Raw genomic sequence first — 57,671 nt, forward strand, 5'->3', positions numbered from 1 at the left:
TCACCTGATGCTCCACCGCCCCTGAGCGGGTACGATGCAACAACACCTCCGCCAGCACGGGCCGCCCATCCTCCAGATACGGCGTGAGCACGCGCACGCTGTAGGGCGGGGTTCGAGGTCCAAACACGGCGATCGGCCGCAGCAGGTGATCCAGCAGCGCCTGTTTCTCCTCCGGGTTGAGCTTCAGCCGGTCCATGTCGGCAAAGACCTTGGGCAGCACGGCCAGCGGCGCCCCGCCCGGTGCCCCCGCAGCGGTGAGCACGGTGGGCTGTACGCCAGTGAGGACCACAGGCCCATCCGGCACGGCAGCCTGGGCCACCTGATCCTGGAAACCACGCACGCCCTCCCCGGTGGGGGTGAAGAGCCCGGCCATGTCTGGCGCACTCTCCGGCACCTCCAGGCGCAGCATGGCTGGCGGGGGACCGTCTCCCCAGGAAGGGGCTCCGTAGTACTCTGTGGCCTCTGCATCCCACGGGGAGGGGGAGATATCGCGCCCCTCCAGAATGGCCTCCGTATCCCGGATGGCTTGGTTCAGCAGCGGGCTGGCGTTCTCCGGCCGCGCGGCCAGCTTCTTCAGCCCCCGCAGGGCCTTGCGCATCCAGTCCCGCAGGCGGCGCATGGTGCGGGCAAAGACATGCTCAGAGATGCGCCCGCCCTCCCGCATCTGGATGAGCTGACGCGCCAGTTCGGTGACCATGCCGCTCAGGCCACCGTCCACCGCGGCCCGTGCCTGCTCATAGCTGGTGTAGAGCGGCCCGGTCTGCGTGCGCCCCTGGCCGTGATAGATGTTCACCGTATTGAGCAGCGCCTCCCGCCCTGCCTCGGTGAGCTCCAGCTCCTCCAGGATGCGCCCCTCCTCATGCCTCAGATGCTCCTGGAAGCTGCGCCCCTGGGGATCGCGCCGCCACTGCTCCCGCAGGGCCGCAATCCACGCGGCATGGATGAGCTCCTCCCGCGTGATGGCTGCCGCCAGCGCGGCCGTGGTGCCGGGCTCCAGCCGCGGGCGCACCACCACCAGGCGCCGGCCATCCCGTGAGACGCCCACGGAGATGTGCCCGGGGATGCCGCGCGCGGCGGCCTCCGCCTCCGTGTGAATTTCCTCGATCCCCAGCCCCAGGTGCTGGAAGAGCGCGGAGGAGGCCTCGAAGGCCTGCTCAAAGTACTGGGCCGCCTTCTCCCGCGAGGCCGGAGCCGCCTGCCCCGTGCTGCCAGCCCCCTCTGGGGCCGGAGCCGCCCCCTGCGGATCCCCTGCCTGGGATGGCGCTCCGGACATCTCTTGCGAAACAACAGACTGAGCTTGCCCCTGATTCTGATTCTGCCCCTGATTCCCCGGCTGACCATCCGGCTGCGACTGCGGCTGCGGCTTGCGCTTGAGCTCGATCTCTGCCGTCACTCCCGGCCCGAGGTAGGCCGCGTAGTCCTGCGCACGATCCCGTGCAAAGTCCTCCACCCCTTCGTTCAGGGTGTGGAATCCGGCCAGCATCTCACCGGAAGCATCCCGCAGGGTCACGATGGCATCCGCCTCATTCCAATGCGGCACACCGTACCCCAGATACTCACCGATGTTGTCCGAGAGTGCAGCCTCACGCAGCGCAGCCGACGCCGCGGCAGGATCTGCGGTGCCAGCGATGGTGCCCACCAGATCCAGATCTGCCACCACCAGATGGCCGTCGAACGCCTCCACATGCAGACTGGGAAACTCCCTGCCCAGAGCCTGCGCCAGCGGCGCAGCCTCGTCCCCCAGGTACTCGTGAAACGCCGGCTTGCGCCCCGCGGCCACCGCCGCGATCTCTGCCGGCGCTATGCGCTGCCGCCAGGCTTCGGCAACGGGGGAAGAAACTTCGGCCGGAAGCCCTGCGTAAACTTCCTGGAAGCTTCTTGATGCTGCATCTCCAGCTCCTCGGGCGTCAACACCCGGCCGCTCACGCTGCCAGTCTTGGGGTCGAAGGCGAGGCTGACCGCTTCGCCCTGATCGAGCGCCTTCTTCAGATGGGCGGGTAGAGCCATGATGTTCATTTTCGTTTTCAAGGTTTGAATTGTCAACCGGGTCCAGGGGGAACGCCCCCATCATTTCCTGCGCCGCTGGCTGGATCACCCCGCCCACACGTCCTTCACGTTGGAGCTTGTCATTCCGGGCCGTGCGACGAAACACGGCATTGAAAAACGTGGCATACCCCGTCATCACCCCGCCCATCTTGGAGCGGATCACATCGGTCATGACCTGGCGGGATCCCCGTGCCTTCCAGCTTTCGGGCAGCGCCTGGTCCATCTTGGGCTTGCCTGCCCAGTAGGAGATCGCAAAGTGGGACCACGCCTCCTGCACATCCTCATCCAGCAGCTGCGCATCGTCCGGCGTGCGAAAGATCCTGTCTCCAGATATCGCCTCATAAGAGCGCAGCCGGGAGAACATCCACCCCTTTCAGCATGATACCACACGTCTCCTCTAAAGGTGCCTGGCATCTGAATTTCGCTGGGAAGAACTACAAATCCCTTTTGTTTCATGTAGTTACGCAACTCTGTCAGCGAAGGGTGAACACCTGAAGCAATCGGCTGTCTGGTTACAATCGCAGGATAGGGAGAATAGCGAGTCTTGGTCGCTCCAACCAGGACAATTTCGTCTCCAAAAATCGCATTTTGCAGGTCAAGACGCACCAGATAGTCGGAAGGCAAGGCATCACGCAACTCAAGCTTACCCTTGGCGGCATCCGCCCCTTGATCCACCACAAATCCATAGCGATGACCATGTGTATGCTTGTTCACCTCGCCAGCCCCAGCATCATGATAGACATGATGCTCACCACCTTGTCCTAGGGCTCTTCCTTGGAGCTGGATTGGGTCGCCGAGCTTTTCGAGGAATCGGATTTGTCGATCCAAAGCAAAGGATCGGTGCGTGCGACGATCCCAGCCTGGACCTGCTCTTTGAAGCTCTCTTCGGAAACTTTCGACGATGCTCTCCAAGCTTTCCTGATCAGTTCTGGATCCGTTTCGTATTGCATCTGATTTTTGTAAAATAGTTGTTAGAGCACCTTCCGCAAATGAATTGTCCGCGGGTATAGAAAACTGGAGCCGGGCATCCCGCCCATCCTTTTCCTGACGCCTGGCTGGACCAGGCATCTGCGGCATCTTCTCCACCAGGTCTCGCAGCCGTCGGTACTCCTGCTCATCGGTCTGACCAAGAATAAGGTCGATGGGGTGGATGACGCCGGCTTCCGTTCGGATGAAGTTGTCCGGCTTGGCATCGCTGGCATAGATGTCCAGGTGCTCGTGCACATACCCTTCATCCGCCACCTTGAGAAACCCCTTCGCCCGCATGTAAGTCTGGATCTCCGCTGCATTCGGGTGGGGAGACGCTTCCTGTACATCATACCACGGCTGGGTTGTCACCAGGCGCGGCAGGCTTTCCCCAGGAAGCTGGGTCAGGCCTGCGACAGCGACGTCGTCATCAAAGAGGATGTTGGTCCAGGCCAGACGGCGCAGATAGGTCTGGATGTTCCCACCCCAGCCAAATTCACCCGGCCTGGTGAGCTTGATGGCGAGGTTGGAAGGCCGGTGGTGATACACATCGTGCTCAGCCCCCCGGAACTTCCTGAGCGAGGCTATGCCTCCTTCGAGAGTTTCCGCATGGACTCGCGGTAAGCCAGGGCTCTCGTGGCGGGATCGTCGCTCTGGTCCTCCAGGTACCCGGCCTGCTTCTTCATGGCGGCGAGCTTGCGCTCCCACGGCACTGCGGCGGACGCTCTCAAGCGCTCGTCCAGGGTTGCGATCTTGATGGGCACGGGCGGTATCATTTCCATGAGTAAGAAGTATATCAGGATTATGGGGGGAGGCAAGACGGATCACCTCGGGCAGGGGGCTGCGTACCTCCAGCTCCGCGGCGCGCCGGTCGAGCTCTGCCGTGAGCTGGCTGGCGGTGCGGCCGTCCAGCGCCGCCTCGCGCGCCTGGCGCGATCAGGTCATTGAGTTCAAGGTCAAACTTGGCCTCGCCAGAGTACAGGCTCAGAAGGCGGGTCAGGGCATCTCTCATGGCCTGCCACATCCGCTGCGCCAGGCCCGGCTCCTGCCCGTTGAGCTGGGCCACCACGGCAGGTGCCTCACCGGCTTCGATCTGCCGCGCCATCCACTCCAGTGCCAGCTCCGGCGGCTGCTCCTCCAGGTGCGCGTACCCTGGCTCGTCAAGGATGGCGTCCAGTTCCGCCTGCGGGATGGCCCCCATCAGTTTGTTCCAGCGGGCGGCAAAGTCCGCATCCGTCTCAAGCAGGAAGTTCACGCCCTCGTGGCCCATGCGCTCGTGCACCAGCACCCTTCCCACCGCCGCCAGCGGCGTCTCACCAGGACGCTGCTCCACCTGCCCCAGGAACAGCAGCGTGCGCTTCGTGTGCCGGTCAAAGAGCGCCTCCGCCCCCTCCATGCTTGCTATCTCCGCATCGCTGTAGTCCTCCCCATAGGAGGAGGCCGCCAGGTCCGCGGGAGTGTCAAAGGCTAGAACCCGCTGGTGCAGCAGCGCAGGCAGGTGCTGGCGGATGGTATCCAGCGCCCCACGGGCTTCCGGAGCGGCAACAAGCGCCCCCGTGCCTTGCGCACGAGACTGGGCCAATCCATCAGATCGCCTGCGGGATGGGAGCACAAAACGGCCCTGCTCCACCGGCGTGTCCACCCCTTCCGACGGCCCCAGCGAGAAGCTCGTGGCTTGACTTGCACCCTCTCTGGTGGCACCTTCTCCCTGTCGCCCAGGAGTATAAACCTGCGCTGTGTTGGACTCGACGCCAGCAGGCGATGTCACCCAGGCTGTTCGAAAGGATAGCCTGGGTTTGTTCCTTTTGGAGGATTCAAAGATCCGCTCCGCCACCACCACGGTTCCATCGGGGAACTTCTTGGAGTAGTTCACCTTCGTGCGGTTGGCCTTGGTCGATGGAGTGACCTTGATGCTATCGGGATCATCCAGCGTTTCCAGCAGACGCGGAATGTCCTGCGCGGTCAGCGCCCGCTGCCCCATGCGATGCTCCACCTCAGCATCGCCATGTTTGTTGAAGGCATGGCGAATCTTCAGCGCCGTCACTTCATGCTGCATTCCTGTCACATCGGGCCCGCCCTGCTTGAGAATCTCCGCGGCCTCCGCGTCCGATGCAGCCCTGATTTCAAACACCCCCTGAAATTGAGCGTCACCCACAGCATTGCCTGCGAATGTGGCAAACTCCTCGCGATGACCTTCTGGCAGAGGTCCCAATGAATAGCTGGGGCGGCCCCGGCCATCCAGACTTTCCTTGACTTTGAGGTCCAGAGTGGGATATTCCCTTGCCCAGACAGCGGGGTCCTGTGCTTGCCAGTTGCCCGTCGTTACTGGCGGGAGTGCAGGCAAGCTATTCTGCACTCCCTCCTTGATATCTGGACCTGCGTAGAGCAGATGCATCCCAGCAATGTCCTCGCCTCAGCAGGTGATTGTGAGGTGGCCCGTACTACCGAGGTGCAATGCAACAACATGCGCCTGCAACGACGGTGATTTTGGCATCGCGATAGTGAACAACCAAGAAATCCTCCCTCAGCGTTGGCCGGGAAAGGAGTGAGGCGAGCCCCCGGTGTTTACGCTCCGGTGGTTGAGACGGGCGATCAACCCTTCCGGACTTTCGGTCTGTTATTCCAAATGCAGAGCAAGCACCTCCGCCGCCAGGGCCCAAGCCAGAAAACGATGACCGCAAAGAAGAAAGTCTTGGCCGGTTCAGTCAAAGATCACATCTTGAGGCAAGTCAGGCGGCTCGCCTTCGTGTTTGGCTGTGAGGTGAAGACCAAGTTCCGTCGCTGCATATTGGCAAGTACTCATGATACCATCGAAATGTCGTGAGGCGGTGGCGAGATGCGCCTCAAGTGGCTCCCTAAACTCTGCATTGCCCAGCAATTGCAGGGACCTCAACTCTTCAAAGGGACCACATTCCATGGTGAGAGTAAGCTGCTCGTTTAGTCTTTTGAGAGTGAGCGTCGTGATCATGGAAATGGTTAAGGCGACAAGAATATGTCCAGACAGGTGAGGAATGATTCCCGCCATGCATAGCGGCCAGTGCGATCGCTTCTGAAATTTAGATGAGCGGTTAGTTCTTTGGCAGGATAGGTCAGTTTTTCCAGATGTACAGTCGGCACCTCTACCGCCAGGGCATCTTCCACTCCGGGGTAAACTCGGCCAGCAGCCTGGTTCCCGGCATGGTCGGCCCAGTCATCTGGAAATCCTTTTACGTCGAGGCCGTAGAGGACGCCCGTTTTGGAATAGAGAATCAGGGGACGCCCCTGGAACCCGCCCGTGCGTCGTGAGGCCAGGGCAGTGACCCGGTCCCTGAAGGATGACGGACCTTTGAGGTGTGCCCAGTGTACCAACTCATGGAAGAGGTTGCGCCGCAATGTCGGAAAATCAGGAGTCTTGGGATTGATTACAATCGAGTCGCCTTCGGGACGATAGGCCGCAGGGCTGGTGGTGTGCCTGGGGTCCACGGCAATTACAACGGGCTGCCGGGCAAGCTGTCCGGCCAGCGCCGGGGGCATGAAGCTGGCGAACTCCTCCACGATCGTCCGGATCTGCTCACTGCTGTGAGTATTGTCACCCGTGATACCTCGCACCAGAGTGTCCAGCTTCGGAGGGGTAACTTGCTTGAGCAGGGTCACCAACTGCTGCGCCTGTTCCTTGGTGAAGACGTGGGTGTCCAGATCACGTACTCCCAGCTTGTCCAGAAGGCTTCGCAACGGCGTGCCGGGGGCGCGACCATGCCTCCACCGGATCGCTGTTCTTGAGCTGCGCATCATCCCGCGTGCGGAAGATCTGCTGCCTCGCGCCCCCCCCCAGGTCTCCGTGTACTCGATCAACTCAGGCGGCTTTGCCACTTACCTCTGTTCCGGCACTTTGGCTCGCACTTACTCTAGACCCTTTTCCCCGGGGTTCAGCACTTGCAGATCTATGGGAACCACGTACTTGCGCCCAACAACGACAAAGTTCCCTTGATGGGTATCCGCAATCACGGCTCCAGTCTTGGGGTGTCGCCACTTGTTGTATCCATCAGGCACATATCCCTGCGCCTCGAACCACCGGCGAATACGCCTTAAACTTGGCTGACGCCCTTCAATGAAAGGTTGAGACACCACAACAGCGGGCCCAGCTTTGGTTTCGATGACGCCTTCCAAACGAATGTCATCCCCATAAAGCAGGTTGGACCAAGCGATGTTTTTCAGATAGGCACTCAGTTCGCCTCTGGCGCCAAAATTTGGTGGAAGTGTTACCTTTATAACACGCCCCGAAGGTGGATGACCAAAGACATTTCTCTCGACACCCCCTTCGAAAATTGGCAGATCCTCGACTAGTCGTTCGAATCCTTCTGGGTGGATGAGCCATCCTTTTTGTCGACTCCACGATACCAAGGATTCGGCCTCGGCACGGAGCCGTTCCGCCGCATCTGCGCGTGCATTTCTTCCCGAGTCAGTCTCTGCGCGTGCAATGAGCTCTCCAAGCGCAGCTTCAGCATCTCTTCGGGTCGGAGGATCTCCATGCCTGTTAATGTACGGGATGTCTCTGACTCCGTCAATCTTGGATGGGGTTTCATTTGGTTTCTTGGGAATGAGGTTTCTGCCAGCAGATCTGCCGCCGTTGTGTTTTACAGAAGAAAACTGCAGCCGGGAGTCCGGCCCCGTCCCGTTCCTTGCCTGCCGGGGCGCAGGCATCTGCGGAGTCCGCTCCGCCAAGTCTCGCATGCGCCGGTAGTCCTGCTCCGGAGTGTGGTCGAGGATGATATCAATGGGGTGGATGACCCCGGCCTCCGTCCGGATCAAGCTGGCTGCCTTGGCATCGCTGGCCGAGATGTCCAGATGCTTGTGTACGTACGCTCCGTCTGCCACCTTGAGGAAGCCCCTGGCGCGCATGTAGGCCTCCACCTCGCTCGCATCTGGATGCGGACGCACTTTGTCTGCGCGGTACCACGGCTGGGTGGTGACCAGGCGTGGAAGGCTTTCGCCAGGAAGCTGGGTCAGGCCTTCAACAGCAACGTCATCGTCGAAAAGAAGGTTGCCCCAGGCCAGACGGCGCAGGTAGGTCTGCAAGTTGCCGTCCCAGCCAAACTCGCCCGGCTTGGTGAGCTTGACGGCCAGGTTGGAAGGCTGGTGTGGATAGACATCGTGCTCCGCTCCACCGAGCTTTTGGAGAGGTGCTATTCCCCGTGTGAGCGTTTCTCCATGGACTCGAGATAAGCCAGGGCTCTCACGGCCGGATCGTCGTTCCGGTCCGTCTTGTACCCGGCCTGCTTTTTCATGGCGGCGAGCTTTCGCTCCCAGGGCACTGCGGCGGAGGCTTTCAAGCGCTCGTCCAGGGTTGCGATCTTGATGGGAACGGCCGGTTTGGTTTCCATTTGGGTCCAGTGTATCAGGGTTGTGGGGCAGGGCAAGACGGATGAAATCAGGGGGCTGGCTGCGGGGCTCACGCTCCGAGGAGCGGCGCAGCAGGTCGTCGGTGGGATGGGCGGCACTGCGGCCGTCCAGGGCGGCCTGGCGGGCCAGGGAGATGAGGTCACGCACATCGCGCTCGAAGGCGGCCTTCCCATTTCTGGACAACATGTCCATGAGCTTCGCGACCGCCTCCTGCAGGGCCTGCCACATGCGGCGGGCCAGGGAAGGCAGCTTGTTCTCCAGCTCTGCCACGGTGCGGGCCCCTTCCACCTGCTCCACCTTGCGGGCGAGCCACTCCAGGGCCAGGTCTGCGGGGTGACCGGCCAGATGCTGGTAGCCTGGCTCATTCAGGATGGCCTGCAGCTCGCCGCGGGGGATGCGCGAGGCGAGCTGGTTCCACGAACACCCAATGGCTTCATCCGTGGCCAGCAGGAAGTTCACCCCCTCATGGCCCACGCGGTCATGCAGCAGAAGGCGGGCGAGGGCGTGCAGCGGCGTTTCGCCCACGCGCAGCTCGATCTGGCTGGCAAAGATGAGGGTGCGCCCCGTGTGCCGGTCAAAGAGCGCTTCTGCCTCCTCCATGCTTGCGATCTCCGCATCGCTGTAGTCCTCCCCATAGGAGGAGGCGGCGAGATCCGCTGGCGAGTCAAAGACCAGGACGCGCTGGTGCACCAGCCCGGGGAGGCGTCGCCGGATGGCTGCCAGCGCCTCGCGGTACACGGAGGGGCTCGCGCTGCTGCGCCGGGAGGCGAGGGTTCTGTTGTGCCTGTTGTTTCCTTGTCCCCGGCTGAAGCTCAACCGCGGCCGGGTGCTCGCGGAGGTCATGGGCCCGGCGGCCTGCAGTGCCAGAGCGTCCGCCTGCAGCAACTTGAGCGCAGTGAGATACCGGGCCCGCATCTGGTTGACGATGTTCTGCACCGCCACCTCAGGCAGGCCGGATTCCTGCGCAATCCCGGCGATGGGGCGGTCCTTGAGGAACTCGGCGAAGATCAGGCGGATCTTCTGCGGGACAGGGGCCAGGATGGCCCGCAGGGCCCGCTCGTGGAGGGAGGGGCCTCCTGAAGGGGGCTGGAGGGGGGCGGCAAAGAGCTGATGGAGGGGGCCGCCCTCGTTTAATGAAACTGAGGGGTCTCCACTCCCGGCATGTTCACGATTCCCATGGAGAAGTGCTTCCAGTAGTTGGGGTCTTTCGCTGCCCTGGCTTGATGCAAGGGATTGGAGGAATATAGCGCGACGTAGTGTTGCCTGACCCGCTCGAGATGCGCGAACCAGATTCGTTTCTGCTCCGGCGTCAAAGCGTTCTCGGCCAACGGGTCTTCCGTCTCTGTAAATGAACTGTTGTCGCTCGAAGTCATAACGGTAGTTGCGAAGGGCCGGGATCTTCTGGTGGAGATGCGAAAGGAACGTCTCGATGAGCGAAGCGATCTTGGCTACATCATCGCCTTCCCATTTGAGCGGTGCAATGCCTTTTTCGGGAACGCCTTTAAGTTGCTCTGCGGCTGGCTCCATGAAGTCTGTTCTGCCATGTCGCAGAGCCAGGGAAAGCATGGCTGAGGTTCTCCGCACGATTGCGGATTCGGACAGCCCTTTGGGATCGCCAATGAACTTGCGGCGGCTGTTTTTCGCATAGTTGCCGACAGCGGCATAGATGGCCGATCCACCATCCCCCTCCTCCAATCGACTCACATCAATCCAGACCTCACCACGGCCACGCTGACCGCGTTCGTACACGTAGAAGAGTTTGCCATTATCGGTGCGGAACACAAAACGCCTGTCGGCCTCGGATTCCTGACGTTCATCCGGCCGGGTGTCTTCGCCCAAGTAAGTGGCAAAATCCACGACATCCGCCATCACATCTTCCAACAAACCGCTCTTACTGACAGGGTGGCGGAAGACTTCGTCGTGTTTCGCCAGCTCGGCAGAGGCCTGGGCCGCAAATCGAAGGTCTTCCTGCCGAATGGGGGATGTGTTGAGCCGCTGGGTTGCCGAGCTGCCGGATGGGATGCTGCTCTGATCAATGGCACGACGGATGAGGTCTGCGTTGGTGGGCAGCGGCTCGCCGGTGGTGGTGGTGACCGCATGGGCGAGGCGCAAGTACTCATCGAGGATGGCACGAACGGACTCTGGCGAAGTTGCTTTCCCCAGGGCGGCGGCGAGTTGTGCCATCTCTGGGGCAGTGCCTGGAGTGAGCCTGTCCTGCTGCTGGAGATACTCCTCGACAGTACCCTTGCCGCCTTTTTCCTTGAACCCGATCAAGGCGCGGAGGGCGGCGCGGAGGGCGGGGGCGATGTGGTATTGCGGTTTCTGGGAGGCGAGTCTGATGAGGGCGCTGGCTCGCGAGCTGATGCCGGAGAGCTGGTGGGCAAGGCCCAGGGTGCGGGCTCGCTCCAGGAGGAGGCGCAGGGTTTCCTGGCTGGCGGAACTCCCGGAGGGGGCGGCGTTGAGAGTGCCTGACCCGCTTTGGGGGTTGACGATGTCATCCGGGCCGAGTATCTTTGAGAAGCTTTTCGGTGGCGTCCCACGTTTGGGCAATTGCAGCCCAAATAGTCGTGCCATCGAAAGGCACTTTGTTTTGTTCTCGTAGATCGGGCTCTCTCCGAACATCATGGCGATGTCACCTGGAGGTCTGCCGTAGAGAGACTGGATCTGGTTTACAACCAGCCCACGTTCAGCTGTCCTGTCCAAGTGAATGGCTGCAACGATGGGGCCTTTGCCGGGCTCTGTGAGCAGGTGATGGTGCGGTGGCGCGCGTTGCTGAGGTTCAAGGCAATATCGTGCATCAGCGGCGGCGGTGGTTAGGCATGGCGAGAGCGAGCAAAGAAAAACCGCTTGCACAGCGTGAGCCGGGAGAGGGGTGAGGCGATCCGGGAGCAGAGATTCAATCAAACTCGAGATCGTCAGGATCGAGCTCTGCCTTTCCTTCGTATTTCACGGCAAGTTGAAGCCCAAATTTCCTCGCACCACTGTTGCAACGAGTCAACAGGCCATCGTAGAGCCCAGATGTTTGTGAAAGATGTTCCTCTAGCGCTTCCCTGAACTTCGCCTGACCCTTCAATTCTTTGGACAACAATTGTTCCATGGAATCGCAATCCAGAGTTAAAACCAGTTGCTCGTTGTCTTTGGTGAAAGTCAGGGTTGTGATCATGGTTGAGGATTTGAAGGTAGGAAAGGATCCAGACAGGTAAGGAAAGCCTCGCGCCAGGATCGGTGACCGGTGCGGTTGCTGCGGTGATTAAGATAGTCTGCCAACTCAGAGGAATGGTATGTCAGTTTTTCCAAATGTACAGTAGGCACCTCGACTGCAAGAGAGGCTGCCGCTCTGCGGTAGACCCGGCCGGCGTACTCGTCGCCATTGATATCTGCCCAATCATCCCGCATGCCCCGCACCTCGAGGTCGTAGAGCAGGCCAGGGGCCTTGTACAGAATGAGTTGCGGCTCGGTGAACCCGCTCGTGCGTCGAGAGGCCAGTGCGGTTACCCGCTCCCTGAAGGAGGACGGACCTTTGAGGTGCGCCCAGTGCACCAACTCATGAAAGAGCGTACGTCGCAATTTCGACAGGTCGGTAATCTTGGGATTCACCGCAATACTGTTGTCTTCAGGGCGATAAACTGCGACTTTCTTGGCCAATTTCTGGTCAAAGGCGATGGCCACAGGATGTTTGGCAAGCTGTCTGGCCAGCGCCGGGGGCATGAAGCTGGCGAACTCCTCCACGATCGTCCGGATCTGCTCACTGCTGTGAGTATTGTCACCCGTGATACCTCGCACCAGAGTGTCCAGCTTCGGAGGCGTGTCTTGTTTGAGCAGGGTCACCAACTGTTGCGCCTGCACCTCCGTAAAGACGTGGGTGTCCAGATCTCTTACTCCCAGCTTGTCCAGAAGGCTTCGCAACGGCGTACCGGGGGCGCCCAGCGTCTCATTCAGACTGGGTTGTGGTGGAGTGGTCTGCTGCGAAGAACTGGCACGACGCGCAGATTTGGGCGCGCGGGAGCCATCTGAGGTATGCTGTGTTTCGAGTTCGGTTTGAGAAAACTGCAACCGGTCGCCCAGCCCCGTCTCTTCCGATCTCCTGTCTGGACCAGGCATCTGCGGAAGATCCTCCGCAAGATCTCGCAGCCTCCGGTACTCCTGCTCATCGGTCTGCCCAAGAATCAGGTCAATGGGCCGAATCATGCCCGAGATTGTCCGGATGAAGTTGTCCGGCTTGGCATCGCTGGCATAGATGTCCAGGTGCTCGTGCACATACCCTTCATCCGCCACCTTGAGGAACCCCTTCGCCCGCATGTACGTCTGGATCTCCGCTGCATTCGGGTGGGGAGACGCTTCCTGTGCATCATACCACGGCTGGGTTGTCACCAGGCGCGGCAGGCTTTCCCCAGGAAGCTGGGTCAGGCCTGCGACAGCGACGTCGTCATCAAAGAGGATGTTGGTCCAGGCCAGACGGCGCAGATAGGTCTGGATGTTCCCACCCCAGCCAAATTCACCCGGCCTGGTGAGCTTGATGGCGAGGTTGGAAGGCCGGTGGTGATACACATCGTGCTCAGCCCCCCGGAACTTCCTGAGCGAGGCTATGCCTCCTTCGAGAGTTTCCGCATGGACTCGCGGTAAGCCAGGGCTCTCGTGGCGGGATCGTCGCTCTGGTCCTCCAGGTACCCGGCCTGCTTCTTCATGGCGGCGAGCTTGCGCTCCCAGGGCACTGCGGCGGACTCTTTCAAGTGCTCGTCCAGGGTTCCGATCTTGATGGGCACGGCCGGTATTATCTTCATGACTAAGAAGTATATCAGGGTTGTGGGGGGAGGCAAGACGGATCACCTCGGGCAGGGGGCTGCGTACCTCCAGCTCCGCGGCGCGCCGGTCGAGCTCTGCCGTGAGCTGGCTGGCGGTGCGGCCGTCCAGCGCCGCCTCGCGCGCCTGGCGCGATCAGGTCATTGAGTTCAAGGTCAAACTTGGCCTCGCCAGAGTACAGGCTCAGAAGGCGGGTCAGGGCATCTCTCATGGCCTGCCACATCCGCTGCGCCAGGCCCGGCTCCTGCCCGTTGAGCTGGGCCACCACGGCAGGTGCCTCACCGGCTTCGATCTGCCGCGCCATCCACTCCAGTGCCAGCTCCGGCGGCTGCTCCTCCAGGTGCGCGTACCCTGGCTCGTCAAGGATGGCGTCCAGTTCCGCCTGCGGGATGGCCCCCATCAGTTTGTTCCAGCGGGCGGCAAAGTCCGCATCCGTCTCAAGCAGGAAGTTCACGCCCTCGTGGCCCATGCGCTCGTGCACCAGCACCCTTCCCACCGCCGCCAGCGGCGTCTCACCAGGACGCTGCTCCACCTGCCCCAGGAACAGCAGCGTGCGCTTCGTGTGCCGGTCAAAGAGCGCCTCCGCCCCCTCCATGCTTGCTATCTCCGCATCGCTGTAGTCCTCCCCATAGGAGGAGGCCGCCAGGTCCGCGGGAGTGTCAAAGGCTAGAACCCGCTGGTGCAGCAGCGCAGGCAGGTGCTGGCGGATGGTGTCCAGCGCCCCACGGGCTTCCGGAGCGGCAACAAGCGCCCCCGTGCCTTGCGCACGAGACTGGGCCAATCCATCAGATCGCCTGCGGGATGGGAGCACAAAACGGCCCTGCTCCACCGGCGTGTCCACACCCTCCCGCGAAGCCACACCGGCAGCCGCGGGGTTCCCTGAAATCACTGCGAAGGAGGTGCCGCGCCCAAAACCGGAACCCTCCCGGACCGCCCGCAGCTCCTCCGCCCGCGCTGGCTCCAACTGCAGGTCGATGGGCATCACCGTGCCATCCTCGCTCGTGATGGCATTTCCCTCAGTAAAGGTGTCCCACACGGCCAGCTCACGGATGGGATGAACCCATCGCCCTTCGTGCGGGTGAAAGCCCTTCGACTGCGGGAAATCCGTGATCTCCTCCTGGGTGGAATCACGCCCCACCCGCCAGGATTGGGAAATAACCACCCGTGGAGCATGCTCACCAGGCAGCGTGACAATGCCTTCAAAGGCGACGTCATCACCAAAGGCCCGGTTGGTCAGCGCCCACCGCTCAAGGTAGGCTCCTGCATCCTCTGCCTAGGCACCCACGAAGCCCGGTTTCGTCAGCTTGACGGCACGTCCGCTGCTTTCGTCAAAGAACACCAGATGCTCACCACCGGTGGCCTCAAATTCTTCTACCCCGAATTCTTGCGGGTCGAGAGTCCGGCCATGTGCGTCCGCCCACGCCACGACTCTGGCAAGACTGACGAGGCTTCGCCCATGTTTCCGGCGCAGGCCAGGGCTTGAGCCCTCGCCTGTTCGCGCGTCACCTTCGGTGGTGATGGCTTGGAGGATGGCGGCGGGGTTTCGGACTTCATCGGGATTAAAGGTCGCATGGGCTGCATGGGTGTCAAGGGGGCGGATGTTGCTGGGGATGACGCTGAATGAGGTTGTGGGGGAATTCTGCCCCCGCCCTTCATTGGAAAGTCCGGCCTCCGACGTCGGAGTTTCGGCGAGGGTTCCAGCCTCGGAGGGGCTCTGCTCCAACCCCAGGGACTGCGATATGGCCACTTCCATATCCCCCTCCAGACGCCCTTCACGCTGGAGTTTCTTGATCCGGGCCGCACGACGAAACACGGCATTGAAAAACGTGGCATACCCCGTCATCACCGCGCCCATCCTGGAGCGGAGCACATCGGTCATGACCTGGCGGGATCCCCGCGCCTTCCAGCTTTCGGGCAGCGCCGCGTCCATCTTGGACCTGCCTGCCCAGTAGGAGATCGCGAAATGGGACCACGCCTCCTGCACATCCTCATCCAGCAGCTGCGCATCGTCCGGCGTGCGAAAGATCCTGTCTCCAGATATCGCCTCATAAGAGCGCAGCCGGGAGAACATCCACCCCTTTCAGCATGATACCACACGTCTCCTCTAAAGGTGCCTGGCATCTGAATTTCGCTGGGAAGAACTACAAATCCCTTTTGTTTCATGTAGTTACGCAACTCTGTCAGCGAAGGGTGAACCCCTGAAGCAATCGGCTGTCTGGTTACAATTGCAGGATAGGGAGAATAGCGAGTCTTGGTCGTTCCAACCAGGACAATTTCGTCTCCAAAAATCGCATTTTGCAGGTCAAGACGCACCAGATAGTCGGAAGGCAAGGCATCACGCAACTCAAGCTTACCCTTGGCGGCATCCGCCCCTTGATCCACCACAAATCCATAGCGATGACCATGTGTATGCTTGTTCACCTCGCCAGCCCCAGCATCATGATAGACATGATGCTCACCACCTTGTCCTAGGGCTCTTCCTTGGAGCTGGATTGGGTCGCCGAGCTTTTCGAGGAATCGGATTTGTCGATCCAAAGCAAAGGATCGGTGCGTGCGACGATCCCAGCCTGGACCTGCTCTTTGAAGCTCTCTTCGGAAACTTTCGACGATGCTCTCCAAGCTTTCCTGATCAGTTCTGGATCCGTTTCGTATTGCATCTGATTTTTGTAAAATAGTTGTTAGAGCACCTTCCGCAAATGAATTGTCCGCGGGTATAGAAAACTGGAGCCGCTTTGCCGGTCCGGCTCCTCCGTGCCCAGCAGCACCATCATGCTCCGCCGGCACCCTTTTTCATCGAACCCCTGCGCCAGCTCCTCCCCGCGTGCGCTGCGCCCCACGTACAGCGACAGCGAAAGAAGGATATGCCGTTCTACACTTGCCGTCTGAACGCACCACCACCCTTATGACGTCTGCCGGATAGGGCTCCGAACGATCCGGCGGATAGACAGCGTTGAGGCCTAGCCCTGCTCGGCGGCAGGTTTTGCGTCTGGGTCAAACTCAGGGAACTCGGCCAGCAGATGCTTGGAAATATAGTACCGATTCTCAGGCTTGCTCTCCAACGAAATGAACTGATCGATGATGGGCTCATACGCCTTGACGTTGCGTCTCAGGAGACTCACGGTTCTATCCCACACTTTCGGCAAAGGCTCGCCTGGCTCAATGAGCGCATCAATTGAATTCACCACAATAAGCATCGTCGCATAATCCTCATCCTCCGACAACTCCGCGCCTTCAAGCGCTTCTACCAAGACCTCAATATCTTCATTGGTCTCCTGAGCATTGATGTACTCCCAGTCTTGCGTTGGAGAAACCAGATTGAATCTCTCCGTCAGAGACTCCATGACAGCCAAGCCAATAATTCTATCCGCCATCTGATTTGTTGTTTTTAGGTTTCCTTGTGGGGTATCGACTATTGAAGGGACAGGAAGTGTTAATCTTACCCCTTTCATTTACCACAACACGCATCATATCTCCAGCAACAATTTTCCCATCCGGCAAAGCAGCATCTGCTCCGAGGCCTTTGGGGAGCATGACGTCATAGATGCCGGGGCCTTGCTTGGAAATCGCACCCGCATAGGCAGCAGCCAGTTCGTCGTCATGATAACGGCCGATTTGCACCCCATCTCCCCTGGCTCGATCAATCATGCGCTTGTCTTCCAGGCGTTGGCCATGCCCGTGTTGATGTAGAAACGCATGTTTGAAGGTCGGTTGACTGTACGGATCACCCCAGTTCAGGCCGGGAGGACCGCCTTCTATCGCAATCGAGTCTGCAATAAAGGCGTTGCGGGCGGCCGCGGCCATATCGGTGTCACCCTTCTCATCAGCAATGGAAAGCGCCTCATGGTATTTCGTCAATGTGTCACCAACCTTCTTCTGAATACCGCGACGTTTCAGGCTTGTTTCAGTTGGCTCTCCCTGTGGCACAGCATGCTCTCCAAAGATCTTTTGATACAATTGCTCCACCTGGGCCTCGATATCGGCTGACTCGTTTTGAGCTTCTGAGAGAAAGAGCTTGCGGGCGCCGTCTTGGAAATCCGTCTCCAAGCGGCAGACATCACTAGGACGCAGACCGAACGCCGCCCGCTCACGCAGCGCAATTCGCCGCTCAGGACTCAGAATGCTGTTGAGCAGATCCGAAAGCCGGACCGTCCGCTGATGGTCTCGCTCCTTTTCCTGCGCCTTGGCGATATCCTCCTCCGGCGCAGGGGCCGCACCCTCTTCTCGCCCGCCTTCATCCAAATGCACTCCGTCTCCTTGTTCACCCTGCCCGTCTTCCTCTGTAGGATCATCGCGCAATTGCCGGTTTACCTCGCGCAGTCTCTCTCGGGCTTCGGCCATCATCGTCTGAGACGTCGCCGCACCCGCTCCACCAGCAGCCATCCCGTCGTTCGCCATCAGTTCCCCCGGCACCTTCGAGAGATCCGTCAACACCAGGGCTTTCTGGCCGGATTTGCCTCCTCGAACTTCCTCGGTGTATTGATACCACCAGCCGTTGTGGAACCTCACATGCCGGAGCGTTGTGTACCCCAGACCATCGTCGGGATCCACGGTGACCGCTCCCGGGGCGGTCACGATCTCAGGCAGCGACTGGAGATCCTCCTCTTTGATCGGGTGCGCATCTCCTGAACCAGGACCATGCTGTGTGTACACCTGGCGCAAGCCCCCCCGGTCCACCGCACGTGTGTATTGGTCCAGACTCTGGCCAGTCGCCTCCTCCAGCATCTGGCGCTGCTTCGTAGTCAGAGGAGCGGTTTCCGCCCACTCCTTCCCTTTTCCGGGACGTCCCGCCAGTTCGATCAAATCTGGCAGATTCCGGCTGTCATTCTGCACGAGGGACAGGGTCATGTTGCTGTCCCCAGCCACTCCAGGACCTTGTTCTAATCGACCGTCTGCCGGAGCGCTCTCGGTCACGGGAGTAACCTTGCCTAGCGCACCTTCTACCGGCGGCAGTGCCGCAGCACCGGCCTCACTTTCAGGCACCGGAGCCACCACGTTCTCAGCTTGACCAACGCCCTCTTCTGAAGTAAGATCTCCTTGCGTGCCTGGCTGAGGGGTCTGTACCGTTTGAGGCTGGGGCTGCGCCCGAATCCCGACAGCACCGGGACTCCCTTGAGGAGCAAGGCGGGGGTTTCGAGTTTTCTCGACCACTGCGCCCTGGAATTTTCCTTTCGAAAGTCCCGGGGCGTATTGTGTAATGAGCACTCGCTGCTCCTGCACCGCCCCGTCGGCAGTCACCACCATATGGACACCGTCTTTGTAGCTGCGGAAGTACAGCGTTTCAGCTCCAGCTCTTACCCTCACTTGTGCGTCCGAGATGGTCTTTCTGACGGCACCCACCCAATCGAGCTTCTCTTGGTCTAGCACCCTTGATTCCGTGCCCTTTTTCGTGTCGGCCCCCAGCAGATGCGCCGCTCGATTTTCCATCGGGTCTTGGAATCCGCCGCTCTCCTGTGGATTATCGAGTTTTACAGATGTACCCCAAGGATCCTTTACCGGAGGCATGATCCTCAGCCAGTTGGCGAGGCTCCGCACAAGGTGATCCCATGTGCCACGCTTGATCCCAAAGGCAGGACGCGGATCATCCAGCTTGGGCAAGTGTTGCTTGGCTGAGGCCCAAAGGTGGCGTGGCTTTACATCGTCCCACGAGGAAGGCTTGTCCTGTCTTGGCCCCCTGGGATCGCCAGGAATAACGCTGAAAGTGGGTTCACTTAGCTGAGTTTCTGCATTGCCAGCATCAAACTCAGCGCCCGCTTCTGCATCCGCCTCCACCGCCGCTTGAGTGCGCCCTTCCAGCCCCAGCTGCCACGCCAGCGTGCTCTCCAGCTCCGCATCCAGCACCCCCTGCTTCTTTAGACCATTGAGCGCCGCCGCACGGCGGTACACGCCCTCCAGCAGCGTCCGCTGGCTCCTCAGTGCCGGGCCCGCCTCCGTGCCCAGCAGTTCCATCATGGTCCGCCGGTAGCCTTTTTCATCGAACCCTTGCGCCAGCTCCTCCCCGCGTGCGCTGCGCCCCACGTACAGCGACAGCGAAAGGTGTGACCATGCCTCCACCAGGTCGCTGTCCTTGAGCTGCGCGTCATCCCGCGTGCGGAAGATCTGCTGCCCCGTGCGCTCCTCCACCTCCCGCAGGGCGCGCCGCATCCACTCCCGCTTCCCGGGCAGCGCCAGCAGCTTCTTGGCCTTGCCCTCCATCCCGCAGCACAAGGCGGGGACAGAAGAGCCTCTCACTATGCCACCGGCAAAACAAGGATACTATCGTCTGTCTTGGAAAGCGGGTTGGCCTAGCCTTCCGGGTTGGCGGCAGGTTCTTCGTCGGAATCAAGCTCCGGGAACTCGGCCAGCAGATGCTTGCAAATACGAAAGCGGTCCTCCGGCTTCTTATCAAGCGAGATATATTGTCTAACGACAGGCTCAAAGGCTTGAAAGTTGCTGCGCAGAAGGGCTGCGGTTTTCTTCCACACTTCAGGCAGGGGTTTCTCTGGCTCGATGAGCGAGTCGATGGAATTCACCACGATCAACATGGTGGCATAGCGTTCTTCCTCCGATAATTCCGCACCTTCGAGTGCATCGACAAGGGGATCGATCAGTTCATTTGTATCCAGAACATTGATGTACTCCCAATCTTGGCCGCACTGGTACGGAGAGACCAGGTCGAACTTCTCTGTCAGAGACTCCTTTACATCCAGACTAATCGATTTTTCCGTCATCGGCTTTCTCGTTATCCTTCCTTTTTGTTGGAGTCGTTGAGTAGCGGCTGTTAAATGGATAGGTGCTGTGGATTTCGCCCTTGTTGCCAACAACGACTCTCATCATATCCCCAAAGGTAATCTTGCCGTCTGGCAATGCAACAACAGCTTCCAGCCCTCTGGGCAACATGACGTCATAGATGCCAGGACCTTGTTTGGAGATGGCTCCCGCGTAGGCCGCAGCCAGTTGGTCGTCTCGATAGCGTCCAATCTGGACTCCTTCACCCCTAGCGCGGTCAATCATCCGTTTATCCTCCAGACCCTGACCGTGCCCGTGTTTATCCGAAAAGGCGTGTTTGAAAGTTGGCTCGCTATGCGGATCTCTCCAGTTCAAGTTGGGAGGTCCTCCCTCGATCGCAGTCGCCTCCTCAATGAATGTATTGCGGGCCACTACGGCTAGGTTCACGTCGCCGCTCAGGCCAGCAGCCGCGATGGCGGCGTGATATTTCTCCAGCGTCTTATCGACCTGACTCTGCACCGCCCGTCTTTTCTGACTTGCTTCGGTTGCCTCTCCTTGGGGCACAGCATGTTTTCCAAAGATCTCCTGGTAAATCTTCTCCACTTCGGCCTCAAGATCCGTCGGCTCACTTTGTCCTTCGGCGAGAATGTGTTTCCGGGCGCTATTCTGAAATTTTGTCTCCAGACTGGCGACGTTATTGGGATGCAAGCCGAACGCCGCCCGCTCACGCAGCGCAATTCGCCGCTCAGGACTCAGGACGCGGTTGAGCAGATCCGAGAGCCGGACCGTCCGCTGATGGTCTCGCTCCTTTTCCTGCGCCTTGGCGATATCCTCCTCCGGCGCATGGGCCGCACCCTCTTCTCGCCCGCCTTCATCCAAATGCACTCCGTCTCCTTGTTCACCCTGCCCGTCTTCCTCTGTAGGATCATCGCGCAATTGCCGGTTTACCTCGCGCAGTCTCTCTCGGGCTTCGGCCATCATCGTCTGAGACGTCGCCGCACCCGCTCCACCAGCAGCCATCCCGTCGTTCGCCATCAGTTCCCCCGGCACCTTCGAGAGATCCGTCAACACCAGGGCTTTCTGGCCGGATTTGCCTCCTCGAACTTCCTCGGTGTATTGATACCACCAGCCGTTGTGGAACCTCACATGCCGGAGCGTTGTGTACCCCAGACCATCGTCGGGATCCACGGTGACCGCTCCCGGGGCGGTCACGATCTCAGGCAGCGACTGGAGATCCTCCTCTGTGATCGGGTGCGCATCTCCTGAACCAGGACCATGCTGTGTGTACACCTGGCGCAAGCCCCCCCGGTCCACCGCACGTGTGTATTGGTCCAGACTCTGGCCAGTCGCCTCCTCCAGCATCTGGCGCTGCTTCGTAGTCAGAGGAGCGGTTTCCGCCCACTCCTTCCCTTTTCCGGGACGTCCCGCCAGTCCGATCAAATCTGGCAGATTCCGGCTGTCATTCTGCACGAGGGACAGGGTCATGTTGCTGTCCCCAGCCACTCCAGGACCTTGTTCTAATCGACCGTCTGCCGGAGCGCTCGCAGTCACTGGAGTGACGTTAGCCGGCACAACTTCTACCGGCGGCAGTGCCGCAGCACCGGCCTTACTTTCAGGCACCGGAGCCACCACGTTCTCAGCTTGACCAACGCCCTCTTCTGAAGTAAGATCTCCTTGCGTGCCTGGCTGAGGGGTCTGTACCGTTTGAGGCTGGGGCTGCGCCCGAATCCCGACAGCACCGGGACTCCCTTGAGGAGCAAGGCGGGGGTTTCGAGTTTTCTCGACCACTGCGCCCTGGAATTTTCCTTTCGAAAGTTCCGGGGCGTATTGTGTAATGAGCACTCGCTGCTCCTGCACCGCCCCGTCGGCAGTCACCACCATATGGACACCGTCTTTGTAGCTGCGGAAGTACAGCGTTTCAGCTCCAGCTCTTACCCTCACTTGTGCATCCGAGATGGTCTTTCTGACGGCACCCACCCAATCGAGCTTCTCTTGGTCTAGCACCCTCGATTCCGTGCCCTTATTCGTGTCGGCCCCCAGCAGATGCGCCGCCCGATTTTCCATCGGGTCTTGGAATCCGCCGCGCTCCTGTGGATTATCGAGCTTTACAGATGTGCCCCATGGATCCTTTACCGGAGGCATGATCCTCAGCCAGTTGGCGAGGCTCCGCACCAGATGATCCCATGTGCCACGCTTTATCCCAAAGGCAGGGCGCGGATCATCCAGCTTGGGCAAATATTGCTTGGCTGAGGCCCAAAGGTGACGTGGCTTTACATCGTCCCACGAGGAAGGCTTGTCCTGTCTTGGCCCCCTGGGATCGCCAGGAATAACGCTGAAAGTGGGTTCACTTAGCTGAGTTTCTGCATTGCCAGCATCAAACTCAGCGCCCGCTTCTGCATCCGCCTCCACCGCCGCTTGAGTGCGCCCTTCCAGCCCCAGCTGCCACGCCAGCGTGCTCTCCAGCTCCGCATCCAGCACCCCCTGCTTCTTCAGTCCGTTGAGCGCCGCCGCACGGCGGTACACGCCCTCCAGCAGCGTCCGCTGGCTCCTCAGTGCCGGGCCCGCCTCCGTGCCCAGCAGTTCCATCATGGTCCGCCGGTAGCCTTTTTCATCGAACCCTTGCGCCAGCTCCTCCCCGCGTGCGCTGCGCCCCACGTACAGCGACAGCGAAAGGTGTGACCATGCCTCCACCAGGTCGCTGTCCTTGAGCTGCGCGTCATCCCGCGTGCGGAAGATCTGCTGCCCCGTGCGCTCCTCCACCTCCCGCAGGGCGCGCCGCATCCACTCCCGCTTGCCGGGCAGCGCCAGCAGCTTCTTGGCCTTGCCCTCCACCATCTCCTCCATGGCCGTGAAGGCCGTGTGCCCCTTGTAAAAGGTCATGGTGGTGGTGTGCATCCCGTCCAGATACTCGCTGACCGAGGTGCCCAAAATGACGCCCGCCGCCTCCTGCGCCTCCGCACTTGAGGCGGTGGCGGTGGACATTGCGGTGGATTCCTCAAAGGCCAGCGTCTCCTCCTCACGGATCTGCTGGGGACCCGCCGTGGCCTCCGCCTGCCCGCCGGGAGCCAGTGCCTTCCCCTGCTGGATGCGCACATCCACCTGGTCATTCAAATGGGGATTATCCCTGCGGAAGCGCTCGATGGTCATTCCCTCGTTCCGCAGCCGCAGGATGAACTCGGAGTCCAGCTCCGCGGTGCTCTCCACCCGCTCCACCGCCTCACGAAACTTCTGCGAGATCGCGATCTCACGATCCCGCGCCCACTGCCACCGGGCGGCATCTGCCTGTGTCTTGCTCTGGTACACACGGTTGGACCCATCGCGATAACGCACGCGCCAGCCCTCTGCCGTGTTCGCCAGGGGCGGGAGCACTCCCTTGTCCTCCAGCATCCGCTCGCTGGCCGAGCGGTTCTCCTGGTCGGCCAGGAATGCCTTGCCCGCCCGCTCCCTCTGGGCCAGCACCTCCGCGCTCTTGAAATCGATCGATGAATAGGCCTGCCGCACTGCGCCAAAGGCCCCCTCCAGATCACCCCTGCCCGCAAAGGCACGCACCTCAGCCACCTGCGCATCATTGAAGCCTGCGGCCTCCAGCAACAGGCGGTTGGACACCAGCTCCCGCGCCTGGCGGAAGTCCTCCACCCTCCCGGCCCCCGCTCCGATCAGGCGATCTCTTCACGCCTTCAGCGCACCTAGCCAGAAACGGATTCAGGAAACAGCACGCTGGAATACATTGGCCATTGCCCCAACAAAAAACCCTCCAGCTAATCTCGCGTGGAGGGCTTTAAAATAGTCTCAAACGCTCCCGAGCGGGGCCTCAGCGAGCCCCCTCTGCATTCTCCGCAGCAGCCGCTTGCTCAGCGGCTTTCTTCTTGGCTTCCTGCCTTTGAGCGTACTCCAGCTCGTCTTGCTCCATCGACCATTCTTCCTCTGGACCAGATTTGACCAACCGTGCCCATTCCCAGAACCTCCTTTTAAGCCGTGCGTCATTTTCCAACTCAGGCGCAGTCCAGACGGTCTCCTGGTTATAGTTCTTGGAGTGGTCTGCCAGAAGACGCTGGAACAACTCCACCTCCTCAGGTGTAGACTTGAACTTTTCCAATCTGAGCAAACGGTCAGCTCGAATTCGCTCAACGCTATCAAGGTAGAGACCCATAGTTATTCCTTGTCTTTTAGTTTAAGGTAGCGTTTACGAATGGCTCTCAGCACCGCAAGGGCTCCCTCTGCACTATTAGCATCAGCTATGGCCTTTTTCAAGAGAGCGTCGCGACTTTTACCGTGTGCACCGATGATCCAGCCCAAGAGGGTTTTTTGTTGCTCGTCAGATTCTCCAAGCCCCTTGTTAAAAATCGGATTTTTCTGAACGGGTTGATCTGCGAGCTTAGAATTGATCTGCTTCATGAGTTTCTCTACGGTATCCTGATGAATGCCGCGACCACTGTTGTGGGCGACCAGGGAGACCACCTTCTCCACTTCCACCCCTTCTGATTTCAACTTTTGCGCGATGCTGTCCAGGCTGTCTCCGGTGGTGATGATGTCATCCACTAGAACCACACGCTTCCCTTTGAGTTGGTCCTTCCAGGAAGGGTCACTCACTTCGAAGTCCTGCATGGCCATCTTCGCCAGATAGGTAGTGTTCTTCTTGGATTCTTCTCGATTGGCTCGGTAAAAATGTGCACTTCCATTGACGACAATTCCGCCGAAATCTTCCTTGAGCCTTTGCGCCAGATACACGGGAATGCGATTTCTCTCAGAACTGCTCGGCATGGCGAGGAACACCACATCCCCCCGCAGGTCCTTCATGATCGCCTCATAGGCAGCCTTCTTGTAGAACTGGTCCACAAACGCCTTTTGCCCATGATTGCGAGCCCCCACATCGTCAGGCGATCCAAGGCTGCCCTTCGCTTCTCGCACCTCATCAAACTTGCCCTGATTCTCCTTCTCCAGCTTTTCAAGCAACACAGGGTCGGTGACATCGTCCAGAGATGCTTGGATCGTACCGGTGCTGATGGGGGTCACCCTCGGATTTCTCGGCTTGGCAAACTGTAGCCGAGGTTCGACGCTGCCTTCACCAAGGCTCTGAGCACTCGTTTCACTTCTGCCAGCGGAAGCTGTCCCGTTCACCCCATTCACTGAACCAACCGTAGCTCCGTTCACGGAAGCACTACCCCCCCAGCCTCCCCGTTCTTCACCTTGCGGCGCGCCCCGGAGATCATGTCCCGCACGTACGCATCCAGCGCAGCGTCGCTCATCATCTTGCCGCCGCTGGCCGTGTGCATGATCTTCGCCACATAGTCCTTCAGCGTCTGCCACATCTCTGCTGCCGCGCTCCCAGGCTTGAAGCTCTGGGAACTCATCCGGTCCCCGGTCTGATGCGCCAGCCACTCCAGCGCCAGATCCGCCGGACGGTCCGTCAGCTCAGGGTACTTCTGGCGCAGAGACTGCAGTTCTGCCGCAGGGATCAGGGCACTGGCTCTGTCCCATTTCTTCTGATACTCCGGCTCCGTCTTCAGCAGCGCATTCACGCCACCGTGACCCACCCGCTCATGCATCACCACACGGGCCACCGCCATGGCCGGCGTCTCACCCTCGCGTACCTCCACCTGGTCGCGCAACACCACCGCCCCACCGGTCTTGGTATCGATGAAGCCCTCGGCCGTCTCGATGCCCGCCCATTCGTCTGCGTGATAGTCCGCCTCACCGGGACGGCCGTCCTTGCCATCCAGCTCCTGGCGGTTGCCCACGATGAGCAGGCTGTCCGTGAGCCCGGCCGCCTCAGGCAATGTGCGGAGGCGCTCCAGCGCCTCATCCACCTCCGCCTGGGTCACCCCGGTGCGCTGCACCGGATGTGCCCCTGGGGCGGAACCCTCTAGGTTGTTTCCTTGTTGCTGGCTGTAGAAGAGGTAGTTTGGCTTCGCATCTGGTCCAAGTAGGCGGAATAACTCAACGCCTCCTCCACCAGATGCCACTCCTCCTTCGTCAGATCCCTCAGTGGCCAAATGTTCCGAACTACCCAGTCCAGATCCATGTCCTTCCACCTCGGATTTTGCGACAAGGGCCCGAGAAAGTGTTGCCGCACTAACTCCGCTGTCTCCGGGGTCCAATCCCGCCACGAGAGCTCTAAAATCTCCTTCGGATAACCTTTGCCACTGAACTGTCCCATCGGCACCTTTCTTTCGTTGCAGCACCGTATCCGACTCCGGCTCATAGCGCAAGTCCTCCAGCAGCACGATCTCTGGCTCCACCGTGGTGCGTGGACGTGGTGAACGTCCTACGTATTGAACCCAAGAGTTTAAGGAAACACCTCGACCGATCACAAGCATCGGTCTTCATCAAAAAGCCCTCCCGTGGCAGTTACCATGGGGGGGGGCGGGAAGAATCTGTCCAAAACGCTCCCGAGCGGGGCCTCAGGGATCTCCCTCTGCATTCTCCCCAGCAGCCGCCTGCTCAGCGGTTTTCTTCCTGGCTTCCTGCTCTTGCGCGTATTCCAGCTCTTCCTGCTCTTGCGTCCAGTCTTCTTCAGGGCCTATCTTTGCAAGCTGCGCCCATTCCCAATATCTCCTATGAAGGGGGTCATTGCCTTCCAACTCCGGGGCTGTCCACGCAGTTTCTTGGCTGTAGTTCTTTGAGTAGTCGGCCCACAGACGCTCAAAGAGTTCCACCTCCTCAGGAGTCGGGCTGAGCTTCTCCATGCGGCGTTGGCGGGAGGCTTTCACTTCTTCACGTGTAAACATATATTGTCCCATGGCTTTCAGATAAACGAAGTCACCTACATTGGGGCCATTACATGCCCCAATCAAGAAACCTGGAGAATGAAGGATGCTCTGCTATCGCTACTCACTCGAGTCTCGGGAACGTTCTTCCTCATGGATTTTGTTACCCGGATTGAGCACCTGCAAATCGATCGGGAAGACCAACTTCCCGCCTGCTACAATGAAATTCCCCTGATGGGCATCCGCCAAGACTACCCCCGTGTCAGGGTTTCTCCATCGATTGTATCCAATGGATACGTATCCCTGCGATTCGAACCAACGTCGAACACGCCGTTTGCTTGCCTTTTTCCCTTCTACGAAAGGTTGCGATACCACGATTGCAGGCCCCTCACTCGTCTCCACCACGCCTTCGAATCGAATATCGTCACCGAAGAGAGCGTTAGACCAAGCAATATTGTTCACATAGTCCTTTACAGTACCCTGTTGTCCGAAAAATGGAGGAATGGTCGTTTTGATCACTCTTCCGCTTTCCTTCTGATAGAATACGTCCCGCTCAACTCCTCCTTCCAGCTGCTCGAGCTTGGACGTTAACTCTTCGAATCTTGAGCTGTCGATGAACCATCCTCTTTCTTTGGCCCACGATACCAACGATTCGGTCTCGGAATGGAGCCGTTCCGCCTCATCTGTGCGTGAGCTTCCTCCTGCGTCAACCCCTTCTCGCGAGCGCGCGCGGAGCTCTCCAAGCGCAGCTTCAGCATCTCTTCGGGTGGGAGAATCTCCATGCCGGTTAACGTACGGGATCCCTCGGATTTGGTCAAGCTTGGATGGGGTGCCATTTGATTGATTCTCATGAGGAGTGTTTGGTTTCGAAAACTGCAGCCTGTCTTGGTGATGGTCGGCACCCTCGGAGAGAACGTTCTGAGTTTGGCCCTCGGCTGACATTCGATTCCCCCCGCTAGCCTGCCCGTTCTTCACCATGCGGCGCGCCCCGGAGATCATGTCGCGCACATACGCATCCAGCGCCGCATCGCTCATCATCTTGCCGCCGCTGACCGTGTGCATGATCTTCGCCACATAGTCCTTCAGCGTCTGCCACATCTCTGCTGCCGCGCTCCCAGGCTTGAAGCTCTGGGAACTCATCCGGTCCCCGGTCTGATGCGCCAGCCACTCCAGCGCCAGATCCGCCGGACGGTCCGTCAGCTCAGGGTACTTCTGGCGCAGGGACTGCAGCTCTGCCGCAGGGATCAGGGCACTGGCCTTGTCCCATTTCTTCTGGAACTTGGGCTCCGTTCCCAGCAGCGCATTCACGCCACCGTGACCCACCCGCTCATGCATCACCACACGGGCCACCGCCATGGCCGGCGTCTCACCCTCGCGCACCTCCACCTGGTCGCGCAACACCACCGCCCCGCCCGTCTTGGTATCAATGAAGCCCTCGGCCGTCTCGATGCCTGCCCATTCATCCGGCTGATAGTCCGCCTCACCGGGACGGCCGTCCTTGCCATCCAACTCCTGGCGGTTGCCCACGATGAGCAGGCTGTCCGTGAGCCCGGCCGCCTCAGGCAGCGTGCGCAGCCGCTTCAGCGCCTCATCCACCTCCGCCTGGGTCACCCCGGTGCGCTGCACCAGATGTGCCCCTGGGGCGAACCCTCTAGGTTGTTTCCTTGCTGCTGGCTGTAGAAGAGTTGGTTGGGGTTCGCATCTGGCCCCAGTAGGTGGAATAGATCAGTGCCTGCTGCACCAGATACCCCTCCTCCTGCGTCAGACTCCGGATGTGTTTGATGTTGCGCACCACCCCATCCAACCTCATATCCTTCCACCTCGGATTTTGCGACAAGGGCCCGAGAAAGTGTTGCCGCACTAACTCCGCTGTCTCCGGGGTCCATTCCCGCCACGAGAGCTCTAAAATCTCCTTCGGATAACCTTTGCCACTGAACTGTCCCATCGGCACCTTTCTTTCGTTGCAGCACCGTATCGCTTGCCGGGTCATATTGCAAGTCCTCCAGCAGCACCATATCTGGATCTGCCTGCGCAGGCGGCACGGGCGGCAGCGTTGGCGGCTCGCCTTTGCGGGTGGCCGCCTTTTCTCTCTCGAATCACTTCGGCGGCTCAGTTTCACCAAAGCAGACATTCCAGAGTTCCTGCAAACGTTCTTGTACCTCTTCCTGAGTCTCGAGGTCCACCCTCGTCCATCTTTCGAAAAGCTCCGGCGTCACGGTAGAGGGTTCCTTTAGCGCACGCCCCAATTCCATCTTCAATGCATCGCGCTTTTCACGAGACGGGGCTGGGAGATCCTGACGACGCACCCAGCTGCTCACAGAATCGAGATCGTAGTCCTCTACATCAAGAGCGTTGCGAATGACGGTTTCCAAAACTGATTCGAATTTCATATTCTAACTCGGGTTCGGGTAAAGTGTAATCATGCGCCATTTCCCCGCATTGTCTCGTTTAATCTTAGCAAAGACAAAGCCGGTGTTTGTAAATGCGGTGAGCGCGGATGTCGTGACAGTCGGCTTTGCTGAAGCCCCAGGTTTGATCGGCTTAATGGGTGGACCGATTCGTGAGTAGCCCATCACATGTTTGGCATAGTCTTGACCAAAGACTTTGGTCAGTGGAATCTCAACAATGAAGTGCCCTTCCAATTGAACCGTGGCATCATTTATTGCCTGAGAATATTCTGGTGAATTCAGGACAGCATCACGTGCAGCGATCAAGCTCCTACGGGTCGCGAATTTGCTGGCATGTTTACCAAATCCATGATTGCCGCCATGATCGCCATCTGTCCGAGTTCCCGTGATCGGATCGTTCCCGAGCATGCACCGGTCCTTCAGCTGCTGATCCGTCACCTGCTCGCCGTGACGCTCAATGTAATGGGATAGCACAAGACCCGTTTCACCCGCATGCTTGCGCCTCCGTCGGTCCGCTGAGTCGGCCATGTCCGCATCGTAGTCATGGTCAATTTCCTCGTCCGTCTTCACTTGCCCGCTCGCAGGGAAATATGAGAGGTCCAATTGCGCGCCTTTGGGCACATACGGCGCTTTTGGCGGCGGGTCTTCAGCCTTCGACGCTGGATCCGTGTTTTCTGTGGAGGCAGACGCGCCCGCCCCTGTGCTTCCTGTCGGATTGGAGAACGACAGGCGACCAGCGGAAGCTGTCCCGTTCACCCCATTCACTGAACCAACCGTAGCTCCGTTCACGGAAGCATTGCCCCCGCCGGCCTGCCCGTTCTTCACCATGCGGCGCGCCCCGGAGATCATGTCGCGCACGTACGCATCCAGCGCCGCATCGCTCATCATCTTGCCGCCGCTGGCCGTGTGCATGATCTTCGCCACATAGTCCTTCAGCGTCTGCCACATCTCTGCCGCCGCGCTCCCAGGCTTGAAGCTCTGGGAACTCATCCGGTCCCCGGTCTGATGCGCCAGCCACTCCAGCGCCAGATCCGCCGGACGGTCCGTCAGCGCAGGGTACTTCTGGCGCAGGGACTGCAGTTCTGCCGCAGGGATCAGGGCACTGGCTCTGTCCCATTTCTTCTGGAACTTGGGCTCCGTTCCCAGCAGCGCATTCACCCCGCCGTGCCCCACCCGCTCATGCATCACCACACGGGCCACCGCCATGGCCGGCGTCTCACCCTCGCGCACCTCCACCTGGTCGCGCAACACCACCGCCCCGCCCGTCTTGGTATCAATGAAGCCCTCGGCCGTCTCGATGCCCGCCCATTCATCCGGCTGATAGTCCGCCTCACCCGGACGGCCGTCCTTGCCATCCAGCTCCTGGCGGTTGCCCACGATGAGCAGGCTGTCCGTGAGCCCGGCCGCCTCAGGCAGCGTGCGCAGCCGCTTCAGCGCCTCATCCACCTCCGCCTGGGTCACCCCGGTGCGCTGCACCAGATGTGCCCCTGGGGCGGAATCCTCTAAGTTGTTTCCTTGTTGCTGGCTGTAGAAGAGGTAGTTTGGCTTCGCATCTGGTCCAAGTAGGCGGAATAGCTTAACGCCTCCTCGATCAGATGCCACTCCTCCTCCGTTACGCTCCTGATTCGCCAGATCTGACGAACTACCCAGTCCAGATCCATATCCTTCCACCTCGGATTTTGCGACAAGGGCCCGAGAAAGTGTTGCCGCACTAACTCCGCTGTCTCCGGGGTCCAATCCCGCCACGAGAGCTCTAAAATCTCCTTCGGATAACCTTTGCCACTGAACTGTCCCATCGGCACCTTTCTTTCGTTGCAGCACCGTATCGCTGGCAGGGTCATATTGCAAGTCCTCCAGCAGCACCAACGGGGGCGGCTCCGGCCAGGGCGGGAGCGTCTCGCCATTCCGTTTGGCATCCTTCTCCGCTTTCTTTTGCCGTGCCTCCCGCAGACTGGGCACTGCCGCCATCTGTTCCCCCACCCACTTCAACTCCTCCCGGATCAGCAGCTCAAGGTTGTGCTGATAGTCCTCAGGAGTCTGCTCCTCGCGCCATTGATCTGCCACCAGGTCCTTCGTGACCTTATCAGGGGTAGTTGCGGAATACGCAGGGCTCACCGGTGAAAGATGCTTGGTGGTGCCATGACGTAGCGCACTGGAGAGCATGTGACTCACCCTTCGGCGCAAGGCCTTTTTGGTCACTGAACGTGGATCGGGCGAGAACTGCAGACCATTGTTGAGTGCGTAGGTCATCGCAGCCTGATAGACCAGATCTCCCCCTTTGAGCTCCTGCTCCTGATTGTTGCCTTCGCCCGTTGCAGCCTTGCCCTGGACTCCCTGGGTGTCCACCCACACCTTGTTGCCCTCCACGTTGAGGACGGCTTCTCCTCCTGAGGCCAGAACAATCGTGTGGGCCTTACTAACACCGGGGCGCACGCGATCAGCCTTATCCAGGCGCGCTTCTCCCGGTTTCAAGGAGTAATGAGCCAACACCTCTTCCAGGCCCTTCGCATCCGTTTTTGGACCTCGCCGGAAGCGCCCTTCCAGCGCCGCAAGATTCACGAACCGATCCACCAACCGGTGCCCTCCGCTCCCCTGACTGAAGCTCAAGCGCGGTTGCACCGCCCCGCCCGTCACCGCCGTGGCCTCCACACCGGCCGCAGCTTGCCCTTCGGCTGCCGCACCCAGCCCGCCCGACCCCTGGAGCGTCCCCTCCGCGGTGATGCCCCCTGCCCCGGCCTGCACGGGGGCTTGCGCACTGGCTCCCGCCGCCAGCGTCGCCTGCTGCGGCGATGCTGCCGTTTCCCCCGGCTCACGCAGGGCCTGTCCCAGCGGCGTACCGTGTGATTCCGTCTTACCTTTCCCATCCCGCCAGTTCGCCACCTTCATCACCGTGCCCGTCATCAGCATGGTCACAAACAGCGACGCCACATCCTCCACCGAGGGCAGATGAAACTCCTCCCCGTCAAAGAGGTAGTGCAGCGCAGCCGAGCCCCCTTCCTCCAGCACCTCCGCATGCAGGCCGTCCACATTGGCCCGTGCCAGCATCTTCTGCACCGCCTCCAGCTTCTTGCCGGGGTTCGCCTTCGCAATGGCCAGGAACAGCGCGTGCTTGCCCAGCTGGGCCTTCATCGGCTCAGAGAGGCCCCGCATGGCCTGTTTCACAGCCTGCTCCCCACCCAGGGCGCTGAAGACACTCCCGAGCTTCTCGGAAGTATTTTCCATGAACTGATACCGGAACGCCTTCCCAAACGCCGACCACACCGAACCCGGCCGCTCCGTGGCATCGATGTGCGCCACATACTGGTCCAGGTCATTCTGCGTCACTTGCACCCCTTGGGTGCCCAGATCCGTCACCGTGCGGTCCAGCACGCGGGAGAGCGTGCCCGTCGCCGTCTGCGCGGCCACGCTCGCCGCCCCGGCCAGCCCACGCACCACCAGGCTCTTGCCCGCCTTCCGCTCTGCCAAACGCAACAGGGCATCGCGTTCCGCCCCGCGGGCAAACTTCTTCAAATAGACATAGACCGCCTCCTTCCCCAGCTTGGTCACGGCCTTGCGCGTCGCCGTGGCCACCCCGGCGGTGGTCAGCATCTCGATGCCGATGGAGGCAGACTCCGCCGCCATGTCCAGCGTCGCGGCCAGCCAGGTGTTGGGACGCCCCATCTCGATGAGCGTCTCATGCAGCGTCCGCGAGCACATTCTGAGCACGCTCCAAGTCTCGAATATACTGACTGCCTTCAAGGTGCACACGGAGGGAGTTTATGAGCCCATCGATCCATTCTTTGATCACGATCGCTGCACGACCAAAGAATTCAGGATCGCGCTCCGAGAGCTTGTCCCAAAAAGCGGGTTCAATCAACGATTCGGTCATAAAGTCCCCCATCATCTCGTCCACATATTCCTTCTCACTGAATTTGCGATAGCTCTTGGAGGCTTGATTTAGCCGTATGAAGTCAGGACCAAGTTTTTTCTTTATCTGGTCCGTAATGTCCTGCTGCTCGATCTGAAGGTGATGCCAGAGCTCGTGTCCGGACACGACCAGCGCAGGCTTGCTAGATGCTTTGTTAACAAATATGAATTCGGGAATACCGCTCGTAGTCCAGCCTCTGGAGAATGCCTTCGGAGCTACGTCAAATCTTACAACTCGTCGTCCGAACAAGGCGGCGACAGCACTGGCAATCCCAAAGCCATCCGAGTTTCGTCCTCCGAGTACTGGGGGAAGAACTTCCACTCGCAACTCACTTCTACTGATTCCTCCTGCGGTATGACGCTCAATAGCTTCTCCTGCTCGCTCTTGCAGACCGGCTGGGAGGGGGGCTGTGTCTCCATTCTGTAAGATGGCCTTAAACTTCTGGACGTCAAGCCCGCCAGATTTGTCCTGAAGACCCACTGAGAAGCTCGGCTCCATTGCGTCATTCACGGGAGCCTGTTTCTCCGTTGAGGACTGAGACGCACCTGCAGATTTTTCTGTGAGCGCGGTTGATTCGATGCTGGAACTTCCCCCCTGCTGCTGGCCATTTTCACCTTGACCTGCGTCACCTTGTCCAGCACCTTCCCTCACGGGTCCGGCTTCGCCGGGCATGCCGGGGGCGATGTTTGACTGGCTCGGAGATGTTTTCGTCGTTCCTGCAGCCCCTCCCTGTTCCGATCGCGCAGAGGAGGGGCTTCCAAAATCCAGCTTCTTGGCCGGCAGGTAGGCGTCGCCCGCTGCATCTCTAAGCCATTGCGTTTGGAGCGTGTCCGAAAGCCCGTGTTCCACCACGAGTCCATCGGGCTTGGTCACCACATAGTGGTTGAATCCATCTGCGTACCGCTGAATGTAAATGTGGTTGCCGTTCCCGGCAATGAATCGCGGTCGCGCATTTTCAATCGTTGAAGTGATCCGCAAGATAGACTTCACCCTTGCGCGATCCACCCAGGTGCGTCCCGTCTTGTCATGCGAAGTCGTCAGGTGCTCAAAGAGCACTTCCTCGGTCCCCTGCGCATGGTGCTTCAGCGTCACCGTACGCCCATCACGAGACTGGACGGTCGATGGCAACTTGGCCCACAGCCCTTTTGCGAAGTTGATGAGCTGAGTTTCACCACCATGAGGCAGCTTTACCACAGGTGGCTCCACAGCCTTTTGTTTGCTCACCCAACGTCCCACTGCGGCAGGTTCGATCGAGAAGCTTACTCCGGGACATCGGTGCTCTCATTTGTTGCTGAACTACGTGCTGCATCAGAAGTCCCAAGCGCTTGCTCACGATCCGCAACACCAGACCGGGCATCTTGAGCTGCTCCACTACCACCCTCGTCAAGAAACACTTGAGTTGGTTCCGCAGCCACGTCTCCATTTGCTCCATTCTCGCCTGCGCGAGGTTCACGATTGCCCTTGAAGTTCTCGTTGGACCGGCGTAACCTTTCTGCGGCATCCGCCAGAAGCGTTTCGGACGTTACTGAGCCCGCCTCGGCAGAGCTCGTCTGGTCGGGAGCCACTATTTTCCCCGGGGCTTTTCGCAGCGTCACTAGCACCGGGGCCTTGATGCCATTTTTTACCGGTGCGTACTTCCTCGGTGTAGTAATACCAGGAGCCGTTGTGGAAGCGCACGTGTTGCATCGTGGCAACGTTCTTGCCAGAATCTGACGAAAGCATTACTGCTCCAGGTGCAGGAACACTGGCTCCCCCAAATGTGATCGTTGCATCATCGAACCCTGGGTGCTTCGACTGCCCCTCCCACACCTGAAGCACAGCCACCCGGCCAATCAGTCCTCCAACCAGTCTTCCGCCTTTTCGTAATCTCGCTCCTCAAGATGAGTTCTCAACTTGAAAGCATCACTCATTTTCCAAATGGGCGGATCACCGATGGTCATCATCTCGACTTCGTCCAAGTTGCTGTCGGGGTCGAATTCTCTTGTGATTCGCCATAGAAAATCTTTGAACCTTCCCAACTCCTTGTCATCTAGTACAGACACCACAGCTTCGGCATCATGAAAGTTGGCCGTATAGAGCAATCCTTGCCAAAATTGCAACCCGGCAAGCGTGCCAGATCGCCAGATCGCATACCATTCCTTCGGATCTTCAGGATGCTCTTTCATATTAAGTTTCAGCAATATCGTTGCAAAGAGATCCCCCTTGTGATGCCGCGTTTGGCACAAGCCTCATTTCGACAGGCTGAGGCACCGGCACGCCTATTGAAATTCCCCCCTCAGTCGTCTTGCCGCCAATCCTCCGCCTTCTCGTGATCCCGCATTTCGAGGAAACTGCGCAACTTAAACGCATCACGCAGTTTCCAGTCCGGCGGATTCCCTCGTTGATACATTTCGACCTCATCAAGGTCGCCTTCTGGATCTATATCCTCCGTGCACCTGAGAATAAAATCCTTGAAACGGGCCAGATCCTTATCTGCCAGCCTGCCAACTACAGCCTCGGGCTCAGATGTCCCGGCTGAATAGAATAAGCCCTGCCAATATTCAAGGGCCGAAATCTCACCGGCGTTCCAAACAGAATGCCAATATTGGGGGTCTCTTGAATGTTCGCTCATTTCCGTTTCCCAACTTTTTGCTCCTGCACCTTTGCGGTCAGCATACCATGCCAATCTCACGCTTCAAGGTGGAGGTGCCTATCGAACTTGGAATCATTCAATTTCGCCCGACACACTCCGCCTCCGCCCTGCCGCCCTTCCTCCGGCATCACCTCGAAGGCATCCTGTGTCGAGTCTTCCGTCTTGGACCACTCATCGTACTCGAACCCGCATTTCCCCTTGAAGACCTCGTCTATCGGCACGATCATTTTGCGGCTTCCACCAGAAGCGTTTCGGACGTAACAGAGCCCGCCCCGGCAGAGCTCGTTTGGTTGGAAGCCACCTTTTCCCGGCACGCATTTCCTCGTGTAGCCATACCAGGAACCATTGGAGAAGCGGACCCGCTGAGATGGAGCGACGCTCTCCCCATCACGCCCTGCCAGGCCTGCCGCTCAGTAGCAGCCTCCCACAGCCACTGCAAATAGGGCAGCTTGGTTATTCATTCATACGCCAGTCGGCGCGCTTTTCATGGTCGCGTTTCTCCAGGAAATCAATCAATCTGAAAGCGTCACGAATTTTCCAGTCGGGTGGATTACCGAGAGTGTACAACTCAACTTCTTCAAGTGCATCTTTCGGCTCCGTGTCCGCTGTGCATCGCAGCAGAAAGTCCTTGAACCAAACTAGCTCCGTTTCGCCGAGACCGGATACGACTGCATCGGGTTCATGGAACTGGGCAGTGTAGATCAAACCTTCGCCAAGTGCACCTGCGCGCAGCAACCCACTTTGCCACATCTCATACCATTTTTGGGGATCCTTGGGATATTCATTCATGGCTTTCCTTCGTTGCGCATTCTTGTGATAATCTGATCACTAACGTCCCACGCCTCAAGATGCAACTGTCCGTCGTGCTCGGCGTTGATCAACTTTGCCAGTCGCTCCACAGTCATCCGTTGTCCAGGCGTCTCTTCGAACAGTTTTCGAAGTTTGTTGAGTTCATGCATTTCATGGGCAATGAAGCCGACGATTCCCTCGTCACTTTTTAGAATTGATGAATCCAGTTGGATCATAATCTTTCCATGGACGTTATAGAAGTCCTTCCACGACACCCACCTTACCTTGGCCCAGGCCTCTGATCTCGGCCAAGCCCAATAACTGGCATTTATGTCTTTTCCAAGCGAACCAGCCTCTGCTCCGTAAAAATCTATGTCATCCGGAATGAGCACGTCATACCGTTTGGCCAGCACAATTGCCTCTTCCACGCTTCGTTCCCTGCCGTCAACGTTGTCTCTCCATCTCACAGTTGGATTTTTCGCTGTTCCGTTGATTGCATCATTCCTGCCTTGGCCGAGGGTTTGCTGCCCCCCCCACCGAGAAGCTCGGCTCCATGACGCCATTCACGGGAGCACCTTTCTCCGTTGAGGACTGAGACGCACCTGCAGATTTTTCTGTGAGCGCGGTTGATTCGATGCTGGAACTTCCCCCCTGCTGCTGGCCATTTTCACCTTGACCTGCGTCACCTTGTCCAGCACCTTCCCTCACGGGTCCGGCTTCGCCGGGCATGCCGGGGGCGATGTTTGACTGGCTCGGAGATGTTTTCGTCGTTCCTGCAGCCCCTCCCTGTTCCGATCGCGCAGAGGAGGGGCTTCCAAAATCCAGCTTCTTGGCCGGCAGGTAGGCGTCGCCCGCTGCATCTCTAAGCCATTGCGTTTGGAGCGTCTCCGAAAGCCCGTGCTCCACCACGAGTCCATCGGGCTTGGTCACCACATAGTGGTTGAATCCATCTGCGTACCGCTGAATGTAAATGTGGTTGCCGTTCCCGGCAATGAATCGCGGTCGCGCATTTTCAATCGTTGAAGTGATCCGCAAGATAGACTTCACCCTTGCGCGATCCACCCAGGTGCGTCCCGTCTTGTCATGCGAAGTCGTCAGGTGCTCAAAGAGCACTTCCTCGGTCCCCTGCAAATTGTGCTTCAGCGTCACCGTACGCCCATCACGTGACTGGACGGTCGATGGCAACTTTGCCCACAGACCTTTTGCGAAGTTGATGAGTTGAGATTCACCACCATGAGGCAGCCTTACCACAGGCGGCTCCACAGCCTGTTGTTTGTTCACCCAGCGCCCCACCGCAGCAGGCTCGATGGAGAAGCTGACCTCGGGAACATCGGCGCCTTCATCCGTTGCGGCATTACCCTTGGACGCAGAGTCTCCCACAGCCTCAGAACCTTCTGTAAGATCAGTCCCGGCTGACTGAGTTACTTCACCGGACTCATCATCAAGAAACACTTGGGTCGCTTCAGCAGACACATCGCCATTTGCATTCTGTTCCCCATGCCTCTCCCCATGTTTGCTCTTGAAATCTTCATTGGATCGACGTAGCCTTTCTTCGGCTTCCGCCAGAAGACGTTTCGGACGTACGGAGCCCGCCTCGGCAGAGCTCGTCTGGTCGGAAGCCACTTTTTCACCTGGGGATTTGCGCAATCCCACCAGCACCAGGGCCTTGATGCCATTTTTACCGGTGCGTATTTCCTCGGTGTAGTAATACCAGGAGCCGTTGTGGAAGCGCACGTGTTACATCGTGGCAACGTTCTTGCCAGAATCTGACGAAAGCATTACTGCTCCAGGCGCAGGCACACTGCCTCCCCCAATGTTTTCGTTGCATCATCGAACCCTGGGTGCTTCGACTGCCCCTCCCACACCTGAAGCACAGCCACCCGGCCAATCAGTCCTCCAACCAGTCTTCCGCCTTTTCGTGATCTCGCTCCTCAAGATGAGTTCTCAACTTGAAAGCATCACTCATTTTCCAAATGGGCGGATCACCGATGGTCATCATCTCGACTTCGTCCAAGTTGCTGTCGGGGTCGATATCACTGGTGAGTCGCGATAGAAAGTCTTTGAATTCAGCCAGTTCCTTATCATCCAAAACGGACACCACGGTTTCGGAATCATGAAAATGGGCAGAATAAAGCAATCCTTGCCATACATCGAGCCTGGAGAGACTACCGGCCCGCCATGTAGCATACCACTCTTTTGGATCTTTGGAATATTCTGTCATTGCTTTTTGCTTTTCTTCATTTCAGTAATGATCTTATCGCTGACACCCCAAGCTTCAAGATGCAACTGCCCATCGTGGTCGGCGCTAATCAATTTAGCTAGTCTCTCAAGTGTCATTTTTTGATCAGCTGTTTCAGCAAACAACCGGCGGAGATTGTTTAGTTCATGCATCTCATGGGCGACGATTCCGACTATCCCCTCATCACTTTTTAGAAGTGAAGTGTCCAGTTGAATCATAATCTTATCGTGCACGTTGTAAAACTGTTTCCAAGTTACCATCTGTTTACTTGGGGGCAACTGCTTCTTGGATATGACGCCATATCTCGCGTAGATGTCTTCCCCAAGGGAACCAGGATCCGCCGGCGCGAAATCGATATCATCCGGTATGGTTACGCCCCACTTTACCGCCAATGCCCTCACCTCATCAATTTCTCTCACGGAGCCATCAGAGTTGTCCTCCCATTTCACCGTGGGATGTCTTCCAGTTCCACTGACTTCTCCCAAGTCGTCCATCGAGACGGAAGACTTCTGCTCCACACCCACCACCCCTTCATCCAGGAACACGTCGGATGCTTCCTGTGTTGGGCCGCCCGTCTCGGACTGCACATCGTATTCAGACCTGCGTTTGCTGTTGAAATCCTCGTTTGATCGCAGTAGTCTTGCTCTGGCTTCCGCCAGAAGCGTTTCGGACGTAATAGAGCCCGCCTCGGCAGAGCTCGTTTGGCTGGAAGCCACCTTCTTTTCCGGCGCTTTGCGCAACCCTGCCAGAACCAGGGCTTTGCTGCCATTTTTACCGGTACGTACTTCTTCGGTGTAGTAATACCATGAGCCGTTGTAGAAGCGGACGTGCTGGATGGAAGTCACGTTCTTCCCATCACGCGGCGCCAGGCTCACTGCCCCGGGCGCAGCCACAATCTCAGGCAGCGCCGCCAGGTCCGCCTCCGTCACGGGGTGCGGATCGTTAGACCGCGAACCATGCCGCTTGTCCACATGCCGCACACCGGAGAGATCCACCGCACGGATGTACCCGTCCAGACTATGGCCCACCACCTTCTCCAGCAGGGTACGCTGCGCATCAGGCAGGCTGGTCTCTGCCCAACTGGGAGCGTTCCCTGGCTGCGCCGCCTCCTTCACCAGACTGTCCAAGTCGGTGCGGTTGTGAGGCTTCAATGAGAAGCTGGCTTCTCCGAGATCACCCTCAGCGGATGGACCCACTGCCGCATCGGCATCACCTCCGTCGGCGACGGCGTCCGCGCTTTGCATCGCTTGCGCTTCAGCATCCGTAGTGAGGTCGGTGCCATCGGCCACTCCTTCCTTGCCACCTTCCACCACCTTTGGGTCTATCCCCAGCGCCTTCGCCAGTTCCTCCTCCAGACGCGAATCCAACTGACCGTCTCGACGCAGTTTCCCAAGCCCCTCCGCACGCCGGAAGGCCGCCTGCATCTTCCGCGCAAAGGCATCATACACCAGGCCCAACCGGGTGTTCCCAACCAGCCGCCGCTGCTCCTCACTCAGCCAGCGGGCATTGGTCTTGAGCCGTTCATTGCCTGCGGAGGCTTCATCCATGAACATGCCCACCCCAACTGCCGAAAACGCCTCCTTCAGATCGCTCGAATACCACTGCCGGCGTCAAGCGACTTATCCAAAAGAGTCATGGTTCGAACCTAACAGCTCCTTCACGCGCCAGCTTCACTGCACCAGCTTGGCCTGGAGATCCGCACGCCGTTCAAGGCCAGCTCATTTTTTCGATTCTCTCCTTCCAGAGGACTTTTCCTGAGGTGTCAATGAGGCAGACATCTCCTGACTCTTTGTCGATGATCTCCGTCAGTCCGTGCAAGAACGGTCGCAGGTAGGTGTAGTTGGGCGGCACAGTGAAACGCATGACACCAGACTTGTCGATGTATCCAGCCTCACCGGGGGACCGCACCCAGCACAATCCTTCAGAAAAATAGCCGCATTGGGCCCAGGGGAGATTCGCGACCACCTTTCCGCTGGGCTCGATGAGCTTACATTCACCGTTTTTGAGCTTGATAGTACTGATGCCATCTGAGAACCCGCCGATATCTACTTCTGCGAGGGGAACAGTCCACACGCCGTCATCACGCAAGATGCCGGACAGTTTGCCTTCCGTCACCACGAAGTGTGATTTGTCTGCGATGGACACCCAGTCATGCTCAATGGGCAGGACCACCCGACCGCCAGCATCAATCACCCCGCGTTTAGATGACTTGTCCCGCCTCCTGGTGGCGACGGCCATGCCGTCCCGAAAACCCGACAAAAGATAATAGGAAGGCTTGATGACCCATTTCCCCGATGGATCGATCGCCCCGTATTCCCCATCGACCTCAAGCGCAGCCAAGCCGCCTTCGAACTCGCTTTGCAGGAGCCCCTTGCTGCCATAGGCCACATCCACGCCTACATCGGCTGCCACCTTCGCCAGGGCCCTGCCTGCCCTGTCAATGATGACGTACCTGCCCTCAAGCGCCACCAATGCGACATTATTGGAAAAATTACCCGCTGCAAGCCATCGATCAGACTTCACAACCTTGCCCGAATCAAAGTGAATCGCATCTATGACCGTTTTGCCTGACGGCGAGATATAGCTGAAGGGACTGGATGTCCCATACATGCGCACCAGAGCGAGTTCCTCGGAGAACTCATGGGCAACATCAAACCGGGGCCGGATCTGCCATGATCCATCCTGCCGTACATAGCCGCGCCTGCCATCACCCTGCATGTCACCGCGGTTGGTCCAGGAGCGAAGACGCGTGCCCGGTTCTTCCGCCCGCTTGTCGCAGCCGCAGGCCAGACCAAGTGCAAAGGTGAGGGCAATGCAAGCGATGCTCGATCTCCACCTGTAGTTTGTTTTCTCAGCGGGCATGGACATGGAAAGTGTGCTTGGGTATCTGCGGCTCACAACCCACTCCTACCAAACACCCATCGGAGTTGCAAAATTTTGTTTTCGTAGCCATCCACAAACGAATCGTGTCCACGCTGAGGAATGTTGGGCGTAGTCTTTCCCTCAAGGGATGGGGGTATCTCGTGTTTTCCCCACATCGTGTCTTCGACAACTTTTCCCGTCACCTCCTTACCACCCAGATCAATTCTCTGCTTTTTATACCTATGGTCAAAGTTTTCCCCCTGCCTGAAAAACATCACACCCATGCGCAGTCGCTGCTCCTGAGTCAGTTTTGACGATATCAATGGATCATACCTGTCGTGATAGAATCTAAAATGCATTGCTGAAGCATAAGACGTGCCGTGGTCTGTTGCCAGCCAGTTGGCGACATTCCCTTCCGGAATAGAGGGCGCCGTTTCACGATACCTAATCCTGGGATCCTTCTCATAATGCTTTAGCAGGAAGACTGCATTGTGGACCGCAAAATTCCCATTTCCAATATCGGCTGCTTTGTGTTCGTCGGGTTTTCCGTCGTCACCTTTAGACACATAATTCGAATTGTATCCCTCCCTGGCAAACGCGTCCTGAAAGTAGTCGATAACAGCCTTGTGCCCCTTCCTTGTATTGTGCTCCTCAGCAATGCTGAGCATGACTTCAAACGGATCCACCTCCCATGTTTTACTGTGTTCCTCGACATAGGGCCGCAGCTCCTGAAGCTTCTTCATGGTTGCCTGACTGTATTGCGGTCCGTTCGCATTCTGAACGACACCCGTTTGACTGATAGTTTTCGAGGGCGGCTCCGCAGGTGCATCATAGGTCCGAGTGGTGACAGACTGCCAGTCAGTAAGATTCGTGTTTCTGTCTTCAGCCGGGTCTCCTCCTCCCCAGTCATTTGACAGGTTGAGCTCTCCATTGATCTCCAGAGGCGGGGGTGATGGATTTTGCAGGGCCAGTGACCCGTCTCCACGCACGGCATCCTCCACGGTCTTCTGTTCATGTGCGTATCGGTCCTGTTGCCAGATATGCTGAGTGATGTAGGACCGCACTTCCTGGTCGGTCGCGGTGCTGCTCCCCATGTTCTCCAGAGCCCACTTACGCCGAAGCGCGGGATAAATGGATGCGGCATGTTCAAGGCCAATTTTCTGGTCGGCGGCGATGTAGACCAGATTGAGCGACTGGGTGAGTAGATCTGGCTGCCAGGCAGCGCTGCTGAAAAGTCTGCCCGGTGCACCCAAAAGATCTGTGCCCGGCTCTTCGTAAGTGGAGAGGCGGAAGGCGCGTTTCGCCTGCTCCATCTCTATTTCCCAGTGCTGTTCGTTCTCCAACTCGGCTTTTGAAAGTGGCCGTGCTGTGGCGGGAAGGGCCGTGGGAGTGCTTCCGGGAGTGCCGGGGGTGGCACCACTTTTACTTCCTGCGCCCCAGTTCCAGGGCAAGAGGTGCTCCAAGATTCCCCGGTACTCGTCTGCCTTTCCGCTACCGTACGCGTCGTCACGCTCTGCCATCCTTCCTTCGCCCAATACAAGATTCTCTGCCATAGTTGTCATCCTTGATGCAATTGCATTTTGCCTGCTGGCTCGCAGCCTGTTCACCCGCCCGGAAGGCTCCCTACGCAGGGTTGGTAACAGCTTTACCTCAGCCCCATTTCGTACCACTTCCACCCGACGAGCGCCCTGCCGCCGCCAGCACCGCCCTAGCCCCGGCATACCGCTGCTCCACCACTGTCATTTCATCGATCCATTTCTCCACCTCCTTCGTGGTGATGGGCCGCCCCAGGGTGGAGGCATAGTGGTCCAGCCCGCGCATGAGGTTGAAGGCCTGCCAGGAGGACTCCAGCTTGCCCGCCGCCGGTCTCGCCCTCGGCGCGAGGGACTCGCCCCCGGACTGGAAGCTCCCTGGTTGGTGCTTGCCCGGGTCCAGTGAGGTGCCTCCACCCAGCTCCTCCGCATCAGCATGGGGCGCGAGGTTCAGGAAACCGCTCTCATGCATGAGATAGATCTGCCGCATGCCCAGGTGCAGGGATCCGCTGGTGCCCGGAGGCTGCTGGCTCACGGAGTCCAGACGGGAGGAAAGCAGGCTCCCCACCGGATCCGGCAGCATGGCCAGATCCGCACGCAGACGCTGGAACTCCGCCTCACGCCCGGGCATGAGGCCCATCTCATCACTCTGCATCACCCGCATGTACACGTCCGGCAGGCGCAGAATGCTCTCGTCCGGCTGGGTCACCATGGGGCCAATCTCTTCCACAGTGGTCCGTGGCCGTCTGGCTCTGTTTGAAGCACCCTTGTTTTCGATGAGGAACTCACTCCATCCGCGCACCAAAATCGATTGACATGTTCGCTACCTGAACTAGCTTCCCTCTGCCTCATAGGTGAAGTGCATCTTTCTTATGACCCTATGCGTGAGCAGCCCTGGAGCTTTAGATGCAAGCTCGTGCGTGAGAGACCGTGCAGTATGGGCCAAAAGGTGGCTGGCTTGCTGGCAACCTGCACTCCTGGCTTTGGGCTTTCGGGTTCGAGGTCAGGGGTGCGAATTCCCTTGTAGGGTGCCTGGTCAAGAGGAACTCGCCATGCTCTTCAGGAGCGGCTCCGCCTGCCGCAGCAGCTTCTGCCCAGGCTCCTGCTGGTTGTACACCGGCGTCCACCACCAGGGCATCCCGGGCCTTCTGTTCCCCTCTGTCATCGCATAAACTGCGACTCAAACCCGGATTTGTCAATCGGCAGAGCAACCCTTCCTCTTCATGAACTGGGTTAGGTATTTGTTATTTCCCGCGCTGATGATTCCGTCGCTTCCTTGGTATCTCCCTCGGTCCTAGCAGTCTCTCTAGGTGGCTGATTGAGATAGTGTTGGCGGTAGAACTCAAAAAACTTGCTATTCTCATCTACCGACGCCCAGCCCCCCCCGCCGTACCGGAAGAAAGAACTGCGATATGAGTAACGCACATATTCACGATTTTGAATTGCTCGCCCTAGCTTCAATGCCTCGATCACCGACTCCTGCACCAAACCTAGGTGCGCCACATTCACCCGCAAAAGTTGCAAACACTTGCACAACCACCCTAGCAGCCGGTGCATCGCCGCGTTGTATTCGCGCTGTTGAATTCTCTTGCGATCTCTTAACTGGGCCATTTCCACACCAATTTCCGTCATCATGCCCGGAAGCCAGTTCTTTACCTTCTCCCGGGCCTCGGCCTTGCGGGCGAAGGGTGGATACTCATCTTCCTTCCCCTTTCCACACCAGATGTTGGCCGCCTGGAGAAAGACCAACGCCGCGGGCTTGCATCGATCCAGCGCGGCCAGCAGCAGCCGCTCCTGATGCTGGAGATACTTGGCAAAGGACGTCTTCTGCCCTTTGAGCTCCCAGCGCCGGTGCATGATCGAGGCCCACGCGGCATCAATGAGCTCCACCCCCACTCTCTTGGCCAGCCGCTCTTCGGTAAAGCGTCCATCCCACCGAGGATACACCACCATGAGGCGCATCCGCGCCGCATCCACCCCCAGGGTGATGTGCGCGGGCACTCCACCCGCCTCCGCCTCCTCCTCAGTGAAGTACTCGGCCAGCTCCACCCCGAGCTTCTTCAGGAGCGGCTCCGCCTGCCGCAGCAGCTTCTGCCCAGGCTCCTGCTGGTTGTACACCGGCGTCCACCACCAGGGCATCCCGGGCCTTCTGTTCCCCTCTGTCATCGCATAAATTGCGGCTTAAACCCGGATTTGTCAAACGGCGGAGCAACCCTTCCCCTTTCAGGAATTGAGTTGTGTATTTGTTATTTCCGTTTCCTTCGCATTGTTCGCCTCGCTAGCTCGTGCCTCACTGGCGGCCATACGCTCCTGCTCTCTAAGACGGTCACGCCGGTAAACTTCAAACAGGTAGCTGTTCTCGTCCACGGAAGCCCAACCTCCCCCTCCATATCTGAAGAAGGAGCTTCGAAAAGAGTATCTGAACTTTTCTCGGTTTTGAATCAACCGCCCTAGCTTTAGGGATTCCATCACCGGCTCGCATGTCATCACCGGATCCGCCGCCACTGCCGCTCTCAACAGTTGCAGGCATTTACTCAGCCAACCAAGAAGACGGTGCATTGCTGCATTGTACTCTCGCTGCTCAATTTTTTCGGACCGCCTCACCTCTACCATCTCAAGACCAATTTCCAACATCATGCCCGGCAGCCAGTTCTTTACCTTCTCCCGCGCCTCGGCCTTGCGAGCGAAGGGTGGATACTCATCTTCTTTCCCGCAACCACACCAAACATTTGCCGCCTGGAGAAAGACCAACGCCGCGGGCTTGCATCGATCCAGCGCGGCCAGCAGCAGTCGCTCCTGAAGCTGGAGATACTCGGCAAAGGACGTCTTCTGCCCTTTGAGCTCCCAGCGCCGGTGCATGATCGAGGCCCATGCTGCATCGATCAACTCCACCCCCACTCTCTTGGCCAGCTGCTCTTCGGTAAAGCGTCCATCCCACCGTGGATACACCACCATGAGACGCATCCGCGCCGCATCCACCCCCAGGGTGATGTGCGCGGGCACACCGTCAGACTCCGCCTCCTCCTCAGTAAAGTACTCGGCCAGCTCCACCCCGAGCTTCTTCAGGAGCGGCTCCGCCTGACGCAGCAGCTTCTGCCCAGGCTCCTGCTGGTTGTACACCGGCGTCCACCACCAGGGCATCCCGGGCCTTCTGTTCCCCTCTGTCATCGCATAAACTGCGGCTTAAACCCAGATTTGTCAAACAGCGAAGCAACCCTTCCCCTTTCAGGAATTGAGTTGTGTATTTGTTATTTCCGTTTCCTCCGCATTGTTCGCCTCGCTAGCTCGTGCCCCATTGGCGGCCATCCGCTCCTGCTCTCTAAGACGGTCACGCCGGTAAATTTCAAACAGGTAGCTGTTCTCATCCACGGAGGCCCAGCCCCGCGCACAGCCATCTTCGCCGTACCTAAACATACTGCTGCGATACGAATAGTATGTGTATTCGCGATTTTGGATCACCCGCCCCAGCTTGAGAGCCTCGGTTATCGGTTTGCATGTCGTAGCGGGATCCGCTGCCGCAGCTCTCAGTAGTTGCAGGCATTTACTCAGCCAACCAAGAAGACGGTGCATTGCTGCATTGTACTCTCGCTGCTCAATTTTTTTGGACCGCCTCACCTCTACCATCTCAAGACCAATTTCCAACATCATCCCCGGTAACCAATTATGAACCTTCTCCCGTGCCTCGGCCTTGCGGGTGAAGGGGGGATACTCATCCTCCTTTCCCTTTCCACACCAGATGTTGGCCGCCTGGAGAAAGACCAACGCCGCGGGCTTGCAACGATCCAGCGCGGCCAGCAGCAGCCGCTCCTGATGCTGCAGATACTCGGCAAAGGACGTCTTCTGCCCTTTGAGCTCCCAGCGCCGGTGCATGATCGAGGCCCATGCTGCATCGATCAACTCCACCCCCACTCTCTTGGCCAGCCGCTCTTCGGTAAAGCGTCCATCCCACCGAGGATACACCACCATGAGACGCATCCGCGCCGCATCCACCCCCAGGGTGATGTGCGCGGGCACACCGCCCGCCTCCGCCTCCTCCTCAGTAAAGTACTCGGCCAGCTCCACCCCTAGCTCCTTCAGCAACGACTCTGTCTGACGCAGCAGCTTCTGCCCAGGCTCCTGCTGGTTGTACACCGGCGTCCACCACCAGGGCATCCCGGGCCTTCTGTTCCCCTCTGTCATCGCATAAATTGCGACTCAAACCCGGATTTGTCAAACGACGGAGCAATCCCTCCCCTTCAGGCAATGGGTTGAGTAGTCGTTACTTCCTGTACTGATGATTCACTCGTTTCCTCGATGCCACCTTCGCTCTTGGCAGACTCTGCTGCCGACTGCTTTAGATAATGTTGGCGGTAAAACTCGAAAAACTTGCTGGTCTCGTCCACCGAGGCCCAGCCTCCTCCTCCATATCTGAAAAAGGAACACCGATACGAATCGAGTAAAAACTCGCGATTTTGAATGATCCGGCCTAATCTAAGAGCCTCTTTCAGGGGCTCACATGCCATGCCCGGATCGGCAACCGCCGTCCTGAGTATCTGCAAGCATTGGCGCAGCCACGCCCCTATCCGATGCATCGCCGGATTGTACTCTCTCTGATGGATTCGCTTGCGATTCCTCAATCTCGCCATCACGACCCCTATTTCCGTCATCATGCCCGGAAGCCAGTTCTTTACCTTCTCCCGGGCCTCGGCCTTGCGGGCGAAGGGTGGATACTCATCCTCCTTTCCGCAACCACACCAGATGTTTGCTGCCTCTAAAAAAACCGGCGACGCGGGCTTGCAACGATCCAGCGCGGCCAGCAGCAGTCGCTCCTGAAATTGGATGTACTCAGCAAAAGTTGTCTTCTGCCCTTTGAGCTCCCAGCGCCGGTGCATGATCGAGGCCCACGCTGCATCGATCAACTCCACTCCCACCCGCTGCGCCATCTTTTCATCCGTATAACGCCCATCCCACCGCGGATAAACCACCATGAGGCGCATCCGCACCGCATCCACCCCCAGAGTGATGTGCGCAGGCACTCCGCCCGCCTCCGCCTCCTCCTCAGTGAGGTACTCGGCCAGCTCCACCCCGAGCTTCTTCAGGAATGGCTCTGCCTGACGCAGCAGCTTCTGCCCCCTCTCCTGCTCGTTGTACACTGGCGTCCACCACCAGGGCATCCCGGGCCTTCTGTTCCCCTCTGTCATCGCACAAATTGCGGCTCAAACCCCCATCTGTCAAACACAGACCACAGGCAGATGCATGTTATTCCCGGACCTTGATGATCTTGGCGCCATCAAGCCCGTCTTTGAGGATTCGCTGACTGGAGAGCGTTTCCTGCACCGGGCCATGGGGGGTGTTTATTGCATTCGCGGAGGTGAACACGGCGTGGATGTCGCCATTGACATAACATCTGACATAGATCCGCGCCCCTTTGTGCTCCAGGATAAGATCGTAGTCCGCTACGGTCTGCACCATCGCCGGCAGAGACAGGGATTTCTCCGGCTTCAATATTCTGGGGCCCGTCTTGTAGCTGTCTGTCACAGCATGAGAAGCCACCAGATGCTTCGCCCTCGTTCTCAAGCCGTCCTTCTTCTGCCCCTCCGGATGCGCCAGCAGGATGCGCCCCGTCCCAGGGGCATCCACCACGGGATGATCCCGCAGGAACTGCTCTGCCTGATCGATCAGGGCCTCGTCTGCGAGATTCGCATCCAGCACGGGCAGCGAGTCCTTGGCCCTGGGCAGATGCTTCTTCACCTTGTCAAACACCGCCCCTGCCTTCAATTCCGGTGGCAGCGGTGTCTTCTGGTTCTGATGCCACTCCGTCACCTTCTCGGGACTCAGGATGTAGCTCTGCGCACTGCTGTAGATCATTCCGCGCTGCGGTGGTAGTTTTTTGCCTAGATGGTGTTCCCAACGCGCCGACCTTAGTTTGCTCTCATAGAGCACTTCTCCACTAAACATTCGCCGTACATCCTCCAACTCCATCCCCACCAGCCCACTCACCTGATGCTCCACCGCGCCTGAGCGGGATCGATGCAACAGCACCTCTGCCAGCACGGGTCGGCCCTCCTCCAGATACGGCGTGAGCACGCGCACGCTGTAGGGCGGGGTTCGAGGTCCAAACACGGCGATCGGCCGCAGCAGGTGATCCACCAGCGCCTGTTTCTCCTCCGGGTTGAGCTTCAAACGGTCCATGTCTGCAAAGACCTTGGGCAGCACGGCCAGCGGTGCCCCGCCCGGTGCCCCCGCAGCAGTGAGCACCGTGGGCTGTACGCCAGTGAGGACCACAGGCAGCGCCGGCACGGCAGCCTGCGCCACCTGGCCCTGGAAACCACGCACCCCCTCCCCGGTGGGGGTGAAGAGCCCGGTCATGTCTGGCGCAGTCTCCGGCACCTCCAGGCGCAGCATGGCGGGCGGTGGGCCATCTCCCCAGGAGGGGGCGCCGTAGTACTCCGTGGCCTCCGCATCCCACGGGGAGGGAGAGATATCGCGCCCCTCCAGAATGGCCTCCGTATCCCGGATGGCCTGGTTCAGCAGCGGGCTGGCGTTCTCTGGCCGGGCGGCCAGCTTCTTCAGCCCACGCAGGGCCTTGCGCATCCAGTCCCGCAGGCGGCGCATGGTGCGGGCAAAGACGTGCTCAGAGAGGCGACCGCCCTCCCGCATCTGGATGAGCTGACGCGCCAGTTCGGTGACCATGCCGCTCAGGCCACCGTCCACCGCGGCCCGCGCCTGGTCATAGCTGGTGTAGAGCGGCCCGGTCTGCGTACGCCCCTGGCCGTGATAGATGTTCACCGTATTGAGCAGCGCCTCCCGCCCTGCCTCGGTAAGCTCCAGTTCCTCCAGGATGCGTCCCTCCTCATGCCGCAGATGGTCCTGAAAGGTGCGCCCCTGGGGATCGCGCCGCCACTGCTCCCGCAGGGCCGCAATCCACGCGGCATGGATGAGCTCCTCCCGCGTGATGGCTGCCGCCAGCGCGGCCGTGGTGCCCGGCTCCAGCCGCGGGCGCACCACCACCAGGCGCCGGCCATCGCGTGAAACACCCACAGAGATGTGCCCGGGGATGCCGCGCGCTGCGGCCTCTGCCTCCGTGTGAATTTCCTCGATCCCCAGCCCCAGGTGCTGGAAGAGCGCGGAGGAGGCCGCGAAAGCCTCCTCAAAGTACTGGGCCGCCCTCTCCCGCGAGGCTGGAGCCGCCAGCCCCGTGTTGCCGGTGCCCGCTGGTGCCGGAGCCGCCCCCAGCGGATCCTCTGCCTGCGACGGCGCTCCAGACAGCCCCTGTGAGGCAGACAGAACTTGATCCTGACTCTGCCCCTGCTCCCCCGACTGCCCTTGCGGCTGAGATTTCGGCTGAGATTGTGGCTGCGGCTTGCGCTTGAGCTCGATCTCTGCCGTCACTCCCGGCCCGAGGTAGGCCGCGTAGTCCTGCGCACGATCCCGTGCAAAGTCCTCCACCCCTTCGTTCAGGGTGTGGAATCCGGCCAGCATCTCACCGGAAGCATCCCGCAGGGTGACGATGGCATCCGCCTCATTCCAATGCGGCACACCGTACCCCAGATACTCACCGATGTTGTCCGAGAGCGCAGCCTCACGCAGCGCAGCCGACGCCGCGGCAGGATCTGCGGTGCCAGCGATGGTGCCCACCAGATCCAGATCTGCCACCACCAGATGGCCGTCGAACGCCTCCACATGCAGACCGGGAAACTCCCTGCCCAGAGCCTGCGCCAGCGGCGCAGCCTCGTCCCCCAGGTACTCGTGAAACGCCGGCTTGCGCCCCGCGGCCACCGCCGCGATCTCTGCCGGCGCTATGCGCTGCCGCCAGGCTTCGGCAACGGGGGAAGAAACTTCGGCCGGAAGCCCTGCGTAAACTTCCCGGAAGCTTCTTGATGCTGCTTCTCCAGCTCCTCTGGCGTCAACACCCGGCCGCTCACGCTGCCAGTCTTGGGGTCGAAGGCGAGGCTGACCGCTTCGCCCTGATCGAGCGCCTTCTTCAGATGGGCGGGTAGAGCCATGATGTTCATTTTCGTTTTCAAGGTTTGAATTGTCAACCGGGTCCAGGGGGAACGCCCCCATCATTTCCTGCGCCGCTGGCTGGGTGGCAGGCTGCGCCTGAGTGCCTGCCGGGGTGGCGGCAACATTCGACCGGGCGGCAGAATCCGCACTTTCCGCGAACCTCTGGTCGGCAGCTGTTGCCTTAGCCAGATTCACAGCCAAGCTATCCTGGAGCGGAGCACATCGGCCATCGTCTGCCGGATCCCACTGCCTTCGAGTCCTAAGCCCCCTTGTCGTCACGTTCCTCCATACGCCACGTGGACGCGTTCACCTGACGCGCCGTGGGAAAGACACCAGCGACAACGCCCTTCAACGGGACTCCGCATCCAGCAACTTCATCACTTCACGGCGCTCTTGCTCGCTGTTGAAGAGAAAATGGATGTCGATGGGCACCATGGTGCCATCTTCCGCCTCAATCCAGTTTTCGGACTTGGCATCCATGATGATCAACGTGCCCGCCACCGGATCATCAAACTCAAAGCTTGCGCTCCGCGAATTGGGAAGATCTTCCCTCATGCCAAGATCGCTCGCATGCCTGACGATGTCATCGTAGTCAGGATGGGATCCTTTCACCCAGGGCTGCGACACAACAATGTGCAGCACGTTCTCCTCTGGCCGGGCACGTGACGGTGCCATGAAAAATCCTTCCAGTTCCACCTGATCACCCAGGAAGCGATTGGCCAGCATATGATCCGTGAGATACTCATACACGGTTGATGTCGCCAGCATGGGGATCGATACCACCTTCACACCCCGCTGCGTCGCCGCATCGTAGGCCACTTGATGCTCGCCCCCCTGCTTGACGTTAAGGGGGACGATTGGCCTTGATCCACGCGGCCACCGATGCCCCATCCATCATCAGTCCTGCCCGCTCTGCCCGCTGCTGGAGGACAGCGGCTTCGAGCTTGCCGAGCTCGGTTTCTTCATACGTGTTTCCACTTGTTCCAGGGTGAGATGCGGTTGCTTGCTCAACATGCTGCGTCGTGCTCTGGAAAAGTACTCGGCCACCGTCTCGCTGGGATGCTTCGACGGCTCGTTCTTTGGAGCTGGGTCCATTCAGGTAAAAGCTACGGGTTGTTTGGCTTGAGTCAAGAAGCTGTCGTCGTTGAGGTGCAGTGTGTTGCTATCGTTAGCAGGCGCATCCGCCCGTTTCTTTTGCGAACCTGATCCCGATGCGCTCTCGTTCGATGCTTGAGAAAACTTGAGCCGCTTTGCTGGTCCAGCTTCCGGTGCCGAAATCTCACCGCGCACCTCCAGACCCAGTGCTCTCCGGTCGAGGTCTGCCGTTAGCTGGCTGGCGAATTTAATCACCCACTTCCGCGTCATAGCATCGGGCGATGAAGCGTTGTTGCCTCTATGCTCGCCTAGTTAGCGCAAGTCTGTTAGGAGGAGCCTTCCAGGTTTAAGTGCTACGCTCCCGCAGGCTCCTGAGCCTGCGACTGATTCTGCTCTTTCTCCAGTTTGAGTCTGGCCTGAAACTCGGCGCGGACCTGGGCCTCCACTTCACCCGCATTTTCGTTGAACTTACCGTACTTGAGTGCGCCAAGTGCATCATTGACAGCCATCTGTTCTCTGATCACTTCAGGGGCGAGGTATTTGGAAATGTCCCGGAACTCAAAGCTAATGGTGTTGCTCCTCTCTTGGTGATGATATCCCAGATATCGCGATTTGCAATTTCAATTTGTCCATCCCGAGACTCCTTGCTGACAACAAGCTTCACCTCATGGGTACTTGTATCGTACAAATGGGCTCTATCAACAAGGCTCACATAGTCCTTGATGGGCTGGTTGAACCCCTGGTGGGCTTCGAGGAGTCTGTTGGAAGGAATCCAGCGGCCTGACTTCTTTGCCCGAACGGCAGCGCGGGTTTCGGCTTCATGAACATCAATTGTAACGCCGAGGAGCTGCACTTGAAACCCTGCCTGGTGCCATCGGTTGAAATGACGCAAGGCACTTTCACGACGGCTCAATGTGCTGTCATAGATGATATGGGGGCGCTGCCCGACTGGTAACGCGAGCACTGCATCCATCAGAGCACCAGAAATCTGACTGGCCTCCTGGTGCACCAACTCCGAAGCCCCACTGTCTCCAGCTTGCACGATTCGATCAAATTCAGGGATGAGCTCTGCGATGTCATCTGGATTTACCGTCACGGCACCTTCCACGGTAGTCAGACCCGACTTGCGGAGGGCATCCAGGACGGTGCTCTTGCCTGAGGCACCCCCTCCTGCCGCTGCCGTTACGGTGGGCAGGGCTCCTTCCTGCACCGGCGCACCCGTGCCTAGGAAATAGTTCACAATGACTTGTCTCAATTCTCTTCGTGGAAATTCCAGGCCAACTGGAAGCAATCCAGCGCGCACCAGTACATGGCCTTCATCCAAAATCGCAGTTTTCTTTTCACGAGTGGGTTGCAGAAGGGGATACCCATCGGGCGGCGTGCGTGGCGGCACAGGGAGACCGCGTTTGTCCAGCGTCACGTCTGCGCCAAAGGCCTTCAAGATTCTAGGATCCACTTCGCTCTCGCGATTCGCCGCACCAGCCCCACCTTCAGGAGAGTCTCCGCCAGCATCCGCGCTCTAGGAAAACTGCAGCCGGGCGTCCGGCCCCGTCCCGTTCCTGCCTGCCGGGGCGCAGGCATCTGCGGAAGAGCCTCCGCCACAACCCAGTCTGAACGAGACGCTGGGAACCCCCGGCACGCCGTTGCGAAGCCTTCTGGACAGGCGGGGGGCAGGTGATCTGGACACCCACGTCTTCACCAAGGAACAGGCGCAGCAGTTAGTGACCCTGCTCAAGCAAGATGCCCCTCCGAAGCTGGACACTCTGGTGCGAGGTATCACGGGTGACAATACTCACAGCAGTGAGCAGATCCGGACGATCGTGGAGGAGTTCGCCAGCTTCCTGCCCCCGGCGCTGGCCAGACAGCTTGCCAAACATCCTGTGGCCATCGCCTTTGACCAGAAATTGGCCAAGAAAGTCGCAGTTTATCGCCCTGAAGACAACAGTAATGCGGTGAATCCCCTGGCACCTGATCTGCCGACATTGCGCCGCACTCTCTTCCATGAGTTGGTACACTGGGCACACCTCAAAGGTCCGTCGTCCTTCAGAGACCGGGTAACCGCCCTGACTTCACGACGTACTGGAGGCTTTGAGGAACCGCAACTTATCCTCTACTCGAGCACCGGAAAGCTCTATGGCCCTAAAGTGCGGGGCATGCGGGACGACTGGGCTGATCTTAGTGGCAATGAATATGCAGGGAGAATTTATCCCAAGGGGGGCGTTTCCGATGCCGTTGAGGTGCCTGCTGTACATCTGGAAAAACTAGCCGACAGTCCCGAAGAGCTTATGTCCCATCTCAACCACCGGAGCGTGATCACCGGGAGGCTCGCATGGCGGGAGGCCTTCTTGACCTGCCTGAATCTCTTCTTACCTCCTTCAACAAATCCATGACCACCTCGCTGACCTACACCAAGAATAATGAGCACCTAATTCTGGTTCTTGAGACGGGCCCGCTGGGAGGGGTCTTGTCCCAGGAAATCAGGGGCGATGCAAGCTTCCGGGATGCGCTGCAGGCTCATCTCGAAGAGACCTCAGGCACGTATGACGGCCTCTTAGCCTTATGTTATAGCGCCGTGGAATAACTCGGCCTGCAGGTCACCACAAAACACGATGGTGAGCCGCCTGATCCAGACGATCTGGAGTTTGATTGAGTCTCTGCTCCCGGATCGCCCCACCCCTCTCCCGGCTGACACCAAGGGAGGGGATTTTCTTTGCTCGCCATCGCCGTGCCAAACAACCACCGCCGCAGACGCATGATATTGCCTTGAACCTTGGCAGCGCTTGATGCATCACCATCACCTGCCGAGGCGAGGGCGGCGCGCGCGATACTGGACGAGACGGCGGATGAGTTCGAGGAAGATATACAGACCAACACCTCCTAGATCGAACACAGGGCAGGCCCGCTCGCGGTGGTGGAGGAAACTACTTTCCGACAGCGATCAAGACCGCCGTGAAGTGATGCAGTTGCTGGATGCAGAGTCCCGTTGCAGGGCGTTGACACGGTGAAACAAAATGCTGGTAACCGATATAATTGGGGACGCAGCATCCCCTGTCCATTGCACGCGGAGATGCCGACGCGGCACCTCACCGCGCTGCAGGCACTCCAGTCCCAGGCGCTCCAACCCGAGCTCAGAGACCACCGAGTTCAAAGATGCCCCCACATTGGCGAGGCGGCGCCCCAGCGGCGGAGCCACTCCACCTCTGTCAGAGGCTCAATCCCAGCCATCACCACGCTCAATGAGATGCGTCATTCCGGCGGGAAGAAGGAGGTCGCTCCGCCTCTCTGATTCCCGCCTGGCAGAGGCGCACGAGCCGCCGGACAGGCACCTTTGAAGGCACTCGGCTCCAACTGGGAGGCAAACAGCCCCACTGAGCAAGGCAAGCTGCCGATTCAGGATACCTTGGAGCAGTCCCGTCGGCTCCCCCTCAACACCATGAAATCTCATCCCTCCGCGGAGTTCCAGAAAGCTGCCCAACCCCAACACTGATCACGATGCAAATCCTCGCCCAACCTCGAGCGGAGTCTCTGACCACCGTCCGCAACCGGATGGTCCTGAAGGCCACGCTGGTCAAACAGCGCGGCGCCCGTCAGAGCCCGCTGGAGAACGCCATCAAAGCGGACCGCATCGCCTTTTTGGTACGCCATGCCAAGTCGCGGCATGACTCTTACTACTCAGCCCTGTCTGGGTGGCGCAACAAGCTGGACAAGTACCTCCTGCAGTCTGAGGACTACTTCGAGTTCCGAAGGGCCGCGCCCAACCGCAACGAGGGTAAGAAGAGCATCTTCGACAAGCAGAACGACTCCCTCAATCTCATTGGAGCGTTCACCGAGTTCTTCGCGGCCCAGGCCCAGAACGATCTCTTCGGCGCACAACCATGGTTTGCCGCCCGCCCTCTTGGCAAGGCAGACGCCACGCTTGCGGACCAGGTCACCAAGCACGCCATGTGGAAGACCAGTCAGGCCGGGCTGACAGAGACCTACTGTGAGACCACCATGCTCACCGCCATCCTGGGCACGCAGTTCACACGCACCACCTGGCTGGTAAACACGGACTCCTATGAAGAGCCACGCACTGCGCTCTATGACGCGAAGACGAAGAAGCCAGTGCTGACCAGCAGTGGCGAAGCCATCTTTGACGATGATCCCATCCTCGAAGAAGAGCGCCCGGGCGATGGCGAGGCAGGAGCTCCCGTCCTCGCACGCTTCCCCAAAAAGGATCCCCAGACCGACCTCTCCCGAGGCACCTACGAATACGGCAAGGCCTTCCTGAAACAGGATGTGGTGACGTACCGCAACATCAAGACTCACAACCTTCACTTTCGGGACATCGCCTTCGACCCGACCGCACCGGATCTTGACCTCCATCACACTGACTTCTTCCACTCCTTCACCAAAGGCGTACTCGACATCGCCAAAGAGTACGGCCTCACCGATGCAGAGACCCGAGAGCTGTACCACGCAGCCAAGGAAAGGTCCGAGAGCCTCAAGCCCGAATCAGCCCGTAGCGAATCGGCCCCTGCGGACCCGGATCAGGATGATCCCAATGGCTCCATCCCCAACCTTCCAGTTCGACTCATCGAGGGGTTCATGCGTGTGGATGCCCTCGGCAAAGGTCAGGCATCCAACATCTACATGGTATTCGCCCCTCAGTGCGAGATGTGCCTGAAGCTGGACTACCTTGGCAACATCACCCCCAAGGGCAAACTCCCCGTTCACGCCCACACCATCAACAGACTCCCCTGGCGGATTGTGGGGCGCGGATTCTTTGAGCGCTTTGACAAGGTGCAAACCTTCGTGGACGACCTGTTCAACCGCATCAACTGGCATGATCGCAAGTCGAGCGATCCCATCACCGGCTTTGACAAATCAAAGCTCGCCCAGGAAGACGAGGAAGAAGACGAACCTTTCAACTCAGAGAAGCCCCTCAACCTCAAGCCGGACTCGAAGCTTGATGAGGCGATCCAGTTCAAAGCACTGCCCGACCTCAATGACCGCACCAAGGAAATGCTGCAGATGATGGTTCAGATGGTGCAGCTGCGTACGGGCATCACCGCGGCGAACCAGGGCGATGTTGCCGGGCTTCCTGAAGCGAGCACGGCCACCGGCATCAAGCAGCTGATGAGCCGTGCTGCAGTGCTGCTCAAATCCCCCATCGATCAGCTCAAACGCAGCTTCACCTGTGACCTGGAGTACTCCCTGCTGCTTCTCTACACAAACCTCGATGAGGACGAGACCTTCGCGTTCGGGGAAGGTGAAAACACGGAACTCATTGAACTCAAAGCGGATGCCGTCCGCGGGCTGGAGCTCAATATTTCCTTGCTCCTGACCCAGGCACAGAACCAGTTCAAGCTGGAGAATGCGAAGGCGGCGATCGACCTTCTCGGCCGGTACATCCAACTGCCAGAACACGAGAAGACGGCGGCGCGCTCGCTCTTCCTTCAGGCCCTGCGGGCTTTGGACTTCCAGGACGCTGATTCCATCATCAGAGCGCCCATCCAGGACCTGCAAACCTTGCTGACACAACTGCCCCCTGAACTGCAAGCTCAACTGGGTGCATTGATGCAGCATCCGCAATCTGCAAGCGGAGTTGACTCCAAGTCGGGTCCCGGATTGATGCA

At 59.0% G+C, this 57,671-nt stretch carries 48 protein-coding genes and 1 pseudogene (2 of these 49 only partly in view); 2 read left to right on the plus strand and 47 right to left on the minus strand.

Going from position 1 to position 57,671, the window contains the following annotated elements; translation table 11 throughout:
• From VSP_RS43495 to VSP_RS27775, 47 genes and pseudogenes are all read right to left on the minus strand, one after another.
• On the minus strand, window positions 1-2,410 hold the 5' portion of the coding sequence (locus VSP_RS43495) for a hypothetical protein (RefSeq protein ID WP_009964789.1). It extends 533 nt beyond the left edge of the window; the window shows 2,410 of its 2,943 coding nt (coding positions 1-2,410); it begins with the start codon at window positions 2,408-2,410; its stop codon lies off the left edge, out of view.
• 779 nt (window positions 2,411-3,189) lie between these two features.
• A pseudogene (locus tag VSP_RS43500) lies at window positions 3,190-3,600 on the minus strand (putative polyvalent protein kinase domain-containing protein); the annotation flags it as partial.
• Entirely contained in the window at window positions 3,597-3,794 is a 198-nt protein-coding gene (locus VSP_RS27525) for a hypothetical protein (RefSeq protein WP_009964793.1), read from the minus strand. The pseudogene VSP_RS43500 and the gene VSP_RS27525, both read right to left, overlap by 4 nt.
• A 20-nt stretch (window positions 3,795-3,814) precedes the next feature.
• Window positions 3,815-5,407: a PBECR3 domain-containing polyvalent protein gene (locus VSP_RS27530; protein WP_009964794.1), complete on the minus strand. Its 1,593-nt coding sequence runs from the start codon at window positions 5,405-5,407 to the stop codon at window positions 3,815-3,817.
• A 306-nt stretch (window positions 5,408-5,713) separates the two neighbouring features.
• Window positions 5,714-5,980, minus strand: a complete 267-nt coding sequence (locus tag VSP_RS27535) for a hypothetical protein (RefSeq protein ID WP_009964795.1) — start codon at window positions 5,978-5,980, stop codon at window positions 5,714-5,716.
• A gap of 8 nt (window positions 5,981-5,988) precedes the next feature.
• Entirely contained in the window at window positions 5,989-6,861 is an 873-nt protein-coding gene (locus tag VSP_RS27540; protein ID WP_232289516.1) for a hypothetical protein, read from the minus strand.
• 30 nt (window positions 6,862-6,891) lie between these two features.
• Entirely contained in the window at window positions 6,892-10,965 is a 4,074-nt protein-coding gene (locus VSP_RS42665) for a putative polyvalent protein kinase domain-containing protein (protein ID WP_157211093.1), read from the minus strand.
• Between the two features lie 322 nt (window positions 10,966-11,287).
• The gene (locus VSP_RS27555) at window positions 11,288-11,554 is read right to left on the minus strand and encodes a hypothetical protein (protein WP_009964799.1); all 267 of its coding nucleotides are present in this window, start codon (window positions 11,552-11,554) and stop codon (window positions 11,288-11,290) included.
• On the minus strand, window positions 11,551-12,978 hold the full coding sequence (locus tag VSP_RS43235) for a putative polyvalent protein kinase domain-containing protein (RefSeq protein ID WP_269724140.1): 1,428 nt from the start codon (window positions 12,976-12,978) through the stop codon (window positions 11,551-11,553). Before VSP_RS43235 ends, VSP_RS27555 begins: the two co-directional genes overlap by 4 nt.
• Window positions 12,975-13,172, minus strand: coding sequence for a hypothetical protein (locus VSP_RS27565; RefSeq protein WP_009964801.1), 198 nt, complete (start codon window positions 13,170-13,172; stop codon window positions 12,975-12,977). Before VSP_RS27565 ends, VSP_RS43235 begins: the two co-directional genes overlap by 4 nt.
• Before the next feature lie 14 nt (window positions 13,173-13,186).
• Window positions 13,187-14,353, minus strand: coding sequence for a hypothetical protein (locus VSP_RS27570; protein ID WP_157211094.1), 1,167 nt, complete (start codon window positions 14,351-14,353; stop codon window positions 13,187-13,189).
• 111 nt (window positions 14,354-14,464) lie between these two features.
• Window positions 14,465-15,262 (minus strand): hypothetical protein, encoded by a 798-nt coding sequence (locus VSP_RS43240; RefSeq protein WP_009964803.1) that lies wholly within the window; start codon window positions 15,260-15,262, stop codon window positions 14,465-14,467.
• An 886-nt stretch (window positions 15,263-16,148) separates the two neighbouring features.
• Window positions 16,149-16,532, minus strand: a complete 384-nt coding sequence (locus tag VSP_RS27590) for a hypothetical protein (protein ID WP_009964805.1) — start codon at window positions 16,530-16,532, stop codon at window positions 16,149-16,151.
• A gap of 19 nt (window positions 16,533-16,551) precedes the next feature.
• On the minus strand, window positions 16,552-19,383 hold the full coding sequence (locus tag VSP_RS27595) for a hypothetical protein (RefSeq protein WP_009964806.1): 2,832 nt from the start codon (window positions 19,381-19,383) through the stop codon (window positions 16,552-16,554).
• An 89-nt stretch (window positions 19,384-19,472) separates the two neighbouring features.
• Window positions 19,473-19,898, minus strand: a complete 426-nt coding sequence (locus VSP_RS27600; RefSeq protein WP_009964808.1) for a hypothetical protein — start codon at window positions 19,896-19,898, stop codon at window positions 19,473-19,475.
• Window positions 19,879-23,532: a hypothetical protein gene (locus VSP_RS27605; protein ID WP_009964809.1), complete on the minus strand. Its 3,654-nt coding sequence runs from the start codon at window positions 23,530-23,532 to the stop codon at window positions 19,879-19,881. Before VSP_RS27605 ends, VSP_RS27600 begins: the two co-directional genes overlap by 20 nt.
• Before the next feature lie 175 nt (window positions 23,533-23,707).
• Window positions 23,708-23,992, minus strand: a complete 285-nt coding sequence (locus tag VSP_RS27610; RefSeq protein WP_232289517.1) for a hypothetical protein — start codon at window positions 23,990-23,992, stop codon at window positions 23,708-23,710.
• A gap of 56 nt (window positions 23,993-24,048) precedes the next feature.
• Window positions 24,049-24,909, minus strand: a complete 861-nt coding sequence (locus tag VSP_RS27615; protein WP_009964811.1) for a phosphoribosyltransferase — start codon at window positions 24,907-24,909, stop codon at window positions 24,049-24,051.
• A gap of 134 nt (window positions 24,910-25,043) precedes the next feature.
• Complete coding sequence (locus tag VSP_RS42675) at window positions 25,044-26,135, minus strand: hypothetical protein (RefSeq protein WP_198141243.1); 1,092 nt, start codon at window positions 26,133-26,135, stop codon at window positions 25,044-25,046.
• 162 nt (window positions 26,136-26,297) lie between these two features.
• Window positions 26,298-26,624 (minus strand): hypothetical protein, encoded by a 327-nt coding sequence (locus tag VSP_RS27630; RefSeq protein ID WP_009964814.1) that lies wholly within the window; start codon window positions 26,622-26,624, stop codon window positions 26,298-26,300.
• A 99-nt stretch (window positions 26,625-26,723) separates the two neighbouring features.
• Window positions 26,724-28,229, minus strand: a complete 1,506-nt coding sequence (locus VSP_RS43505) for a putative polyvalent protein kinase domain-containing protein (RefSeq protein ID WP_009964815.1) — start codon at window positions 28,227-28,229, stop codon at window positions 26,724-26,726.
• A 25-nt stretch (window positions 28,230-28,254) separates the two neighbouring features.
• Window positions 28,255-28,440 (minus strand): hypothetical protein, encoded by a 186-nt coding sequence (locus VSP_RS43510; protein ID WP_232289518.1) that lies wholly within the window; start codon window positions 28,438-28,440, stop codon window positions 28,255-28,257.
• A 259-nt stretch (window positions 28,441-28,699) separates the two neighbouring features.
• Window positions 28,700-28,993, minus strand: a complete 294-nt coding sequence (locus tag VSP_RS27645) for a hypothetical protein (RefSeq protein WP_009964817.1) — start codon at window positions 28,991-28,993, stop codon at window positions 28,700-28,702.
• Between the two features lie 3 nt (window positions 28,994-28,996).
• On the minus strand, window positions 28,997-32,707 hold the full coding sequence (locus VSP_RS27650; protein WP_009964819.1) for a hypothetical protein: 3,711 nt from the start codon (window positions 32,705-32,707) through the stop codon (window positions 28,997-28,999).
• A complete protein-coding gene (locus tag VSP_RS27655; RefSeq protein WP_157211097.1) occupies window positions 32,685-34,112 on the minus strand; it encodes a hypothetical protein in 1,428 nt (475 codons plus the stop codon). The genes VSP_RS27650 and VSP_RS27655 overlap by 23 nt, the downstream gene beginning before the upstream one ends.
• A gap of 638 nt (window positions 34,113-34,750) precedes the next feature.
• Window positions 34,751-35,083, minus strand: coding sequence for a hypothetical protein (locus tag VSP_RS27665; RefSeq protein WP_009964823.1), 333 nt, complete (start codon window positions 35,081-35,083; stop codon window positions 34,751-34,753).
• A 110-nt stretch (window positions 35,084-35,193) separates the two neighbouring features.
• Window positions 35,194-35,589: a hypothetical protein gene (locus VSP_RS27670; RefSeq protein ID WP_009964825.1), complete on the minus strand. Its 396-nt coding sequence runs from the start codon at window positions 35,587-35,589 to the stop codon at window positions 35,194-35,196.
• A complete protein-coding gene (locus VSP_RS27675; protein WP_009964826.1) occupies window positions 35,586-35,777 on the minus strand; it encodes a hypothetical protein in 192 nt (63 codons plus the stop codon). Before VSP_RS27675 ends, VSP_RS27670 begins: the two co-directional genes overlap by 4 nt.
• A gap of 226 nt (window positions 35,778-36,003) precedes the next feature.
• Window positions 36,004-36,339: a hypothetical protein gene (locus tag VSP_RS27680; RefSeq protein ID WP_009964827.1), complete on the minus strand. Its 336-nt coding sequence runs from the start codon at window positions 36,337-36,339 to the stop codon at window positions 36,004-36,006.
• The gene (locus VSP_RS27685; RefSeq protein ID WP_009964828.1) at window positions 36,336-36,767 is read right to left on the minus strand and encodes a hypothetical protein; all 432 of its coding nucleotides are present in this window, start codon (window positions 36,765-36,767) and stop codon (window positions 36,336-36,338) included. Before VSP_RS27685 ends, VSP_RS27680 begins: the two co-directional genes overlap by 4 nt.
• A 70-nt stretch (window positions 36,768-36,837) precedes the next feature.
• Window positions 36,838-38,073: a hypothetical protein gene (locus tag VSP_RS27690; protein WP_009964829.1), complete on the minus strand. Its 1,236-nt coding sequence runs from the start codon at window positions 38,071-38,073 to the stop codon at window positions 36,838-36,840.
• Window positions 38,074-38,227: 154 nt separating this feature from the next.
• Entirely contained in the window at window positions 38,228-38,560 is a 333-nt protein-coding gene (locus tag VSP_RS41515; protein WP_075090594.1) for a hypothetical protein, read from the minus strand.
• On the minus strand, window positions 38,557-40,002 hold the full coding sequence (locus VSP_RS27700) for a hypothetical protein (RefSeq protein ID WP_157211098.1): 1,446 nt from the start codon (window positions 40,000-40,002) through the stop codon (window positions 38,557-38,559). Before VSP_RS27700 ends, VSP_RS41515 begins: the two co-directional genes overlap by 4 nt.
• A gap of 283 nt (window positions 40,003-40,285) precedes the next feature.
• Window positions 40,286-41,446, minus strand: a complete 1,161-nt coding sequence (locus tag VSP_RS27705; protein ID WP_029190815.1) for a WG repeat-containing protein — start codon at window positions 41,444-41,446, stop codon at window positions 40,286-40,288.
• 26 nt (window positions 41,447-41,472) lie between these two features.
• Window positions 41,473-43,002, minus strand: coding sequence for a hypothetical protein (locus VSP_RS27710; RefSeq protein WP_009964836.1), 1,530 nt, complete (start codon window positions 43,000-43,002; stop codon window positions 41,473-41,475).
• An 88-nt stretch (window positions 43,003-43,090) separates the two neighbouring features.
• On the minus strand, window positions 43,091-43,684 hold the full coding sequence (locus VSP_RS27715; RefSeq protein ID WP_157211099.1) for a hypothetical protein: 594 nt from the start codon (window positions 43,682-43,684) through the stop codon (window positions 43,091-43,093).
• A gap of 521 nt (window positions 43,685-44,205) precedes the next feature.
• Window positions 44,206-45,138, minus strand: coding sequence for a hypothetical protein (locus VSP_RS27725; RefSeq protein WP_009964839.1), 933 nt, complete (start codon window positions 45,136-45,138; stop codon window positions 44,206-44,208).
• Between the two features lie 57 nt (window positions 45,139-45,195).
• Window positions 45,196-46,140, minus strand: a complete 945-nt coding sequence (locus VSP_RS27730; RefSeq protein WP_009964841.1) for a hypothetical protein — start codon at window positions 46,138-46,140, stop codon at window positions 45,196-45,198.
• Window positions 46,141-46,197: 57 nt separating this feature from the next.
• Window positions 46,198-47,151, minus strand: coding sequence for a hypothetical protein (locus VSP_RS27735; protein ID WP_009964842.1), 954 nt, complete (start codon window positions 47,149-47,151; stop codon window positions 46,198-46,200).
• Between the two features lie 56 nt (window positions 47,152-47,207).
• Window positions 47,208-48,152, minus strand: coding sequence for a hypothetical protein (locus VSP_RS27740; protein WP_009964843.1), 945 nt, complete (start codon window positions 48,150-48,152; stop codon window positions 47,208-47,210).
• A 58-nt stretch (window positions 48,153-48,210) separates the two neighbouring features.
• Window positions 48,211-50,730 carry a hypothetical protein gene (locus tag VSP_RS27745; RefSeq protein WP_009964844.1) on the minus strand — a complete coding sequence of 840 codons (2,520 nt, stop codon included), beginning with the start codon at window positions 50,728-50,730 and terminating at the stop codon, window positions 48,211-48,213.
• Between the two features lie 20 nt (window positions 50,731-50,750).
• A complete protein-coding gene (locus tag VSP_RS43245; protein WP_198141244.1) occupies window positions 50,751-50,957 on the minus strand; it encodes a hypothetical protein in 207 nt (68 codons plus the stop codon).
• Between the two features lie 349 nt (window positions 50,958-51,306).
• On the minus strand, window positions 51,307-51,726 hold the full coding sequence (locus VSP_RS27755; protein ID WP_157211100.1) for a hypothetical protein: 420 nt from the start codon (window positions 51,724-51,726) through the stop codon (window positions 51,307-51,309).
• A gap of 129 nt (window positions 51,727-51,855) precedes the next feature.
• Window positions 51,856-52,053 carry a hypothetical protein gene (locus VSP_RS43250; RefSeq protein ID WP_009964847.1) on the minus strand — a complete coding sequence of 66 codons (198 nt, stop codon included), beginning with the start codon at window positions 52,051-52,053 and terminating at the stop codon, window positions 51,856-51,858.
• Entirely contained in the window at window positions 52,054-52,323 is a 270-nt protein-coding gene (locus VSP_RS27765; protein ID WP_009964850.1) for a hypothetical protein, read from the minus strand. It lies immediately after the preceding gene.
• A gap of 83 nt (window positions 52,324-52,406) precedes the next feature.
• Window positions 52,407-52,577, minus strand: a complete 171-nt coding sequence (locus VSP_RS42685; protein WP_009964851.1) for a hypothetical protein — start codon at window positions 52,575-52,577, stop codon at window positions 52,407-52,409.
• On the minus strand, window positions 52,574-53,494 hold the full coding sequence (locus tag VSP_RS27775) for a zeta toxin family protein (RefSeq protein ID WP_009964852.1): 921 nt from the start codon (window positions 53,492-53,494) through the stop codon (window positions 52,574-52,576). The genes VSP_RS42685 and VSP_RS27775 overlap by 4 nt, the downstream gene beginning before the upstream one ends.
• 202 nt (window positions 53,495-53,696) lie before the next feature.
• Here VSP_RS27775 and VSP_RS27780 point away from each other — a divergent pair, with 202 nt between their 5' ends.
• Together VSP_RS27780 and VSP_RS27800 are read left to right on the plus strand one after the other, a co-directional pair.
• Entirely contained in the window at window positions 53,697-54,443 is a 747-nt protein-coding gene (locus VSP_RS27780) for a hypothetical protein (protein ID WP_009964854.1), read from the plus strand.
• Between the two features lie 1,102 nt (window positions 54,444-55,545).
• A protein-coding gene (locus VSP_RS27800) for a portal protein (RefSeq protein WP_009964859.1) crosses the window boundary here: on the plus strand, window positions 55,546-57,671 show its 5' portion. Its footprint extends 10 nt past the window's final position; 2,126 of the gene's 2,136 nt are visible here — the first part of the coding sequence; the start codon lies at window positions 55,546-55,548; the stop codon falls past the right edge of the window.

This window comes from Verrucomicrobium spinosum DSM 4136 = JCM 18804 (assembly GCF_000172155.1).
GTDB lineage: Bacteria > Verrucomicrobiota > Verrucomicrobiia > Verrucomicrobiales > Verrucomicrobiaceae > Verrucomicrobium > Verrucomicrobium spinosum.

Bases quoted from the DNA above. Each gene is read 5' to 3' on its own strand.
- VSP_RS27555 (WP_009964799.1), bottom strand. From the start codon at position 11,554: ATGATCACAACCCTGACTTTCACCAAAGACAACGAGCAACTGGTTTTA.
- VSP_RS43245 (WP_198141244.1), bottom strand. From the start codon at position 50,957: ATGGCTCTACCCGCCCATCTGAAGAAGGCGCTCGATCAGGGCGAAGCG.
- VSP_RS27630 (WP_009964814.1), bottom strand. From the start codon at position 26,624: ATGTTTACACGTGAAGAAGTGAAAGCCTCCCGCCAACGCCGCATGGAG.
- VSP_RS27525 (WP_009964793.1), bottom strand. From the start codon at position 3,794: ATGGAAATGATACCGCCCGTGCCCATCAAGATCGCAACCCTGGACGAG.
- VSP_RS27565 (WP_009964801.1), bottom strand. From the start codon at position 13,172: ATGAAGATAATACCGGCCGTGCCCATCAAGATCGGAACCCTGGACGAG.
- VSP_RS27700 (WP_157211098.1), bottom strand. From the start codon at position 40,002: ATGCAGGCGGCCTTCCGGCGTGCGGAGGGGCTTGGGAAACTGCGTCGA.
- VSP_RS27600 (WP_009964808.1), bottom strand. From the start codon at position 19,898: ATGACGGAAAAATCGATTAGTCTGGATGTAAAGGAGTCTCTGACAGAG.
- VSP_RS27755 (WP_157211100.1), bottom strand. From the start codon at position 51,726: ATGCTGGCGACATCAACCGTGTATGAGTATCTCACGGATCATATGCTG.
- VSP_RS41515 (WP_075090594.1), bottom strand. From the start codon at position 38,560: ATGACAGAATATTCCAAAGATCCAAAAGAGTGGTATGCTACATGGCGG.
- VSP_RS27530 (WP_009964794.1), bottom strand. From the start codon at position 5,407: ATGCATCTGCTCTACGCAGGTCCAGATATCAAGGAGGGAGTGCAGAAT.
- VSP_RS27715 (WP_157211099.1), bottom strand. From the start codon at position 43,684: ATGGTGACCCAGCCGGACGAGAGCATTCTGCGCCTGCCGGACGTGTAC.
- VSP_RS27535 (WP_009964795.1), bottom strand. From the start codon at position 5,980: ATGATCACGACGCTCACTCTCAAAAGACTAAACGAGCAGCTTACTCTC.
- VSP_RS27675 (WP_009964826.1), bottom strand. From the start codon at position 35,777: ATGATCGTGCCGATAGACGAGGTCTTCAAGGGGAAATGCGGGTTCGAG.
- VSP_RS27730 (WP_009964841.1), bottom strand. From the start codon at position 46,140: ATGACAGAGGGGAACAGAAGGCCCGGGATGCCCTGGTGGTGGACGCCG.
- VSP_RS27740 (WP_009964843.1), bottom strand. From the start codon at position 48,152: ATGACAGAGGGGAACAGAAGGCCCGGGATGCCCTGGTGGTGGACGCCA.
- VSP_RS42665 (WP_157211093.1), bottom strand. From the start codon at position 10,965: ATGGCACGACTATTTGGGCTGCAATTGCCCAAACGTGGGACGCCACCG.
- VSP_RS27650 (WP_009964819.1), bottom strand. From the start codon at position 32,707: ATGTGCTCGCGGACGCTGCATGAGACGCTCATCGAGATGGGGCGTCCC.
- VSP_RS27725 (WP_009964839.1), bottom strand. From the start codon at position 45,138: ATGACAGAGGGGAACAGAAGGCCCGGGATGCCCTGGTGGTGGACGCCG.
- VSP_RS27705 (WP_029190815.1), bottom strand. From the start codon at position 41,446: ATGTCCATGCCCGCTGAGAAAACAAACTACAGGTGGAGATCGAGCATC.
- VSP_RS27735 (WP_009964842.1), bottom strand. From the start codon at position 47,151: ATGACAGAGGGGAACAGAAGGCCCGGGATGCCCTGGTGGTGGACGCCG.
- VSP_RS27590 (WP_009964805.1), bottom strand. From the start codon at position 16,532: ATGGAGTCTCTGACGGAGAGATTCAATCTGGTTTCTCCAACGCAAGAC.
- VSP_RS27595 (WP_009964806.1), bottom strand. From the start codon at position 19,383: ATGGAGGGCAAGGCCAAGAAGCTGCTGGCGCTGCCCGGGAAGCGGGAG.
- VSP_RS27645 (WP_009964817.1), bottom strand. From the start codon at position 28,993: ATGAAATTCGAATCAGTTTTGGAAACCGTCATTCGCAACGCTCTTGAT.
- VSP_RS27665 (WP_009964823.1), bottom strand. From the start codon at position 35,083: ATGAAAGAGCATCCTGAAGATCCGAAGGAATGGTATGCGATCTGGCGA.
- VSP_RS43240 (WP_009964803.1), bottom strand. From the start codon at position 15,262: ATGTTCTCCCGGCTGCGCTCTTATGAGGCGATATCTGGAGACAGGATC.
- VSP_RS27710 (WP_009964836.1), bottom strand. From the start codon at position 43,002: ATGACAACTATGGCAGAGAATCTTGTATTGGGCGAAGGAAGGATGGCA.
- VSP_RS43250 (WP_009964847.1), bottom strand. From the start codon at position 52,053: ATGGACCCAGCTCCAAAGAACGAGCCGTCGAAGCATCCCAGCGAGACG.
- VSP_RS27680 (WP_009964827.1), bottom strand. From the start codon at position 36,339: ATGAATGAATATCCCAAGGATCCCCAAAAATGGTATGAGATGTGGCAA.
- VSP_RS27765 (WP_009964850.1), bottom strand. From the start codon at position 52,323: ATGACGCGGAAGTGGGTGATTAAATTCGCCAGCCAGCTAACGGCAGAC.